Genomic DNA, 55,476 nt, shown 5'->3' with positions numbered 1-55,476 from the left:
CGGTCAGGCGCTCCTGCGCGGCGACGATGTCGCCCGGATAGTTGTCCCCGTTGCTGGCGACCGGGTCGTAGCCGACGGCTTCGAGGTCGAACAGTTCCTGGCGTACCTGCGCACGCGTGAGCGTCGAGTGCGACGACTGCGCGTACGACACGGCCGGCGCGGCGAGCAGGGCAGTCGCGGCAGCGGTGGCGACGACGACGGTGGCGATGATCGATTTCATGATTTCCTCAGACGGTTGCGTGGCGGTTCAGCGAACCGACGAAGCAAGTTTAGGAATCCATGCCGGCCGGATAAATGCCGAATCCGGGTGAACTGTGTTTCCGGAATGCGCCACAGTGGGCGACGGGCGTGCCGTGCCGCCGTGCCGCCGTGCCGCGGTGCCGCCACGTCGTCAATCGCCGAACAACTGCCCCTGCCCGGAGATCACGCGTTCGAAATCGTCGCGCAGGAACGGCAGGATCGCGTCGGCCACGGGCTGCAACTGGCGGCTCAGGTAGAACGCGTAGTCGATCGGCGAGCGCATCGTCTCGAGCGGCTCGGGGCCGGCCGTCGTCATCACGTAGCTGATCCAGCCGCCGCGCTGATATTGCAACGGCCGGCCCTGCGCGTGGTTGAACTCGTCGGCGATCCGCGCCGCGCGCACGTGCGGCGGCACGTTGCGCTCGTATTCGCGCAGCGGCCGGCGCACGCGCTTGCGGTAGACGAGCTGGTCGTCGAATTCGCCGGCCAGCGTGCGCTGCACGTAGTCGCGAATGAAATCCTGGTAGGGCTCGCGGCTGAACACGCGTCGATACAGCTCGCGCTGGAACTGCTGCGCGAGCGGCGTCCAGTCGGTGCGCACCGTTTCGAGCCCCTTGAACACGAGATCCTCGCCGCCGTCGGCCGCCGCCGCGAGGCCCGCGTAACGCTTCTTGCTGCCTTCTTCCGCACCGCGCACGGTCGGCATCAGGAAGCGGCGGTAGTGCCGCTCGTACTGCAGCTCCAGCGCGCTCTCGAGCCCGAACTGGTCGCGCAGGTGCGCGTGCCACCAGCGGTTCACGTGTTCGACGAGCGCGCGGCCCTTGGCGCCGGCTTCGTCGTCGTCGTGGGCGCGGCCGAGCCACACGAACGTCGAATCGGTATCGCCATAGATCACTTCGTAGCCCTGCGCTTCGATCAGCTCGCGTGTGCGGTGCATGATCTCGTGCCCGCGCATCGTGATCGACGACGCGAGGCGCGGGTCGAAGAAGCGGCAGCCCGTCGAGCCGAGCACGCCGTAGAACGAATTCATGATGATCTTCAGCGCCTGCGACAGCGGCGCGTTGCGCTGCCGCTTCGCATCGTCGCGGCCTTCCCACACGCGGCGCACGATATCGGGCAGGCAGTGTGCGGTACGCGAGAAGCGCGCGCCGAGAAAGCCGGGCACCGATGCGTCGTCGCCGGGATTCGCGAGCCCTTCGATCAGCCCGACCGGATCGATCAGGAACGTGCGGATGATCGACGGGTAGAGGCTCTTGTAGTCGAACACGAGCACCGAGTCGTACAGCCCGGGGCGCGAATCCATCACGAAGCCGCCGGGGCTGTTTTGCCCCGTCACGTCGCCGAGGTTCGGCGCGACGTAGCCGAGCCGGTGCATGCGGGGCAGGTACAGGTGCGTGAAGGCCGCGACCGACCCGCCGGTGCGATCGGCCGCGAGGCCCGTCACGCTCGCGCGTTCGAGCGCGAAGGACAGCAGGTCCGCCTTGTCGAAGATGCGCGTGACGAGCTCGCAGTCCTTCAGGTTGTAGCGCGCGAGCGCCGGCTTGTCGTGATCGAAGCGGCGCTGGATCTCGTCCATTCGCTGGTACGGATTGTCGATCGACTTGCCTTCGCCGAGCAGTGCCTGCGACACGTATTCGAGGCTGAACGACGGGAACGTCCACGTCGCGGATTTCAGCATGTCGATGCCGTCGAGGATCAGCCGGCCGGCCGCGCCCGCGAAGAAGTGGTCCGGCTGCTGGCCGTGCGCGCGCCAGTCGAGCACGCTGCCGCCGCGCCCGAGCTTCAGCGGGATGCCGTATTGCTCCGAATGCGCATGCAGGATGCGCAGGTCGAACTGCACGAGGTTCCAGCCGATCACGGCATCGGGATCGTGTGTTTCGAACCAGTCGTTGAGCCGCGTGAGTATCGCGGCGCGACTGTCGCAATAGTCGAGGTCGAAGTCCCGCGTGCCCGCGTCGCTGCCTGCTTCGCTGCTTGCATCGCCGTTCGGCGGGCCGAGCATGTAGACCTGCCGCTGCCCGCAGCCTTCGAGCGCGATCGAATACAGCTCGCCGTGGACGCTGGTTTCGATGTCGAGCGACACGCAGCGCAGGGCCGGGCGGTAGCCGGTCGCGGATTTCAGCTCGGTGCCGGTCAGCGCGCCGTCGCGGCCGGGCCGGCCGCGAAACTGCACGCATGCCGTGATGAAGCGTTCCATCGCGTAGCGGTCGGGCGGTTGCACGTCGGCTTCGTAGACGTCGACGCCGGCTGCGGCGAGGCGCTTTTGCAGCCCGGACAGATGGCGATAGCGCTTGCAATAGAGGCCGACGACAGGGCGCTGCCGGAAATCGCGCAGCGCGAGCGGGCGCAACTCGGCGTCGTGCTCGCCCGCCAGCGCGCGTTCGGCGAGCGCCTGCTGTTCGGCGGGGATGAACGCGACGGCTTCCTGCGGGCGCAGGCGCACGCGGCGCGGACCGTGTTCGGTTGCCAGCCAGAACTCGATCTCGATGCCGGATGCGGTGTCCCGCCAGTGGCGGGTGAGGATGAAACCCTGCTCGAACGCCGTCAAAACGCTTGCTCGTCGTGAATGCCCAGGCGGCGGATTTTAGCGCTTGAATGGCGGCCGTGCCGACGGGGGCACGCGTGGCAACAGGTGGCAGGAAGCCGGCGCGCGATGCGCGATCTTCCGCGTGCCGGCCGGCGTTCGGGTTTTTCGACGCGATTGACGTCCGGCGCGCGACGGAAAGAAGGCGACTACTCGCGGCGCAGCGTTTCGAGCACGGCGGATGGCGGCCGCCGGCACGCGCCGTAACCGTTGGACTGCAGCCTGGGCATCATGCCGACGACGAAGTCGATGAACGTTCTCACCTTGGCCGGAACGTGGTTCCGGCTGGGATAGTAGACATAAAGCGGGAACGTCTCGTCGCACCAGTCGGTCAGCACCGGCTCCAGTGTGCCGGCACGCAGGTGCGTGTCGATTCCGAGGTCGATCACCTGGGCGATCCCGAAGCCTGCAACGCAGGCGCCGATCTTGGTGCCCGCATCCGTGACGGTCAGGCTGCCGGTTACGGCCACTTTCACTTTTTCGCCGTCACGCCAGAACTCCCAGTCGAAGGGGCGGCCGGTAGCCGGGTCGATGGCCAGGATGCATTCGTGGCCGTCGTCGACCAGATCCTGCGGCGACCTCGGCCGGCCGTGTCGCTCCAGGTAGGACGGCGCGGCCACCGTCAGCACCCGCGGGCTGTACAGCCTTCGACAGACCAAGGTGGAAACGGATGGGGGGCCAAAGCGGATGGCGAGATCGAAGCCGTCGCTGACGAGGTCCGAGAGGTCGTTCCGGGTCTCCAGCTTCAGGTGCAGAGCGGGGTGTTCCTTCATGAACCGGGCCAGCTCCGGCGCGAGCACAAGGCGGGCGAATGCGGCATCGCACGCCACACGGAGCGTGCCGCTGGCGACCGAGGCCTGGCCGGACGTGCCGGCGGTCGCCTCCTCGATCCCCTGCAGTAACGGCAGCACCTTCGACAACAGTTCGTGGCCCGCGTCCGTCACTTCGACGTGCCGGCTGGTGCGATGGACGAGCTTCGCGCGCAGGCGATCCTCCAGCCGCTGGATCGCGCGACTGACCGCGGGCTGAGTCTTGCCCAGGCGGGAGGCCGCCCGACCGAAGCTCCCGGATTCGGCCAGGGCCGCAAGGACAAGCAAGCCGCTTACCAGTCCTCCGTCGAGGTCTTCCATGATCCATGTGTTCCTGTAATGGCAGCGATAACCGGGTCGCCGTAGCCGAGGGCGGGGGCGATCGCTCACTATACGAGCGGTTCACTATCGAGGAAAGCCAGCCATGACCCAGACCCAGGCCGTAGTCGCGTTGATCGACGACTACTTCAATTTGGCTTATGAGCCGAAGAGCCGCGACTTCGACAAGGTTTTTCACCCGAGCTGCATGATTCAGTGGCTCGACGAAGGCCGGTTTCGCACGCTGGCATCGCACGAGTATGCGGCGCTCATCAACGGGAGGCCGAGTCCGCGATCGACCGGCGCGCCCAGGGACGAGGCGATCCTCTCGATGGCGCATGTGTCGGACGGCCTTTCAACGGCGACGGTGCGGGTGCGGATCGGCAACCGGTTGTTCAACGATCACTTCGTCATGCACAAGGTGGATGGCAGCTGGTTGATCGCGACCAAGGCGTCCGCCGTGGTGCGTACGTTCGACTGAAGCGCAGCGCGGCAGATGCGCATCGGGTTCCCGGGGTTTTTTGCGCCGACGAAATGCGGTGTCTCGGCATCGATGGGGTGAATCCGTATGGGACCCTGCTCGAACGCTGTCGAGATGCCCGCTTGTCGTGGATGCCCGGGCGGCCGATTTCAGCGCTTGGGCGGGGCAGTGCCAGGACGGGGTGCGCGATACCGTTCCGGCATCCGGGCCGATGATCGTAAGATTCGGGCTCGATTGAACCCGTCAAGGATCATTGAATGAAACTCACGATTGATCGCGTCGCACGTGTTGCCGGCTGCGTCGTCGTTGCGGCCTGCCTGTGTGGAAGCGGGCGTGCGATATGCGCTTCCCCGAAAGTGAAGGCATTGCCGGCGACCACGGAAGCCAACTGGATACAGGCGGTCAGGCAGCATCGGACAAAAGATGGCGCAACGGTTGCCGAAGTGCTGACCTATGCGGAAAAAATGCGGCCGCGCATCTTCAAGGCCGGACGATTCGAAGTGGGTTACAACGGCGCGACCGGCGTTGCCGGCTCGGTTTCGATCGGCTACTGGATCGGAACGAAGCGCGCGCCGGACGATGCGTTCGTCGATCTCGGATATTCGATGTCGCCTGACGGCCGCGTGATGCCTGTCTCGCCGGACGCGCACACGGCCACGGCATTGGAGAACGGACGGAAGGCGTTTCTGCGCGCCGTCGACGACGCCTATCGGGACACATGCCTGTCCGATCCCGATCATCCGCCGGCATGCTGACGAATCCCGCCCGATTGACGTCACGGAATCATCATTCGTAGAATCGCCGGTCAAGAACAACATCATTCTGAGAGAGGCGCCATGAATGCGCACCGCATGATGGAAGCAATTGCGGAACGGCCGGCTCGGCAAGCATCGCTTGTCGCGTTCCATTCCCGGCTTGGCAATCGTGCTCCGATTCCCCACCGCAGGGCCGGGCAGCCCTGCATCGATCGTGATGACGTGCCGACGCATCGCGCAAGCTGCGTGGGAGCGCATGACGCATGCCGACCTGACTTCGCCTGCCTCGTTTCCAGTCGCCGCTGGTGAAAGCCTCCATGCCGCAGTCGACCGGCCTGTCGCTCGACCTGAGCGAAGGCAATCGACCGCAAAACCGCACGCATCCACTGATCCCGATTGAATTCGGCTCGCTGTCGCTCGTCCTCGGGCTGCCGGGGCGGGCCCTTCTGCGCGAAACGCTCGAGGGTCTTGGCCGGACAGCCGGTGCGCCGGAAACGGTCGCAACCGGTGTGTCGCCCCGGTCGGGGCCGTGGGGCGTTGCCCGGAAGTACCACGCGAAACGCATACGCGCATTCTTCCGGCGGATGCCCGGCCATCCTGTTGCTGCAGGGATGGCGCGGCTGTTCGGTTTGCCTGGAGGTGCGGCGCCGCACGCATTGCCGATGAACCCAATTACCCCGGACTCCCCATGAACGCTTCCTCCCGGCAAATTTCTTTACCCGGTATCGCCGCGCTCATCGCGGCGGTCATTACCACGGCGCAATTTCTGATCGGCCTCTACGTGTGGTCGACGAAGTCTTCGCCGTCCGTGAATATGCTGGCCGTGCAACTGTCCACTTTCATCGGGAGCCTGGTGTTTCGAAGCGGCCTGGTGTTCCTGATCGTCCGCTGGCACGGAGAGTATCGGGACCAGCTTGCATTCCGTCGCCCCGCGTTGCCGCTGACGGCCTTTGCGTTGTGCCTGCTGGTCTGGCAGGTCGCGCAGGTACTGGTATTCCAGGCGCTCGTGGGCATGTTGCGCGGCGGTTCCCTGAGCCTGACGCACATCGTGACGCTCATCGCGCCGGTGAATGCCGTCCTCTATGCGCTGGTCGCCTGGCTTGCGTGGTGGTTCGTCACCCACCTGTTTCGCAACGACGCGTTGCAAGGGGCGCCGCGCGGCAATGCGCGGCGGCGCATTGCGGGTCTCGCGGCCTGGTTGTTTGCCAGCGTATTGCTGCTCTTCATGACGCAGGCCGTGATGATCCTGCTCGACTATTTCGACGACGATCTCAAGCTCGTGATGCTGAACTACGTCGGGGGGATCGTCGTTCCCGCCGCGATCGTCTTCGCAGGCGCGATGCTCGGCCTGCCTCGCGATCTCGGTCGACTGCACGTCCGGCGTCTGCTGGGGGCGTCGCTTGCGTCGATGGCATCGGTCCTGCTGCTGGCTTATGCGGTGCTGCGCCTCGTGGGCGACGTGCTCGGAATAGCCAGCCTGATGTCCGGCATCATGCCGGTCGTCGTTCTCGCCGCAACCGGCGCGGCCTACTGGGTGTGGTTCCGCGTGTTCTATGCCGCTGCGCGTCGCGAGACTGCTGGACCGTCGCAAGGCATGCCGTCGGCGTGAAACCCGCAAGCGGATATGGCGTGATCCGCGTGCACGACAAGACGACCCGCGGCGATTCGGCAGCGTGCGCATCGGCGCACGCACCGGCGCCCTACACCCATGCGACATCCTGCTTCAAGTGCTCTGCCCGTTGCGGCCGCTGATACAGATACCCCTGCGCATACTGAATCCCGACCGTTTGCAGCGCGCGATGCTGCGCTTCCGTTTCCACGCCCTCCGCGATGATCTTCAGGTCGTAGTGATGCGCGACGGACGCGATTCCCTCGATCAATCCCGCGCTGCCGCCGTTCAGTTGCGAGACGAACTGGCGATCGATCTTCACGTAGTCGAACGGAAAACGCGACAGCATGTCGAGATTGCTGTGATGCGTGCCGAAATCGTCGATCGCGAATTTCGCGCCTTTCGCTCTCAGCGCATGGAAGATCGCGGTGGTCCGCGCGTTCTTCTCGAGCAGGATGCGCTCGGTGACTTCGAGCACCAGCGTAAAGCCGGGCGGCAGTGCGCGAATCGCATTCTCGACGATGGACACGAACCGCGTGCGCTCGAGATCCTTCGGCGCGATGTTGACGGCGATGCGCAGCGGCATTGACGGCGTCAGCGCGGAGAGTTCCGACACGGCGGTCCGCAGCACGAATTCGGTCACTTTCGGCAGCACCGCGCTCGATTCGACCTGCGGGATGAACACCGCCGGGCTGATGGCCCCCCACTTCGGATGCTGCCAGCGCAGCAGCGCCTCGACGCCGACGGTCCTGCGCGTCCCGACCTCGACGATCGGCTGGTACACGACATGGAGTTCGTCGCGCCTGAGCGCGTTGCGCACGGCCTTCAGCAGCAGCCGGCGCGGCGCCATCGCCAGCAGGTAGGCCGCCATCACGAGGCCATCCGCCAGCAGCACGATCGTGATGCCGATCAGCCGATAGTGATGCCGAACCTGCGACGCGTAACGCGTGGATGTCGCAACCGACACCGTGAACGGCCAGCGGGGCGACACGATCGTGCTGCCGCCTGCGGGTTCCGCGGCCGATTCCGGCGCAAACTTCCCGTGCTGATCGAGATGGCCCGAACCCGCGATCGACAGCGTCGCGGTTTCCGTCCCGTTGCGGGCACCGTGCGCGAGCGCGTCGGCCACGTAGTCGCCTTCGACCAGGTAGAGCACGCCCGCGCCGGGCGCGGTGGCGTAAAACACGGGCAGCACCGGGATGCCCTGCTGGAACGGCGTCTGGCGCAGCAGCGTGACGAGCGTCGAACCCGGTTCCGGCTCGTGCGTGTACGCGCCCAGCGGCAAGTCGATTGCTCCCAGCGCCGACGAGCACATGACACGGCCGTCGTACACCAGCGCGACGGCGCGCAGGTAGCGCAGGCGCGTGCCTATCTCGGCGAGCGTCCGGAATACCGTCGCGCATGGCCGCCCGACGAGTGCGGTGAGTTCGTCCACATGCCGCAGGCGCGCGCCGTCCAGGATGCGGTCGACCGATGCCACGATGTCGTTCGCCACGACGCGTTCATGTTCGATGATGGTATCGCGCGCATAGCGGTCGGCAAGCGCGATCGCGAATGCCGGCATGAGTACGCAAACGATAACGGCGACGAACAAGACGACCCGCGGCCAGGCGCCGCTGCGCTGGAAAACTGGTTTCGAGCCTGGCGTGAACGCCGACATTCCCGCGGTCGCCTTTGGTGTTGTGTGTTGGGAGAGGCAAGTCGAACCGGTCGATACATCGACGGCACGCCTGCGTCATGTGCGCGCCGCCATCTCGATGCGATCGATTCTACGGTCGCGACGGACATCCGTGACAGCCTCGTCGCAATTGGCCGTTCATTCCGAGGCTTGCCTCCATGAACATGCGCATCCGGCGCATATGAATTGGTGGAACGCACCGAAAAAATCCCCGGCCGCATGGTCTTGCGGCCGGGACGAAAAAACACCGTCTCTTGGCACGAGGATGGTGCGCGGCAAGTATAAGATGTGACGAGAGATTACGAAATATTGTTATTCAACAATTGGTGTAATTTTGTCATTGTGTCTCGACAGGAAACATTCTTTCGGGATGCTGTCTTTGCCGACCTGCCCGTGGCCCACGTTCGGTCGCCGCGCGATACGGTCGCACGTCTCGCCGGAGCTTCGGGATGGAAGAAAATACCGTGCCCACGGTCATCGTGATCGATGGTGCAGCCGCAGCCGACGGCGGTTCGCTGTGGATCCGGATCGACGTAAACGGGCAGGCCCGCAATTACGTGCTCGATCGCGCGCTCGCTTCGCGCGGCACGCCGCGCTACAACACCATCAGCGGCGCACAGGGTCCGCTTTCGAAAGGCGAACGAAAGGAAGCGCTTGCGCTGCTGCGCAGCATTGCCGACCCCGCGATGTGGGCCGGCATGGTCGGCACGTTCACGCAGGTGCTGCAGGCGTCCGAAGATGAGTGAACGATGCGGTGCCCGCGCGTCGCGCGGGCCGCGTTCAGAAATCGTCGCGCATCTTGCGTAGCAGGTCACCGCCCGACTGATGCGTGTCCACGGCGGTGAGGACGTCGGTCAGGAACCACGGCAGGTTCAGTTGCGTATTGGAATCGCCGACGCATACGCGGATCGGCGGCGCCTTCGACGGCGAGCGCGCGTCGGGCGTGGCGCTGCGGGACGGCACGCAGTTGTTCGCGTGCGCTTGAACGGGCGCCGGCCCGGCGCTGCCGGATGTTGCACCGGCGGCTGCCGGCAAGCTGACGGCGGCAAGCAGGGTCAGGACAGCGACAGCGGCAACGCGTTTCATGGGATTCTCCGGCGATGCTCGTTCGACCGCGCGGGCGGACGCGAGTTCGTCGGCGGCGCGGTTGCGCGCCGCGCTCAGCCGCGCGCGACGCTCGCCGCCCGCGCAGGTTGCCGGCTGCGCCACTGCTGCGGCGATTCGCCGGTCCAGCGCCGAAAGGCGCGCGTAAATGCGCTGTGTTCCGAATACCCGAGCAGCCAAGCGACTTCCGCGAGGGTCAGCCGCGGATCGTTCAGGTGGTCGATCGCGAGCCGCCGCCGCGTGTCCTCGCGCAGTGTCCGGAAGTTGAGCCCGAGTTCGGCAAGCCGCCGATGCAGCGTGCGCGACGACACATGCAGGTCCGACGCGATCTGTTCGATGCTCGCTTCGCCTTGCGTCAGCAGGCGCGCGACGGCTTCGCGCACCGACTGTTCGAGATCGTCCGTCTGTCGCAGCTCGGCCAGCAGCGCGCTTGCCTGGCGTTCCATCATCCGCAGCAGTGCGTCGTCCGGTTGGCGCAGCGGCTGTGTGAGCAGGTGCAGCGGGAACGCGAGGCGGTTCACCGGCTGGCCGAACCGCACCGGGCAGCCGAAATAATCGACGTAGGGCCGATCGTCGCCGGGCGACGGGTGCACGAAGCAGACTTCGACGGGCCCGTCACGCGTGCCGGTGATGTTGCGTGCGAACTGGACGATGGCCGTGAGCGCGACTTCGTCGACGAGCGGGCCGAGCGGCTCGGGCGCATCGTGCCATTCGATCGCGACCGACGCCGCCTCGACGCGCACTTCCATGCGCGCGACGTTCGCGATCAGGTGCTCGTATTGCTGCCAGCGCGCGAGTGCGGCGCCGGCATCGCGGCACGCATGCAGCGCGTAGCCGAGCGCGCCGAGATGGGCGGGCGTGATCCGCTGGCCGACGTGCAGGCCGAGCAGCGGATCGTCGAGCACGCGCACCGCGCATTCGAGCAGGCGCCGCCAGTGCGCGCTCGCGTACAGCGTGAGCCCGCGGTCGTCCTCGGGCGGCCGCGCCTCGCCCAGCACGCGCGCGGCATCCTTGCCCTGCTCGGACAGATAGTCGAACAGCAGCCGCACGTAGGTGCTCGAGTAGTAGACGCGCTGCGTCGAAAGCGGGGAGGCGGCGGGCATGGCGGAAAGTGTCAAGTAATCGTCGGCAAGTGTCAACGCGGAGCGGCCCGCGCGCGACCATACTGCCGGCCAGTTCCTGATCGAGGCTGCGAACATGCCGACCGAGTTGATGACGTGGCTCCATGCGTTCCTGGGTAACGACGTGGACTGGAAGCAGGTGTTGCTGATCGGCATGACGCCGGTCTTCCTGATCGCGTTCGCGATCGAATACGCGGTGATGACCGGGCGCGGGCGCCGTGAGCCGTTTCGCTGGAAGGAGATCGTCGCGAACCTGTCGCTCGGCGCCGGCTATCAGGTGGCCGAGACCGTGATGGGGCTCCTGTTCACCGGTGCGATCTTCGCGTGGGTCTACCGGCACCGGCTGTTCGACGTGCCGGTGAACGGCCTCACGATCGTGCCGATCTTCGTCGTCGTGGAATTCTGCTACTACTGGTTTCATCGCACGTCGCACCGCGTGCGCTGGTTCTGGGCCGCGCACGTGCCGCATCACAGCGGTGAAGTGATGAACTTCACGACGGCGATGCGGCAGTCGCTGCTGAACGCGTTCGTCGGCGTGTTCCTGTTCTACCTGCCGCCAGTCTGGTTCGGCATCCCGCCCGCGGTCGTGCTGTTCCTGCTCGCGGTCGATCTCGTGTACCAGTACTTCGTGCATACCGAAGCGATCGGGCGGCTGCCGCGCTGGTTCGAGTACGTATTCGACACGCCGTCGAACCATCGCGCGCATCACGGCCGCAATCCGCGCTATATCGACAGGAACTACGGCGGCGTGCTGATCGTCTTCGATCGCCTGTTCGGCACCTATGTCGAGGAAACGGAACCGGTCGACTACGGGATCACGCAGCAGATTCGTTCGTACAACTTCCTGGTGCTGAACCTGCACGAATTCGTCGACATGTGGCGTGACGTATTCGCGCCGGGGCCGATCCTGCAGCGGCTGAAGCATCTGTGGATGCCGCCCGAATGGGAGCGGCCGGGGCATCGGCCGATCCATACGTGGAGCGTTGAACGCAAGGGTGAGGGGGAGGCCGGGCCGGGGCCGCTCGTCACGCCAGGCGACGACGCACCGGCATCCGGCCGCAAGATCGTACAAGCCACCCCGACGCGATCCGGCTAACCTGCGTGCTTTCCTCGGCGAAAGGCGCGGCGGCGATGACGAAGAAAGTATTCTGGGACGATCCCTACCGGACCACGCTGGATACCGTCGTCACGCACGTCGACGGCGATCGCGTGCAGGTGGATGCGACCATCTTCTTCGCGTTTTCGGGCGGGCAGGAAAGCGACGCGGGTTCGCTCGGCGGCTATCAGGTCATCCACGCTGAAAAGCAGGGTCTCGACATCGTCTACACGCTGCCGCACGATCATTCGCTGAACGTCGGGGATCGCGTGACCTGGCGCATCGACTGGGTGCGGCGGTACCGGCTGATGCGCCTGCACTTCGCGGCGGAAATGGTGCTGCAACTGGTCTACCGGCTCCGGCCCGGTATCGAGCGCATCGGCGCGCATATCGGGCCGGACAAGGCACGCGTCGACTTCGCGAGCGACACGAGCCTGTCGCCGTTGTTTCCGGAGATCGAATCGGCTGCGGCCGATCTGTCGATGCGCGACCTGCGCATCGTGACCGACTTCAGCGATGTCGACGCGCAACGCCGCTTCTGGACGGTCGACGGCTTCGCGACGATGGCGTGCGGCGGCACGCATCCGGCGTCGACCGGCGAGATCGGGATGCTGACGCTCAAGCGCAAGAACACCGGGAAGGGCAAGGAGCGGATCGAGGTGATGCTGGTCGAGCCCGGGATGGCGGACGACGGGCAGGGGGGCGGGCGGGTTGCGTGAGCGTCGGAAGTGCATGCCCGACAGGTTGAGCGCCGCCGCCGATCCGCGATTCGCCTGAGTACGCGTTCTTCGCATGTATATTGGCGATCCATGCATCGAATGGCCGGCGATTTCGCGCGGCCTCGTTTGCAGGTCACCCTGCGCACGCATCGCCGACTGTCCGGATTGCGGCGCTCGCGGTGAACAATCCAGCGCAAGTATAAAAACAGCGAACATTCCGAGCCCGCACATGAGCGATACCGATATCGTGTTTCAACCGACGGTGGACGATCTGGTCCACGCTTACCGCCTGAATCTTTGGCGCAGATATAACTGGAAATATCTGCTCAAGGCATTCGCGATCACGTCGATAGCGTACGTCGTCCTTTTGTTCGGTGGTTTCCGGGTGGCAAGCGGCGCGTTTCCGGATTGGCGCAATGTCTGGTGGATGGCGGGAATCGCGGCGGTGGTCACGATCGGCGTGCCGCTGCTCAACCATCTGCTGTTGCGTCGTGCCGCTCGCAAGATCTACAGCCAGCAAAAGACCCTCCAGCAGCCGCACACGGTCATCTGGCGCAGCGACCATTTCGTGGTCGAATCCCCGACCTCGCACGAGGAATTTCGTTTTGCGGATCTCGTTCACTGGAGCGAGGATCGTTACGTGATCCTGCTTTGTCAGTCGGCGGTGATGTTCCGCCTCATCCCGAAGCGGGTGCTCGCGGCGTCGCAGGTGGACCTCCTGCACCGGACGCTGCTTCAGAACGGCGTCCGCAAGATCTAGCAGGCAGGCGCGCGCATGCTGAAACCCGGACGAGGTGCATCGTCCGGGTGTCGAAACGGGCTTGTCGCGCGCGGCGTTGCCCGCATCACGTCACTGATACTCGTAACACCGCTTCAACCCCACGTAGTCATAGAAGTGACTGCCCGGCGTGAGCTTCGCGCCATCGCACGCAGCCTGGAAATCCGTTTCGCGCTCGTTGTACAGCATCTTCACGATGAGCCGCGATCCATTGCGATAGACATCCCACTGCATGTTCGCGGCCATCGGCGACACCTGATCGCCGCGCCACGGGTTGTTCGCGTACGTGTACGTCTGCGCTTGCGGCGTCGGCACGAACACGTTCTTCAGGTTCATGATCGACGCGAACGGAATCATGATCTCCGCATGCGTGAAGCGCAGCTTCGCGGCGCGGGTCAGGTCGCCGCGCGCGATCGCATCGACTTCGCCGAAGAAATCGTCCTGCAGCACCTTCGCCATCCGGTACGTGACGGGGTTCGCTTCCTGGATGCCGGGCCCCTTCTGGTAGTAGTCCTCGGCATCCTGCAGATACGCGAGATACTGCGCCTGCTCCGCGCCGATGTACTTCTCCATCGTGACGCCGCCCGTTTCCGCCGTCATCGCGGGCGCGACCTGCAACAGGTTGTACAGCACGTTCACCGCATCGACAGCCGTCGAGATCTTCGTCTTGCCGTCGCCCTTCAGCGTGTTGGTGAACTTGCCGTCCGCCGACGTGAACGCATAGGTGCCCGTGTTCGCGAACGTGTAGCCGTTGGTGCCGAGCTTCGCGATGAATGCCTGCGACACGAGCGCGGACAGTACCGTTTGCGCGACGTCGGCCGCCTGCGGCGCGGCCTTGATCGCGTTGAGCTTCGCGGCCACCGTCGAGTCGTTCGCATAAGCCTGGTAGGCATGGCTCGCCTGGTAGGTCGCGTAGTACGGATTGCCCGTATCGGTCGCGAGGTCGGTGGCCGGCTTCAGCGAGTGGAAGTACAGCAGGAAACGGTTGGTGCCGGCCGGCTGCACGACCGGCGCGCTCGCGGGATAACCGGACGGCGCGGCCGGCAGCGTGATCGCCGGGGCCAGTGCCGGTTGCGCGGCCACGAGCGACGCGGAGAAAAAGGTCGAACTGTCGACCGCGCGGTCCTGGCCCGAGTTGACGACGACGATCTGCCGGTTCCCGGCCGAGAACAGCGCGGGCAGCCGCTGCGCGAGGCGCGCGGCGAGTTGCTGGTGTTCACGGATGCCGGTTTGCGTGAGGTTGCCGTACCCGGGCGTGGAGATGCCCGCCACGCCATAGCCGAGCAGCGCATTGGCTTTCATCATCGCGTACGTATCGGCCTTGAGCTGTGCGCCGAGCGCGGTCAGGGCGCCGTCGGCTTCGGCCTTGACCAGCATCGCGTAGATCGCGCCGTCGTACTTGAAACCCGACAGCCCGCGCGAGCCGTGGCGCGCGACGAGTTCGGTGTAGACGGGCGCGTAGCCGGCGGGCGGTGCTTCGTACGTCGCGGCGTCCTGCTGCGGACGGTATGGCGTCTTCGTCTGGTAATAGGTCGCGGGTGCCGGCGTGGGCTGGGGTTGCGGTTGCGGTGCGGGCGTCGAGCCGCTGTTGTCGGCCGAGGCTGCGGGCGGTGTCGAATCGTCCCCGCCGCAAGCGGCGAGCAGCAGGCAGGTAACGGCGAGGGCGGCGGCGGTGCGGGTCGGGCGTGTCATCGTGGTGTGCAACGGGCGGGACGATGCGGTTTCGCGTCGTCCCGTTTCCGGGAGGGATGGGTCAAGCCCGGAAGTGTTGCAAGCGACTTTGACAGCAGAATGTCAGGATTCGGTCGGGCAATCGTCGGATGGCCGCCGGATCGAGGGTGGCCGGCCGCCGCCAGCCGGTGTGCGGGCGGTCAGTGCAGGCCGGCCGATGCGATCGAGCGCACGGTGTCGGTGATGTTCACGCAGCGCGACAGGCCGAAATGCTCGGCTTCCCGGCGCTCCGGTTCGCTGCTCGCGATCCCCACCGCGCGTTCGGGCGGTACGCCGAGTGCCTGCAGTGCGACGTCGAAAGGATGCTGTTTTGATCCGGAGTCCTGCTGATTGGCATCCGTGACGACGACCGAGAAGCGGTCGAGGTTCGCGCGGCCGAACTGGCCTTCGAACATGTCGCTGAGCCGGGCAGCCGGCAGCGTCGTGACGAGACCGAGTCGATATCCTTCTTCCGATGCCCGGTCGAGCCACTGGATGATCGCGTCGCGTTGATGGCGCGATTCATGCGAATCCGGTGTTGCTTCGATTTGCGCGAATGCAGCGTCGAGACGGGTGACGATGGCTTCGATAACCACGGTGATTCCTCTTCAGAAACGTGATGATCCGTTCGCCGACGGGAATGCCACACACCTTAGCGTCGATTCTGAAAACGCGACCAATTAATATTTTTATCCAACCTATACGATTCGACTAATGAATCGGGGTGTGAGCCAGAACCGGCGCGGGATGCGTGTCGCGCGACATTTTTCGAGCGACATGCATCGCATCGACGGTTTTCGATGTGATGCACCAAACTCGCGCACGTTGTGGATGCAACCGTTATATGCATATAAAAAAACGGCATATCGAGCGATGGCCGCCCGATATGCCGTTGTGCGATGCTGCGTGCGAGTCGTCGCTCAGTGCAGCTTGATCGACGGCTGGTTGCGGCTTTGCAGCCAGTGGCTCAGCGACTGGAACAGCGCACGCTTCACGCCGACCACGCTGAACAGGTGCTTGCGATACAGGAACTTGTACAGGCCGATCGCGGCGAGCCCGTCGACGATCAGCGAGCGTGAACGCACGCCGAGGTCGGCCTGGTACACGGCGCCCGCATGCCCGAGCGACACGACGGTGCCTGCATCACGGAACGTGAAGCCGGTCACCGGCTTGCCGGCGACGCGGCGCGCGAACGCGTTGACCAGATACACGGCCTGCTGGTACGCAACCTGCGCGCGCGGCGGCAGGAAGCCGCTCGCACCAGCCGTCGGGCATGCGGCGCAGTCGCCGAATGCATACACGTGCGGATCGTCGGGCGTCTGCAGCGTGTCGGTCACGATCACCTGGTTCGCACGATTGAGCGCGATGTCGCCGATTTCGCGCAGCATCGCGGGGCCCGCCACGCCGGCCGCCCAGATCGTGATGTCGCTCGCGAGCCGTTCGCCCGTCGCGGTCGTCACCGCATCCGCGCCGACTTCCGCCACGCGGGTATCGGTCAGCACGTCCACGTTCAGCGCGCGAAGCTGCGCGTGCATCTTGCCGGACAGCCGCGCGTCGAGTGCCGGCAGGATGCGCGGGCCGCCTTCGATCAACCGGATGTGCACGTCGCGTGCGGATACCAGCGCCTTGAAGCGGTACGTCGTCAGCTGCTGGATCGCATGCCGCAATGCCGCGGCCAGCTCGACGCCCGTCGCACCCGCGCCGATCACGTTGATGCAGATCGGCGCCGCGCGCCGCGCGGGTTGCTGCTCGGCCAGGTGATTCGCCTTCGTGCAGGCCGCGAGGAACTTCCGGCGGAAATCCTCGGCCTGGTCGAGGTTTTCGAGCGGCAGCGCATGGCGCGCGGCGCCCGGCACGTTGAAGAAGTTCGTCACGCTGCCGACGGCGAGCACGAGGTCGTCATAGTCGAGTTCGCGCTGCGGCAGGATTTCCGTGCCGTCAGCGTCCTGCACGGCCGCGATCGTTGCGGTGCGTGCCGCGCGGTCGACCCGCTGCAGCGCGCCCTGCACGAAACGGAAACCGTGGCGCTTTGCTTGCGCCGCGTACTCAATCGTGTGCGATGCCGGGTCGCGATGGCCCGAAGCGGCTTCGTGCAGCAGCGGCTTCCAGAAGTGCGTCGGGTAGCGGTCGACGAGCACGACTTCGGCTTGGCCGCGGCGTCCGACCGTATCGCCGAGACGCGTGGCGAGGTGCAGGCCGCCGGCGCCGCCGCCGACGATCACGATGCGCGGCAGGCGCGGTGCGCGGTCTGTTGCAAGGTTGGGCGTGGTGTTGTCCATGTGGGGCTCCCGCTGAATGACGATTCGGATGACATTGCTCAAGAACCGACGATATAGTTTCGAACCCACTCGAACAATTTAATGTTTATAAGCGACTCATATGTATTCACTTATAGGAAAGACCGCGACGTTCCGGCAGCTGAAGGCGCTGGACATGATTGCGCGGCTCGGCAGCGTGTCGCGGGCGGCCGAGGAGCTGAACCTGACGCAGCCGGCCGTGTCGCTGCAGGTTCGCCTGCTCGAGGAGGCGGTGGGCGCCGCCTTGCTGCAGCGGGTGGGGCGCGGGGTACAGCTGACCGCGGCCGGCGAGATCGTGTCGCGCTATGCGCGCGAGATCCTGCATCTGTGGAGCGAGGCCGGCGACGAAGTGGCCGCGCTGACCGGCGATCTCGGCGGCACGCTGCGGATCGGCGCGATCACGACGGCCGAGTACCTGATTCCGCCGCTGCTCGTGAAATTCACCGCGACGCGTCCGCATGTGAAGACATATTTCAAGGTTGGAAATCGCGACGACATCATCCGCATGCTCGCCACGCATGAAATCGATCTCGCGGTGATGGGCAGCGCGCCGAAGGAATTGCGTACGCATGCGGTGGAGTTCGCGAAGCATCCGATGGTGTTCGTCGCGGCGCCTGGCCATCCGCTGATGCAGCGCAAGCGCATCTCGCTGAAGGATCTCGAATCCGCGCACCTGCTCGTGCGCGAACGCGGCGCGGGCACGCGCTCGACCGTCGAGAACCTCTTCAAGACGGCCGGCCACCGCTTCCATGTGGGCTCCGAACTGTCGAGCAACGAGGCGATCAAGCAGATGGCCGAAGCCGGGCTCGGTGTCGCGTTCCTGTCGTTGCACGCGTGTGCACTCGAATTGCGCACCGGGCTGCTCGGGCAACTGCCGTTTCCCGGCAACCCGATCGAACGCGAATGGTATGTGGTCACGCTCGCCGACCGGCGCATTTCGCAGGTCACGGGGCTGTTCCGCGATTTCCTGATCAAGCAGGGCGCGCCGGTGATCGACGGCGCGACGGTGGCATCGCACGAGCGGCGGCGCAAATAAGCGGCGCAAATGAGCGTCCGACACCGGCCGTGCGGCCGGTCAGACGAGCCCGAAATCGTCGTTGCTGTCGGGGATCGACGCGAGCAGCCGTTCGAGCCGGTACCAGCCCACGATGCGCAGGCACCGGACGGCGATCGTGGTGCGGTCGTTGCGGGAGCGGGGGCCGGACGAGGGGCGGGTGGCGGCGGGCGACGGCGCGGTGAGCGCGGCGCGTTGCGCAAGGCAGTGAGGCATGACGGTCTCCGTAGGTGTCGGATGGGGCCATCGTAAGCGGCACGGCGCCCGCCGGCGCACACGCAAGGATGGCCCCGAGCAGAAACGGATGATCTTTTTCTGCTCAGCCGGGGTGAGCCGCCGACAGGCCCGGCAGGCGGGCCGAAAACGCGTCACAATGCGCGTTCGACATCCCCATCAACCGGAGGAAGGCCATGAGCGATGCGATTCTCGCGGCGCCGACGGACAACGGCGTCCCGGTCAGCCTGCGCTCCAGCCGCGGGCTCGGCTGGCAGGGCTTTGGCGCGTCGCTGCTGGAAATCCGCGCGGGCACCTACCGGATTCCGGCGGCCGAGCATCATCGGATCGGCGTGCATATCGGCGGGCCTGTTCGCGCGGATTGCGTGTGCGACGGCGAACGCGTATCGCGCATTCAGGCGCATGGCGACGTCGACGTGATTCCGGCGGGCTTGCCCGGCCAGTGGACCGACAGCGCCGACTGCCGGATCCTGCACATCATGCTCAGCGACACGTTCGTGCGGCGCACCGTCGAGCAGCTCGAACTGAAGCCGTCGCAGGGGCAGATCCGCCGCCGGCTGCAGGTGCGTGACCCGCGCCTTCAGCACATCGCGTGGGCGATGGCGGCCGAACTCGAAGCGGACGACGCGTCGGATCCGCTCTATGCGGAAAGCCTGTGCACGGCGCTCGTCGCGCGGCTGGTCGACGGCCAGCCGGCGTTTCGCGAGCGCCGCCGCACGCTCGCGCCGAAGGCGGCCGCGCGCGTGATCGACTATGTCGAAGCGAATCTCGAGCGGCGCATGACGCTTGCCGAACTCGCGGCGCTCGTGTCGATCAGCGTCCCGCATTTCAAGGTGCTGTTCCGCGAAACGCTCGGGATGCCCGTGCATCAGTACGTCGTGCGGCGCCGGGTCGAGCGGGCGAAGGCGTTGCTGCTCGAAGGCCGGCTGAGTATCAGCCAGATCGCGCTCGAAGCCGGGTTTGCGCACCAGAGTCACATGGCGAACTGGATGAATCGCGTGGTGGGTGCGACGCCGACGGAGATTGCGCGATCGGGGGAGCGGGGTGGGTTGAGGCTGGCGTATGAGGGCGAGGACGGGGGGAAGGGCTGACGCATATCCTCGATGCGCGACAGTTGCCACGCCGCATTGAAGCGATATCGCTGCCCATTTGAACTGCTCGACCTCGATAAGATTAGCGGGACAGAAAATCTGCACCTGCATCCTTGATGTCTTCGTCAGAACTATCCAGAGCACGTTTCGCAAATTTAATCATCAACCCTCGATCCAGCTCACAACACAACTCTAGCAAACAGCGATACTCTTCATAACCCCCATTAACCAGCACCCCATCGACTTCTGCCTCGATATTTTTCATCACCCAATCACGTGGCAATTCTAATATCAAATTTCTGCACTCTTCCGTGAAGCCATTTACATAGCTTGACATTGAGATCAACTGTTTAAAAAAATCAACCCTCTCTGACTCAGGGTAACTCAACACCAAATCGATAGCCATAGCCCTTTCCTCAGGCACGGAAAAGGCTCTCTGAATAAAAGAAACGGCAGATGTTTTTTTTACAAACCCATCCCTCAATTTCACGTAGATCCGATAAGCCTCTTTAAGATTTTTCCACGAGTCATTTTCTTCATCTTTCATGATTAATTCTTCCGGGCCTTAATTCAAGGCATATTTTTGAATTTCTCGACAAATGTCTGTCCCGACATTCGCTTAGACGGACAAACTGTATGATGAGTTGCGGCATGCGACCCGCCAACGTCCTTGCCATCCGCAACGACCTCTATCCCGTCTGGGAGTTCCGATCCAGCTGGAAGCTTGTGATAGGTGCCTTATTGATATCACCGAATGTCGACGCTCCTCCTTCAGTAGTCGGCCCCACCATTCCAACTGCGTCGGCAATCAAGTCTGCGTTTTGTCCCGATTTTGTGTTAACGCCTTGAATTCTAGGTTCGCGCGGACCACTGGCATTACCAAATGCATATAAGTCGCATGTTGTCTTAGCCAAGCCCAGCGGATCAATCCACCCGGCCGGGTTCGGCGCGTACTGGAACGCGTTCAACCCTTCCGCCAGCCCGATCGGGTCCTTGCTGATGAGTCTCCCCGTGCCTGGACATAGTACCGATGCCGGCTGTAGACGAACCAGGGGCCGCTGACACGGCCATCTCATTCATTTAAAGGAAATCCGAAACCAACTTAACCAAATCAGGGAAGAACGCGTCAAGCGCCATGCACAAATACTCTGGATCCCCATCGAATTTAAAGATATCTCCAGAAATCACTTTTCCCTCTTGATCCGTCAGATCGGCAGTTACCCTGTATTTATCACCCACACCTGTCAGATCAAGTGTTAGATCGATCTCCTTTGGGTAGAAGCTTACGTATGCCGTACCGCCGAGAGAGTTTGGGTAAAATCCTGAATTCGATGACTCAATATTAACCCTCTTTTCAATGGCACATTTTACCTTTGCTACATATTCTGACAAATAGGATTGGATATCGGTCGCCATCACTTTTTCCCCCGACCAGTGACTGCTCCCAATATACCTTCTGTCAGAGAATGCGTCGAGCTGCCTCCCCTGGACTTCGCCCAGTCTGTTAATTTGGAATCGGTCGGATCGTTTATCGGTCGAATGGTCACGTGACCATTCGGCTTATCATGCGTCGCTTGAAGCCCGCACGAACAAAGCTTGCCGATGTCCAGCTCAACATATTTCCCGCTGTCCAATCCCGCTTCCGAAGTGGCTGCCGACAAGCCCGGCTCTTTCCCATCGATTCGGGTCGTGTCTTTTCCTAAGCGCGGAGTCAAGCTATCGGGGGTCCCCGATGCATTTCTAAAGACAGTTCCGCTAGTTAGAACCTTAGGTTCAAAACCGGATAACCCAAGCGGATCAACCCACCCCGTTGGATTGGGTGCGTATTGATAGACGTTGATCCCACCGGCGAGCCCGATCGGGTCCTTACTGACGAACCGACCGGAGTATGGGTCATAGTACCGATTCCGGTTATAGTGCAGCCCCGTCTCGTGATCATGGTACTGCCCCTGGAACCGGATCGGATTGCGCACTTCCACGCGTCCATCGGAGGCCTTGCGAATCGCCTCCTGCGCGACACCCCAGGCGCGATACTCCGCCGCCCACGCGATCTCGCTCTGCTCGTCCGTCAGTTCCTGCGGCGTGCCCAAGTGATCGCACTGATACCAGGCTAAGCCGTCTATCGGTGGCGCGGGCGGTGGTGGCATCCACAGCGGGTCTTCGTCCTGCCGGTAGTAGTCGCCGTAGTCCGGCTGGTCGAGCAGTTCAATGGCGTCGTCGCGTACCGCCTGCGCCACCGGCACGAAGCTGCCCGGCTCGTACACGTAATGCGTGGTGCGCGCGCCAAAGCCATCCTCGTCGGCAATCTTGCTTTCCCACGCCAGCGTATCGCCGTCCCAGCCGTACAGCGTAAAGCCGCATTGCAGTTCGCGGTTACGCTTCACCCGCTCGGCGCGGTTCCAGTGCGGGCCGGCCTCGCGACGTTCCTCGTAGTGGGCCTTGCTGTACTTCGACAGGCGCCGGCCGAGAGCGTCGTAGGTGTAATCGACCGCAAGGCGCTCATCCTCGTAGTGTGTGAGCCGGTCGAACAGGTCCCAGGTGTAGCGGCTCTCCTTGCCCTGGTGCCAGCGCTTGCTGAGGTTGCCCCACGCGTCGTACTGGTAGTGGGTGCCGGCGTATTGCTTGAGCAGGTTGTCCAGCGCCTTGATGCGCGGCATGCACTGGCGCTCGGCCTCGCGCTGTTCGGCCGGATCGATCAGGTTGCTGGCAGGGTCGAACGCGAAGGTTTCGTGGCCCAGGCGGCTTTGTGCCTCCAGCAGCCGGCCCACCGGATCGTAGCGGTAGGCCAGTTGGCCGCGCCGCGTGTCGTTGATGTCGGTGAGCTGGCCGCTGGCGTCGTAGCGGTAGCGGCGCACCAGCAGGCGACTGCCGCCACCGGTCTGCGTGGCCGGGCCCTTGGCCTCGCGGACCAGCACCTGTTCGCTGAGACGGCCAAGCGCATCCCACTGCTGGGTTTGCAGCAGGCAGTTGCCCTGGGTGCGGAGGACTTCTCGGTGCAGGTCGTCGCGCTCGTAGCTGACCAGTTCGCGCTCGTCCAGTTGCAGGGCCAGCAGGTGGCCGCTGCCGTAGGTGAGCCAGCTCACCCTGTGCCCGTCCGGGCGCACGGTGGCGATGCGCTGGTTGAGCGCGTCGTATTCGTGCTGCCATACGCCGACCAGCGGCTTGCCGAGGCGGGTGTAGTGCTGGTGCTCACGCACCAGGTTGCCGGCCGCGTCGTGGAACCATTGCAGTCGGCTGTCGGCGTTGGTCGCCAGCGCCAGGTTGCCGTTGAGGTCATACGCGAAGCGTTCCACCTGCCAGTCCTGCTCACGCGGCGGCGTCTCGCCGGTTTGCAGCGCCGCGCGGCGTTCTGCAAGACGGCCCATGGCGTCGAAGGTATAGGCGGTGATGCGCTGCCCGTTCACCGCGCGCGCCAGCTTGCCGGTTTCTTCCTCGTACTCGTAGCGGGTGGTCGCGCCGTCGAAGCCGGTTTCGGCGAGCAGGCGACCCACCGGATCGTAGTGGAACTCGGCGTCGCGGCCGTTCTCGTTGCGCAGCGCGGTGAGCTGACCGAGCTTGTCCCACTGGTAGCGCAGGGTCTGGCCGGCCGCGTCCACCCGGCTGGCGAGCAGCCCGGCCTCGGTGTAGTCCCATTCGGTACGCCGCCCCAGGGCATCGACGTGGGTCAGCAAACGCCCTTCGGCATCGCGCTCGAAGTGTTCTTCGCTGTTGTCGGGGTGGCGGATGACGGCGAGCTGGCCGGCCTCGTGGCGATAGCGGGTGACGTTGCCCACCGCGTCGGTGAACTGCACGAGCTGGCCGCGCTCGTCGTAGGCCCATTGGCTGGCCTTGGCGGAGCAGTCGACGTAGCGCGTGAGCTGCCCATTGACGTTGTACTCGAGCTGCTTGATCTTGCCGCTGGCGTCGGTGATGCCGATCGGCAGGCCCATCGGGTTGTAGGCGTACTCGGTCTTGTTGCCGAGCGGGTCAACGCTCTCGGTCAGGCGGCCACGCGTGTCGTAGTCGCGCAGCCAGAGCCCACCCTCGGCATCGCTGATCTTGATGAGCTGGTTCTTCGTATCCCACGCGTAGTGCACCACCGTGCCATCGGCCCGGATGTGTTCGAGCAGGTTGCCGTTCTCGTCGTAGGCGTAACGGTCTTCGCTACCATCGGTGTGGACATGGCGGATGACGTTCTTGGCATCGTCGCGGAAGAACCATTCGGAGCGTTTGTCCGGGTGGATGATGCGGTAGGTGTAGCCGAGGATGTCGCAGTAGTACCAGGTTTCCTGCCCGTGCGCGTCGGTGACGTAGGTGAGGCGAATGTTCGAGTCCCACTCCAGACGTACCTCGAAGCTGCCGTCGTCAGCCCATTCATGCACGGCGCGCGCATCGGGGCCTTCGCCCTGCCATGCGAGGTTCATGCCCCGGCCGGTGCGGTCGGTGTAGCGGGTGACGAGGTGGTGCTGGTAGGCGTAGGTCCAGACCTCGGCGTTCTCGTCCTGGGCCAGCGTGAGGTCGCCGGCCTCGTCGTAGCGATACAGGCTCAGGCGGCGCTGGGGCGTTTCCTTGCCCATCAGCCACAGGCCGATGATGCGGCCGGCCTCGTCCACGTCGGTGCCGAGGTGGGTGTGCGGCTGGCTGGGGTCGTCCTGGTAGGTGACGATGTCGGAGAGCACCACGCGCTCGCCTATGCGATGGTCGTAGCCCAGCAGCATGCCGGCGCCGCCGCGCAACTCGATCTGCGTGAGCAGGTAGCGGTCGCCATAACGCTGGTAGGTCTCGCGGCGCTCGAACCCTCGGCACAATGCCAGCCTGCTTTCGCCGACCCGGATCAGCGTGAGGTCTTCGATGCGGTCGTCGTGCGCTTCGCCCACCTTGGGCAGCGGGTAGTCGTGGCTGCGGCCATCGGCGCCGTGGTAACGCACCCCGTCGCCAACCACATCGAAGCGCGTGGTGTACGGGGTGATCCAGCGCGCACCAAGATCTCCCGCATCATAGGCCCCCAGGCTGGAGCGGTAGGTGCGCGTCCAGTCGATGGGGAACGGCCCGGGGAGCGTGAAATCTGTGTGGCTGAGCGTCTCGCTGCCCATGGCGAAGCTGATGCTGCCGTTGGTCTTGGCGCAGGCACAGCCGTCCTTCAGCGGATTGGGGTCCTTCGTGGTGGAATGCTGCTTTGTTTGGGCCTCTACCATGCCCTCCGAGCCCGTTTTCTCTCCCTTGCTCGTGGTCTTGGGCTTGACGTTGGCGCTCTGGCCGGCAGCGCCCCGCGCGCGCCAGCGCGCCAAGGCGGTGACCAGGGAAGCGAGCAGATAGCCGATGCTGTTGGCCACTTTCTCGTCGCCCAGGCTGGTGACCTGGCGCTTGAGTTCCGGCGCGAAGTTGCGCAGCGCCTCGGTATTGCGGAGCACCAGTTCGCGTTGGCGCTCGTCGAGCAGGGCCTTGGCGGCAACGTTGGCGGCGGCCTTGCCGGTGGCTTTATAGGCCCCCCACAAGGCGCCGAGAAAGTTGCTGATGCTGGCCTTGGGATCATGCAGCAACTGGTCGCCAGCGGCACGCATTTGCTCGGCCGCTGCCTTGGCGTCGCCGGAGGCGTTGAGTTTGCCCTTGGCAAGCGCTTCGAGACCGCCTGCGATGTCGACGATCGCCTTCTCGCCCCATTCGCCCGCGTCCTTGAGGATGCCATTGAGCTTGCCCTGGGCTTCCTGGGCGAACTTGTCGATCTCGCCCACGATGCTGGCGTTGAGGTGGGCCACCAGCACGTTGACGAGGGCATCACCGAGCAGCGATTTGCCATTCAGCTTCAGCTCCTGGCGCACCAGGAACAGGGTCGGGCGCAGGCTCATGCGCGCTGCCGCCATGGTCGGCGGCGCCGGCAGCACGCCGATGAGGTTGATGCCCAGGCTGACCCAGTCGAGCAGTTGGCGCTCCTTGGCCTGCGACAGGGTGACGATATCGCCCAGGCTGTCGACCAGGGCGATGATGTTGCCGACCACGGGCAGCGAACCCGCCACGGTGCGGATGCGGTCGAGGGTGACCACGCCATCGCTGACTTTGCGCAGCCACTGGTCGAACTCTTGGGCGCCTCGGTTGACGTCGCGCGCATCGACGGTGTTCAGCGGCGCGACCGCCACCTGGGGTTCACGTTGTTGTTCCTGCGGCTTCGGGCTTGCCATGCGTGACTTGTGGTGTAGGTTGGCTTGCACGGCATGACCACGGCCGTGCTCGGTGATGAATGGGGGGTATTGGGTGGAGCGCTACGCAGCGGGGGCGGCAGGACCATTCGCGCGCCCGTGCCGACGCAGGGTGATGACCTTCAACACCTCGGATACCAGCAGCAGCCCGAGGTTGAGCGACAGGCTTGATCCCTCGCCCAAGTGCAATAGCCATGGAATGAATGACAGAGAGGGCACCGCCAAGAGCAGGCGCAGCGGCACCTGGGCATAGGCCAGCGGCCGCGCGTAGCGGCTGCCCCGCAGAAACAGGCAGGCCGACACGGCGATGGACACGGTGAGCAGCAGCGACAGGCCGAGCCAGACGGCCGCATGGTCGCCCTGTTCGTGCAATTGCCCGAATGCCTGGATGTCGTGGTACAGCGGAATGCGTCCGTCGGCGAAGTTGAGCCAGAGGAAGCGAATCAGATAGAGCAGATCCAGCCCGCCCCAGAACAGGTAGAGCGGACGCGTCACCACGGCACCTCCCGGTTTGAATCCGGATTGGCCGCTGTCCGCTGAACCGGCTTGGGGGGCCACGTCGGCGTGCCGATATAGCTGCTCTTGTCCCAAGGGGCGGCCGGGTCGTCGCCAGACTGTACGCGTGCGGGACCGTGAGCCAGGTCAACGACAAGGGCGCGGCCGGCTTCGTCCAGCGTGCCGCTGAAGACTGGCCCCTGGGCATCTTCAACCTCGTAGCTGCCGTTGCTGACCGGCGTGCCGTTGGCGTGGGTGTTTTCGAGCAGCAGGCGTGTTTCTTTCATGGTTTGACCCCCTTGATTTCGTGAACTTCGTCGGCAACACCGGGTTGCCAATGCCAGGACTTGCCGCCGATGGCCCAGGCATCGGCGCCTTCGAGATAGCGTTGCTTGATCTTCCGGGTCTCGCCGTAGGTGTGAACGGCCGAGTTTTCCTTGAGCCACGGATCGGCATCCGCGGGCAATGGCTTCCACTGCTGGATCTTGTCGCGCGTGGTGTTCATGTAGTCCTTGCCGTCGGAGCCGAACAGGCGCCCTTCGTCGCCCATGGAAGTCAGGCGATTGATGAACATGACCCCGGTGTTCTTGATGCCGTGGTAATCGTTGTCCGTGGTGACCCAGCGGCCGGGGCCCGATGCCGGCACTGACGGAGCGCCAACGCTCAGGGACTTCGCCATGGCTGGCACGGGCGCGGAGGCCTTGGGCTGCGACGGCATGGCGCCGGCGACAAGAGCCTGGACCTGGCCGATACCGCCACTGGGCGGATTCGCAGGCCACTTGGGCACGCCGACATAGCTGGCCTCCGACCAGGGGTCGGCGGGGTCCAGCCCAAAACGAATCTTTGCCGGCCCCGGCGCCACGCCGGAGACCACGTTGCGGCCCGCTGAATCGAGCGTGCCCTTGAAGACTTTGCCGAGCGCGTCCTCGACTTCGAAACCGCCGTTCGCCAGGCCGCGCAGATTGGCGTAACGGTTGAACAGTTCGAGGTTGCCCTGGCCAGGCTTGGGCGGCTCGGGGAAGCTGGCCGCCCGGCTCTTGGGCCCGGTGTAGCTGAACTTGGCCGCATGGCCCGTGTAGCGCCCGCTGGTCTGGTGGGTGATGCCGCCGGCGTTGTACACCGTGGCGCTGCCGCCGCCGTTGATGACCAGCTCGGTCTTGGCGTTCAGCGTGATGCGCTCGGCGGTGTGGGTGATGTTGAGCTTGGCCAGCAGGTTGATGCTGTCCTTCAGCGCGCGGATGTCGATGTCTCCCGCCGCGGCTACGAGGCGATAGCCCATGCTCTGCACGAACAGGCGGATGCCACGGCTGGCGCTGGCGAGCAGGCGTTTGCCGCTGGTCAGGCTGATGTGCTCCGTACTGCTGAGCGCAATGTGCTCGCCGCTGGCGATATGGGTCGAACCTGGCGTGCTGGTGGTGATACCCACCGGGCTGGCGACGACGACGTACGGCTGCGCGAATTCGGGAAAGTTGTTGCTCGCCGGATCGCCGGGGCCGTTGCCGACGATGCCCTGGTGCTGCTTTTGCAGCGCCTTGGCGACCGCATCCTGGTCACCCGCCTCCTGCGCCTGTACTTCGCGGGCCTGGGTGCCGAAGCCCTCCTGCTGCTCGCCGGCCACGTGCAGACGGGCGGCGGTTTCCTTGAGGTCCTTGTGGTGCTCGCTGGCGTGCGGACGCGGCTCGGTGGTCAGCAGCAGGCCGGAGCCGGCACGCACCGCGCCGTGCTCGTCGGTGCGCAGCTCGAAGCCCTTGCCGCGCGCCTTGCCGCCGCCCGGGCGCGGGTGGACCAGGTAGCCCAGGTTGAGCGCACTGGCACCCTGGTCGCTGCGCAGCGTGGTGCTGATCTCGCCGTTGGTGTCGTCGAACAGCAGTTCGTTGTTGCGTCCGGCCTTGTGCTCCTTGCTCTTGATGGTGCTGAGGATGTTGTGCTTGGGCAGCTCGTACGGCGGCCGCTGCAGCGCCATGTACGTTCTGCCGATGACCAGAGGCTGGTCGCAATCGCCGTCGATATTGCCCACCAGGACTTCCTGGCCGATACGCGGGATGGCCATGTGGCCCCAGGTGGCGCCGGCCCAGTTCTGCGAAACACGGATCCAGCAGGAGCTGTGCTCGTCGGACTTGCCCTGCCGGTCCCAGGTGAACTGGACCTTGACCCTGCCCCACTCGTCGCAGTGGATTTCCTCGCCCGGCGGGCCGACGACGATGGCGACCTGCGGGCCGTCGATGCGCGGCTTGGCCATCGGCTGCGGGCGCCATTCCACATCGTCGGGAATCAGCTCGGCGGTGTAGCTGTAGTGGGTGCCCAGTTCCGCGTCTGCGCTTTCCTCGGCCTGGCTGGTGTGCTGTACGCCGCGATGCCTGATGCGCAGGGGCCGCCAGCCACGGTTGAGGTCGGCGCGCGGATGGCCGATGAGGTCGAAGGCCAGGCCGGGCACCAGGCGCGCATCGTCGCCTTCCACTTCGGCGGTACGCGCGTCGCCGCGCAGCCCGAGCAGGCGGGTCCGGGTGAAGGGCCGCCCCGCCGCGTCTTCCTTGTAGCGGCCGGGGAACTGGTAGACCTCGTAGTCCTGGCTCTGGTGATCGAGCTGCGCGCCGTCGTGTTGATGCTCCTGGTTATAGGTCGGGTGCTTGAAGGTGTAGTCGCGCTGGGTCTGCCGCGCGGTACGCACGCGCTCGCTGTAGCGCAAGCGGCGCAGCGCCGGCGTGGGCTGGTCGCCGCCCGGCGTGGCGTTGTATTCGACCGGGCCGCCCTCGATGGCGCCGAAGATGTAGAGATTGTCGCCATGGACCAGGCGGTGGCTGGCATCAGCGAAGGCGAACGCGTAATAGAAGCCCTCTTCCGCGGCCAGCCGGGCGAGGAAATGCAAGTCGCTGTCGCCCGCCTGCACGCAGTACTCGCGCGGCAGGTGCGTCTCGGTCACCAACTGTTCGTAGTCGGTGATCTCGTGTTCCTTGAGCACCGCCGACAGGATGTCCGGCACGCTCTGCCGCTGGAAGATGCGCCAGTCGGCGCACAACCCTGCACGTGCGAGCCTGGGTTCGACCACCGCGCGATAGCGGGTGCGGCGAAAGCCGGTTTCCCCTTGTTCGAAATCGCTGACCAGGCCGTGGACGTAGCGCACGGGCTGGCCGGCGCGCCAGATGGTGAGCTGCGCGGGCTGGTCGAGAACGGCCGCAAAATCGATCGACGGATCGGTGCTGGCCAGGTCGACCGACAGCGTGAACGGCTGGCTCAGTCCTTCTTCCAGCTCGAACGAAACCACGTCGAATTCGAGGCCCCCCGCCTTGAAGGTGAAGCGCATATCGGATTGTCTTGCCATCGATGCTCCAAGTGGCTGAGCACCTACGGCTGCTGCCGCTAGGGCAGGGTGGGCAGCAGGCTCTCAGCAGAGATGGACGTACATGGACTTCTCTGGACGCCAGCATGGGCATTGATTGATGGTGGGGATATGAGACGATTCTGAAAATTCACGCGGAAATCCGGCAACTTGTACGAAATTCAATTTGGTATGCAAACCGCTGGATATGGCTTCGTGGCGACCGTCGCGGCACGGGATTACTGTCTGCCCCAGCAAGGTAGTCGGTTCCACATATGGAGCAAGGCGCGCCCCTCGTCCAACAATAGGCACCCAGCCAATTCCTATTCCTGCTCGCCCATCCGCACCGCCTCGGTTCAAGCTGTTCATGCAGCGTCCCCAGCTTGACGAGGCACAGATGCACGACGTGACCTGGATCGGCTCACGCATGTTCACGAACACGGCCGGCTACCACGACAGCTATCGCTCCAGCACGCCGCGCGTCGCATGGTCCTACGGCAGCACCCGCGATGCGGGGCTGGCGCAGGTGCCCGGCGGTGGCTATCCACGAAATCGACTCATCCCATTCAGCATCGGCCGCTTGGCCAGGTCGGCAAGCCGTCAGGGTGATGAGCTTCAGGCTCAGGCATGTTTCCGGATAGCCGCAGATAGCTCTGCAGCTTTTTGATAGAAGGCCTGGAATTTGCACACGAGTCGTGACGGCCTGCTTTGGCTGACGGGCGCGCGCAGCAACCCACGCAATCCAGGAATCGGATTGCCTTCAGCCAAGCCACGAATCACGGCGAACTCGAAGAGGGCCGACAAGTTGCCTTGCACATGAATGCCTGCCCAGGCCCCGTGTGCCTTGCATCCCTCCAGAATGGGACGAATCAGATTGGGGCCAATCTCGTCCATGCACAGGCCGTCCAGCCTGGGAGCGAGGTACTTTCGGATGCGGGACTCTTTGGTGCGGTATGAACTGCCAGCAAACACCGGCTTGATATCGGTCAGGTAGGCCTCGGTCGCCTTCGAGCTCCACTGAAATCCAGCCGGGAACCGTCAAACATTGAATCGTTCGTCCATTTCTGTCCGATTCATCCGTTTGTGTCCGACACCCTGGCTCTCCAACCCGACAATCACCCCACCTTCATCCCCCCAGGAGCGAACCGTGTTCGTGATCTTCGGAGCATCAGGCAACGTCGGCCAGTCGACCGTGACGACCTTGCGCAACGCCGGCCATCCCGTGCGCGCGGTGTTGCGCGACGCACGCCATCGTGAACGCTTCGCGCAGCTTGGCTGCGATGTCGTGATCGCCGAACTGACGGACGAGAACGCGGTCGCATCTGCGATCGACGGCGCACAGGCCGTACAGATACTGTGCCCGGTACCCGTCGCCGACCCCGATCCGGCCGCGACGATGATGCGGACGATCGACGTCGCCACCGCCGCACTCGCCGCAAACCCGCCGCCTGCGCTACTCGCCCTGTCGGATTACGGCGCGGAGCGCGAAGGCAACACGGGCATCACGCGTCTGTTCCATTACCTCGAGGAACGGCTGAGAACGATCCCGACGCAATTGACGCTGCTACGTTCGGCCGAGCATCTGCAGAACTGGGCGCGCGTGCTGCCGGTCGCGCTCGGCACCGGCGTGCTGCCGAGCTTCCACCATCCGGTCGGCAAGGTGTTCCCGACGGTCTGGGCGCCCGATGTGGGCGTCGTCGCGGCGCGGTTGCTGCTCGATGCGCCCGAGGGCGGCAACGGGCCGCGCATCGTCAGCGTCGAAGGGCCGCAGCGGGTGAGCGTGACGACCATTGCGGATACGCTCGGCGTGGCGGCCGGCCGTGCCATCGTCGCGCATGAACTGCCGCGCGACACCTGGGCCGCGACGCTGCTGCGCGCGGGCCTCAGCGAACGCCATGCACAGTTGATCGTCGATCTCTACGACGTGCACAACGCCGGACAGATCGACGTCGAGGAGGGCGTATCGGAGCGGCTTTACGGGACGACGGCGCCGGCCGATGCACTTGCGCAGCTGTTGCGCCAGCACGCGCGCTGATCGACGCGGCGGCGAGCGTTGCGCGTGTTGCGCATCACGCCTGTCGCCGCACCTTGTTCAGTACCGCATACGAAAGCGATCCGATCACGATCCCCCAGAACGCGGAACCGAGCCCGAGCCACGTCATGCCCGACGCGGTCGCGAGGAACGTGATCACCGACGCCTCGCGGTGATTCTCGTCCTCGAAGATCCCGTGCACGTTCGCGCCGATCGCGCCGATCAGCGCAAGCCCCGCGAGGATCGCGACGAACGCCTTCGGCAGCGCGAAGAACACCGTGACGATCGTGCCCGCGAAGAGCCCGCCGACCAGGTAGAACGCACCGTTCGCGAGCCCGGCGACGTAGCGCCGGCCCGCATCCTCGTGCGCGTCCTTGCCGGTGCACAGCGCCGCGGTGATCGCGGCGACGACGATCGTGATCCCGCCGAAGCACGCGACCACGAGCGACATCACGCTGGTCGCCGTGATGATCGGGCGCGCGGGCGTGTGATAGCCGGACACGCGCAGGATCGTCATGCCCGGCAGGAACTGGCCGGTGAGGCTGACGACGACGAGCGGCAGCGCGAGGCTCAGCGTCGTGCCGAGCGTCCATTCGGGCGCGATGAAGATCGGGTGCGCGATGCTCGGCGATACGTTGCCGAGATGCGTCATCCCGAGCGCCGTCGCGAGCGCGGCGCCCGTCAGCAGCACGAGCACGATGCTGTAGCGCGGCAGCAGGCGCTTGAAGATCACGTAGGCCGCGATCATCCCGAACGCGAGCGCGGGCTGCTCCGATGCGGCGGCGAACGCGTGCGTGCCGAACGGCAGCAGGATGCCGGCCATCATCCCGCACGCGATGCCGCGCGGAATGTGACGCACGAGCCGGTCGAAATAGCCGGTCACGCCGATCAGCAGGATGATCAGCGCGGCCGTGATGTAGGCGCCGACGGCCTGGTTGAGCGTCAGTTGCGGAAACAGGCCGACGAGCAGCGCGGTGCCGGGTGCCGACCACGCGGTGACGACCGGCACCTTCAGCTTCCAGCTCGCGAACAGGCCCGAGATGCCCGCGCCGATCGAGATCGCCCAGACCCACGACGACACCATTTCATTGGACACGTGCGCTGCCTGCGACGCCTGGAAGAAAATCGCGAGCGGGCCCGCGTAGGAAATCAGGACCGCGAGAAAGCCCGCAGTGATCGCGGAAACGGACCAGTCGTTGCCGATCGCGCGGATTGCGCCGGGCGGGGTGTTCGATTGCATCGTCGTGGGGGCGTGCGGCGCGTGGCCGGGGGCAGAGCCGGGGCGAATGATTGTTGGAAGCCCCGGACGAGCCGCCATTCTGGACATTGGCGGCGCAATTGGCAATGCGCGGGCACGAGCGGTGTCGTCGGCATTTCGTAAGAAAAATGCGGCGCGGCGGACGAATCGCCGGCCGTACGGCCTGACGCCCGCGCCGCTGAATTGGGCTGCTTCACGAAGCAGTGCGGCTCCGCCGCACGTCACGTACTGACCTGCAGCACCTCGTCGACCACCGCCACCTTCACCCCGCTCCCCGTCGACAGCGACGCCGTGCCCTGGTCGAACGGATGCACGGGCGTATCGGTCGGCGTCCACGCATGGCGCGCGAGCAACGCGCGATACCCGCCGCGGATCACGAAGCCGCCGCATTTCTTCGCATATGCGTCGCGCCGCATCCGGTACGCGCGCGGCAGGTCGTACCACGGCAGTTTCGGCAGGTCGTGATGAACGAGGTGGTAGTTGTTGTTCAGGTACAGCAGCCGCATCGCGAAGCCGGCCTCGTTGATCGTGATGCGCGCCTTCGGGTGCCGCGCGGCGCGGTGCTCGTACAGCGAGCGGATCATCGCGAGCGACAGCGCGGGCCACGTGACGGCCAGCAGGTAGTACCACCACGGCACGCCGATCTCGCGTTGCAGCCATGCGAGCAGCACGACCACGCAGGCGGCGTGCATGATCCACATCGGCAGATGGCGGAAGTCGCCGCGCCGGAACCTGGCGACCGCATCGGCGACCGTCGCGGCGACGGCGAGCGGCGGCCCCACGACGATTCGTCCGATGAAAGTCTTGCGCGCGACCGTCAGCGCGCGACGCCAGCGCGGCAGCCGCGCCCAGCGTTCGCGCGTTACGTAGTTCGTTTCGGGATCGACGCCCGGCACGGTCAGGTCTTCGTCGCGGTGATGGTCGAGGTGCGTGTCGCGATACAGCGTGTACGGATACCAGACCGTCAGCGGCGGATAGCCGAGCAGCTTGTTCACGGACGCGGAACGCGTCGGATGGCCGTGCAGCAGTTCGTGCTGCAGCGACAGGTGCCATGCGCCGAGCAGGATCAGCGGCGGCGTAGCGGCCGCGAGCGACAGGTGCCCGTCGCGCACGAGCAGCAGCACGGCCAGCCAGCCGCCGTAGATGACGGCGACCAGCAGCCAGGTCGGCCACTCGGTGCGGGCGGTGAAGCGGGCGCCGAGCGCGGCAATCGCGCGCGCGTGATCGACGTCGAAGTATTCGGCCATGGCGTTGAGGCGGATGGATCGGGCAGTGCGGGGAACGAGCGATGGAACCGGTGCGCTCGGCCCGGTGCGCAGGTGTCTCGCGGATCACGGTCGGCCTGTCCGGCATTGCGCAAGATGGCAGCGCCGGCAGGCCTTCGAACGGTACCGGGGCAGCGCTGCCGCGCCAACCAATCGATTCGCATTTGCTTATCGCGACGAGACCGATAAGCATCGGGGCCGCCGCCGGTGCGTAGAATGCCCGCATGAACCCATGGATCGCAGTACTGCCGATGTACAACGTGACGCCGCGCCACGCCGCCCTGTGGCGCGCGTTGTTGCGCGATGCGCTCGACGCGTTCGCGAAGGCGGGCGGCCCTGCCGGCGTAGCGCTGCCCGATGCGCCGCTCGACGACCTGCATGCGCTGTGGCGGCGCGACGATCTGCTGCTGTCGCAGACCTGCGGCTACCCGTACCGGATGCTCGGGTTGCGCGACGTCGTGCGTTTGATCGCGACGCCCGCTTTCGACGCGGACGGCTGCGACGGGGCGCGCTACAGCAGCGTGCTGGTCGTGTCGGCGCGCGTGCACGCGGGCGGCACGACGACGCTCGCCGCCTGTCGCGGGCTGCGCGCCGCACTCAACGGCGACGATTCACACAGCGGGATGAACGCATTCAGGCACGCGGTCGCGCCGCATGCGCATGACGGGCATTTCTTCGGGTCGGTCACGCCGTTTGGCTCTCACGTGAACGTGCTGCGTGCGCTGGCGTCGGGCGATGCCGATTGCGGGGCGATTGACTGCGTGACGTTTGCTTATATCCGCGACGCGTTGCCCGATTTGCTGAAGGACATCCGGGTCATCGGTACGACGGCTTCCGCGCCGGGATTGCCGTTCATCGCGTCGCGCGCGCTGCCGGAAACACAGGTCGGCGCGTTGCAGGACGCACTCGATCGCGCGGCGGCCGCCGACGCGCAACGGGCGCGCGTGCTGCGGCTGAAGGGCTTCGAACGGCTGCTGCCGGCCGACTACGACGCGATTGCACGGTTCGCGCAGGACGCGGCCGCGCACGGTTATCCCGAACTGGCCTGAGCGCCGCCAGCATGCCGTGAAGCGCTAGAACGGCAGCGTGCCGGGCGGCGCGTTGCGCACCACCGCGAGCGTCGTGCCGATATGGTCCTCGAGCGCGAGCGCCGCGCGCGCATCGGCGCGCCGCATCGCGGCGTCGAACAGGCACGCATGTTCCGCATGCACGTCGCGCTTCGAATCGCCGAGCCCAATGCACACGCGCCGGTACCGTTCGCTTTGCTGCGAGAGCATCCGCAGGATCAGGTAGGTCCACGGCGTCGCGGCGGCCGAGATCAGCGCTTCGTGAAAGCGCCGGTTGCAGGCTTCCCACGCGGTCCGGTGCGCGATCGACACCGGTTGTTCCCACGCCGACAGCATCTCGAAGCTCTGGCGTACGCGCTGTTCCCATGCGTCGTCGCCGCGTCGCACGGATTCGCGCAATGCATCGACCTCGATGTGGATGCGCAGCCGTGTGATCGCTTCGAGATCGTCGACCGACATCGGCGTCACGCGAAAGCCGCGCTGCCCTTCGGCGACGACCAGCGCATCGCTGACGAGCCGCGTGAGCGCTTCGCGCAGCGTGCCGGCGCCGACGCCGTACACGTTCTTCAGATGCTCGACGCGCAGCTTCGCGCCCGGCGGGTAGTGGCCTTCGACGATGTGCTGGCGCAGCTGATGGTATGCATGCTCGCTGAGCGTGCGGGCATGCGGCTCGACGGTATCGTCGGTCGCCGACGCGTCGTCGGGCAGCGTGTCGGTGAACGGGGGCGCGGGCAGGATGGTGTTCATGTCAGGCGTCCTCCTGATCGTGTTTGCGATTGAGGCGGTAGCTGAGCTGCGCGCGTGTCACGCCGAGCAGGCGTGCGGCGGCCGACAGGTTGCCGTTCGCGCGGTCGACGGCTTCATGCAGCAGCGCGCGCTCGAGGCCGTCGAGTCCGCCGCCGCCCTGCAACTGGTCGAGCAGCGTCGCGCAGTCGATCGACAGCGCGGCCGCCGGGCGAATCTGCCCCGCACGGTCGACCGTCGCGCCGCCGGGCAGCCCGACGCCGGGGAACAGGTCCTTCGCGTCGACCGGCCGGTTCGGGCGCGACAGGATCACCGCGCGCTCGATCAGGTTCTCGAGCTCGCGCACGTTGCCGGGCCACCGGTAGCCGCGCAGCGTGTCGTACGCATAGTCGGTCAGCGTGGGCGCCGGCTTGCCGTGCAGCGACGCGAAGCGTTCGAGCATCGCGTCGGCGAGCAGCGCGATATCGTCCTGCCGGTCGCGCAGCGGCGGGATCAGCACCGGGTAGACGTTGATCCGGTAATAGAGGTCCGCGCGAAAGGTGCCGTCGCGCACGGCCTGTTCGAGGTCGCGGTTGGTCGCCGCGACGACGCGCACGTCGACCTTCCTGCCTTCCGTCGCGCCGAGCCGCTCGACTTCGCCCTCCTGAAGCACGCGCAGCAGCTTGGCCTGCACGTCGAGCGGCAGTTCGCCGATCTCGTCGAGGAACAGCGTGCCGCCGTTCGCGCGCTCGAAGCGCCCGGCGCGCGTGGCCTGCGAGCCCGTGAACGCACCCTTCTCCGCGCCGAACAGTTCCGATTCGATCAGTGCGTGCGGAATCGCCGCGCAGTTGATCGCGACGAACGGCTTCGCGGCGCGCGGGCTGAGGCTGTGCAGCGCGCGGGCGAACCGTTCCTTGCCGACGCCCGTCTCGCCGGTGAGCAGCACGGCGACCTTGGTCGGCGCGGCCGTTTCGAGCAGCGCGTATGCGGCGCGAAACGCATCGGAGCGCCCGACGAGCTTCGTCCGGCTGTCGTCGGGCGCGATTTCGAGGCGCAGCGATTCGACCTCGGTCTGCAGGTCGCGGATCGTATTGATCAGCGAATCGGCCTTGAACCACGACGAGATTTCCTCTGCATCGGGCCATTCGTCGGCGGGCTTGCCGACGATCGTGCAGTGCGGATCGTGCATGCCGACACAGGACGTTTCCTTGAACAGGATGGTCCGGCCGATGAACGCGCTCGTATAGCCGGTCGCATAGCCGATCAGCATCCAGCACACGGGCTCGGGCTGCGGGCCGAACGTGCGGCGGTGCACGTCGGCTTCCCAGGAATGCTCCCACCGGTACTCGCAATAGAACGCACCGGTCGCAGGGTCCGCTTCGAAACGCAGCGGCGTGACCTGCACCGCGCCTTCGAGCATGTGCAACTGCGGGCCGACATGAAACATGTCGAACAGCGATGCGCCGCTGCGGATCTCGCGCGCGAGCGCGGCGTCCCGTTCGCCAGCGGCAAAGCCGACGCGCGTGAAGAATCGCCGCGTCTGCGCCGGGCCGACGCTTTCCATCAGTTCCTGGCGCAGCGTCGCCAGCGCGCCGGCATGGAGCAGCACCATCCGCTGTCCGGCGAGCCAGATGCGGCCGTCGCTCGCCGAAAAATGGATCAGCTTGCGCAGGTCGGTGTCTGGCGGCAAGGGGGGCAGGCTGGGCCGCGTCATGTCTCCTCCGTCGAGATTTCTCGTGATTTTCGAAATTTCCGCAAGCCGCGCCCCGGGACACGTGACGGGTTGATCATTTGATCAAATGCGCGAAACCGGATTGATCAAATGATGAAGGAGTCCGTCTGATCAGGGGTTCGGCGCGATAGTCCGGGCGCGGATCGCGTTCTGGTTAACCGCCATTGTGGATCTCGAATTCAAACTTTACGTCAGGGCTTTCCCTGAATTATCGAGATTTTTTGCCAAGCCGGCCGAGTGTGGCACGGATGCTGCATTGAAGGACGGCATGGAGGCGACACCGAACATGAATCCACCCGACACCGATCTTTCTCCGCTCGACCCGGGCCGCAAGTGCGTCCGCGTGACCGGCACGAACTCACGCGGCTTCGTCGAATTCGAGCTGTCGATCGGCGGCGCGCCGGAGCTGTGCGTCGAGCTGACGTTGCCTCCTGCCGCCTTCGACGCGTTCTGCCGCGAACAGCAGGTCACGCGGCTGGACGTCGAAGCGAACCCATGACCTTGAGGAGCAAGAAGTGACCATCGAGCTGAAGACAGTCGACATCAAGCCGCTCCGGCACACCTTTGCGCACGTCGCGCAGCACATCGGCGGCGACAGGACGGCGACGCGCTACCAGGAAGGCATGATGGGCGCGCAGCCCCAGGCGAACTTCCATTACCGGCCGACGTGGGACCCCGATCACGAGATCTTCGACGCGTCGCGCTCGGCGATCCGGATGGCGGACTGGTATGCGCTGAAGGACCCGCGCCAGTTCTACTACGCGTCGTGGGCAACCGCGCGGGCGCGCCAGCAGGACACGATGGAAGCGAACTTCGAGTTCGTCGAATCGCGCCGGATGATCGGCCTGATGCGCGACGACGTCGCTGCGCACGCGCTCGACGTGCTGGTGCCGCTGCGCCACGCGGCGTGGGGCGCGAACATGAACAACGCGCAGGTCTGCGCGCTCGGCTACGGCACGGCATTCACCGCCCCCGCGATGTTCCATGCGATGGACAACCTCGGCGTCGCGCAGTACCTCACGCGTCTCGCGCTTGCGATGGCCGAGCCCGACACGCTCGATACGGCCAAGGCGGCATGGCTGACCGGCGCCGCGTGGCAGCCGCTGCGCCGCTACGTCGAGGACACGCTGGTCGTCGCCGATCCGGTCGAGCTGTTCGTCGCGCAGAACCTCGCGCTCGACGGGCTGCTTTATCCGCTCATATACGACCGCTTCGTCGATGAACGGATCGCGCTCGCGGGCGGCTCGGCCGTCGCGATGCTGACCGCGTTCATGCCCGAATGGCACACGGAATCGAACCGCTGGATCGACGCGGTCGTGAAAACGATGGCGGCCGAATCGGACGACAACCGCGCACTGCTTGCCCGCTGGACGCGCGACTGGTCCGCCCGGGCCGATGCGGCGCTCGCGCCGGTGGCGGCGCTGGCGTTGCGGGACGACGGTCGCGCGGCGCTCGACGAAGTGCGCGAGCTGTTCCATGCGCGCATCGCGAAGCTCGGCATCGCGTTCTGACGACGGGCGTCAATCACTCAAACAGGGAAACCAGCATGTCCAACGTATTCATCGCCTTCCAGGCAAATGAGGAGTCCAGACCGATCGTCGAGGCGATCGTCGCGGACAACCCGCTCGCGACGGTGGTCGAGTCGCCCGGCATGGTCAAGATCGATTCGCCGGACCGCCTGACGATCCGCCGCGAAACGATCGAGGAACTGACCGGCACGCGCTTCGACCTGCAGCAGCTGCAGGTGAACCTGATCACGCTGTCGGGCCACATCGACGAGGACGACGACCAGTTCACGCTGAGCTGGTCGCACTGAACGCCGCGCACCGCGCACCGACAACACCGGAGACACGAATGGATACGCCTACGCTCAAGAAAAAGCTCGGCCTGAAGGACCGCTACGCGGCGATGACGCGCGGCCTCGGCTGGGAAACGACCTACCAGCCGATGGACAAGGTATTCCCGTACGACCGCTACGAGGGCATCAAGATCCACGACTGGGACAAGTGGGTCGACCCGTTCCGCCTGACGATGGACGCGTACTGGAAATACCAGGGCGAGAAGGAAAAGAAACTGTACGCGGTGATCGACGCGTTCACGCAGAACAACGCGTTCCTCGGCGTGACGGACGCGCGCTACATCAATGCGCTGAAGCTGTTCATCCAGGGCGTGACGCCGCTCGAATACCTCGCGCACCGCGGCTTCGCGCACGTCGGCCGGCATTTCACCGGCGAGGGCGCGCGCATCGCGTGCCAGATGCAGTCGATCGACGAGCTGCGGCACTACCAGACCGAAACGCACGCGATGTCGACGTACAACAGGTTCTTCAACGGGTTCCATCACTCGAACCACTGGTTCGATCGCGTCTGGTACCTGTCGGTGCCGAAGTCGTTCTTCGAGGATGCGTATTCGTCGGGGCCGTTCGAATTCCTGACCGCCGTGAGCTTCTCGTTCGAATACGTGCTGACGAACCTGCTGTTCGTGCCGTTCATGTCGGGCGCCGCGTACAACGGCGACATGTCGACCGTCACGTTCGGCTTCTCCGCGCAATCGGACGAATCGCGTCACATGACGCTCGGCATCGAGTGCATCAAGTTCCTGCTCGAACAGGATCCCGACAACGTGCCGATCGTGCAGCGCTGGATCGACAAGTGGTTCTGGCGCGGCTACCGGCTGCTGACGCTCGTCGCGATGATGATGGACTACATGCAGCCGAAGCGCGTGATGAGCTGGCGCGAATCGTGGGAGATGTACGCGGAGCAGAACGGCGGCGCGCTGTTCAAGGATCTCGCGCGCTACGGCATTCGCGAGCCGAAGGGCTGGCAGGACGCATGCGAAGGCAAGGACCACATTAGCCACCAGGCATGGTCGACGTTCTACGGCTTCAACGCGGCGTCCGCATTCCATACGTGGGTGCCGGGCGAGGACGAGATGGCGTGGCTGTCCGCGAAGTATCCGGATTCGTTCGACCGCTACTACCGCCCGCGCTTCGATTACTGGGGCGAGCAGGCGAAGGCCGGCAACCGCTTCTACATGAAGACGCTGCCGATGCTGTGCCAGACCTGCCAGATCCCGATGCTGTTCACCGAGCCCGGCAACGCACGCAAGATCGGCGCGCGCGAATCGGATTACCTCGGCAACAAGTTCCATTTCTGCAGCGATCACTGCAAGGAAATCTTCGATCACGAGCCGCAGAAGTACGTGCAGGCCTGGCTGCCGGTGCACCAGATCCATCAGGGCAACTGCTTCCCGCCCGATGCGGACCCGACGGCGGAAGGCTTCGATCCGCTCGCCGCGGTGCTCGACTACTACGCGGTGCAGATGGGCCGCGACAACCTCGATTTCGACGGCTCGGAAGACCAGAAGAACTTCGCGGCCTGGCGCGGCCAGGTCACGAGCAACTGATCAATACGCAACCTTGAACGAGACCGGCGCACGCGCGAAGGCGCGAACGCCGGCCGACTGGAGACAAACATGGCCGTCATCGCGCTCAAACCCTACGACTTCCCGGTGAAGGACGCGGTCGGGAAGTTCCCGGCGCCGCTGCTCTACGTGTGCTGGGAAGACCACCTGATGTTCCCGGCGCCGTTCTGCCTGCCGTTGCCGCCCGACCTGCCGTTCGGCGCGCTCACGCGCGACGTGCTGCCGCCCGTCTACGGCTACCACCCGGATTTCGCGAAGATCGACTGGGATCGCGTCGAGTGGTTCCGCTCCGGTGAGCCGTGGACGCCGGATCCCGCGCAGAGCCTCGCCGGCAACGGCCTCGGGCACAAGGACCTGATCAGCTTCCGCACGCCGGGCCTCGACGGCCTCGGCGGCGCGAGCTTCTGACCGCCACGCGGACGAGCGAACCATCATGAGCCACCAACTTACCATCGAGCCGCTGGGCGTCACGATCGAGGTCGAGGAAGGACAGACGATGCTCGATGCCGCGCTGCGCCAGGGCATCTACATTCCGCACGCGTGCTGTCACGGCCTGTGCGGCACCTGCAAGGTCGCCGTGCTCGACGGCGAGACCGATCTTGGCGACGCGAACCCGTTCGCGCTGATGGATTTCGAGCGCGAGGAAGGCAAGGCGCTCGCATGCTGCGCGACGCTGCAGGCCGACACCGTGATCGAGGCCGACGTCGACGAGGAGCCCGACGCGGAGATCATCCCGGTCAAGGACTTCGCGGCCGACGTCACGCGCATCGAGCAGCTCACGCCGACCATCAAGTCGATCCGCCTGAAGCTGTCGCAGCCGATCCATTTCCAGGCCGGCCAGTACGTGCAGCTCGAAATCCCCGGGCTCGGGCAGAGCCGCGCGTTCTCGATCGCGAACGCACCGGCGGATGTGGCCGCCACCGACGAGATCGAGCTGAACGTGCGTCAGGTGCCGGGCGGCCTGGGCACCGGTTACCTGCACGAGCAGCTGGCGACCGGCGACCGCGTGCGGCTGTCGGGCCCGTACGGCCGTTTCTTCGTGCGCCGCTCGGCCGCGCTGCCGATGATCTTCATGGCCGGCGGCTCCGGGCTGTCGAGCCCGCGCTCGATGATCGCCGACCTGCTCGCGAGCGGCGTTACCGCGCCGATCACGCTGATCTATGGCCAGCGCAACGCGAAGGAGCTTTATTACCACGACGAATTCCGCGCGCTGGCCGAACGCTACCCGAATTTCACGTACGTGCCGGCGCTGTCGGAAGGCGCACCGGACGCGGGTGACGGCGTCGCGAACGGCTTCGTGCACGACGTCGCGAAGGCGCATTTCGACGGCGACTTCTCCGGCCATCAAGCCTACCTGTGCGGACCGCCCGCGATGATCGACGCGTGCATCACCGCGCTGATGCAGGGGCGCCTGTTCGAGCGCGACATCTATCACGAGAAGTTCATTTCGGCGGCCGACGCGCAGCAGACGCGCAGCCCGCTGTTCCGGCGGGTGTGACGTGGACGCGGGCCGCGTGTGCGCGACGGTGACGATCGCGCAGACCGACGAGCGCTACGCATGCGGCGCCGGCGAATCGCTGCTGGCCGGCATGGCGAAGCTCGGCCGGCGCGGCATCCCGGTCGGCTGCCTGAACGGCGGGTGCGGCGTGTGCAAGGTGCGCGTGCTGCGCGGCGCGGTGCGCAAGCTCGGACCGGTCAGCCGCGCGCACGTGAGCGCCGAGGAGGAGGACGACGGTTATGCGCTCGCGTGCCGCGTGACGGCCGACGGCGACGTCGAACTGGAAGTGGCCGGCCGGCTGAAGAAGCCGTTTTTCTGCGGATCGGCCTGTGCCGGGACGCCGGAACTCAACAAGTAACCAAGGAGGAGACTCACCATGAGTGTGATGCGTATTGGTCATGTCAATCTGAAGGTGATGGACATGGAAGCAGCGCTGCGTCATTACATACGCGTGCTCGGCATGCAGGAGACGATGCGCGACGCGGCCGGCAATGTCTACCTGAAATGCTGGGACGAATGGGACCGCTATTCGCTGATCCTGTCGCCGTCCGACCAGGCTGGGCTCAAGCATGCGGCCTACAAGGTCGAGCGCGATGCCGACCTCGACACGCTGCGGCAGCGGATCGACGCGTACGGGATCAAGACCGAGATGCTGCCGGAAGGCGCGTTGCCGGCCATGGGCCGCCAGCTGCGGTTCCTGCTGCCGAGCGGGCATGAATTGCGCCTGTTCGCGCAGAAGGAGCAGGTCGGCACGGCCGTCGGTTCGCTGAATCCCGATCCTTGGCCCGACGACATTCCGGGCTCGGCCGTGCACTGGCTCGACCATTGCCTGCTGATGTGCGAGCTGAATCCCGAGACCGGCGTGAACCGTGTCGAGGAGAACACGCGCTTCATGGCCGAGTGCCTCGACTTCCATCTGGCCGAGCAGGTGATGGTCGGCCCGGGCAACACGATTCGCGCCGCGACGTGGATGTTCCGCAGCTCGACGCCGCACGACATCGCGTTCGTCGGCGGCCCGCGCAACGGCCTGCATCACATCGCGTTCTTCCTCGACGACTGGGCCGACGTGCTGAAGTCGGCCGACGTAATGGCGAAGAACAAGGTGAAGATCGACGTCGCGCCCACGCGGCACGGCATCACGCGCGGCACGACCATCTACTTCTTCGATCCGAGCGGCAACCGCAACGAAACCTTCGCGGGGCTCGGCTATCTCGCGCAACCCGATCGCCCGGTCACGACATGGACCGAGGACGAACTCGGGCGCGGGATCTTCTTCCACTCCGGCGAGCTGAACGAAGCGTTCACGACCGTCTACACCTGACCCGCGAAGGAGCACAGCGTCATGGCACGGAATGATTCGACCCGCAGCGTCGCGTTGCGCACGATCGACTGGCCGGCCGCCGCGCGCGCCGCGCACGCGGCGGCAGAAGCGGCCGAACGGCTCGGCGTGCGCGTGAACGTCGCGGTGGTCGATGCGGCGGGGCTGCTCGCGGCCTTCGTGCGGATGCCCGGTGCGCCGCTGCATTCGATCGACATCGCGATCGACAAGGCGTACACGGCCGCGAGTTTCGGCGTGCCGACCGGCGGCTGGCACGACGCGCTGGCCACGCATTCGGACGCGGTGCGGCAGGGGCTCGTCTTGCGTGCACGCTTCGTCGCGTTCGGCGGCGGCTTGCCGATCGACGACGACGGCGCGCGGATCGGCGGCATCGGCGTGTCGGGCGGCAGCGAGGCGCAGGACGAACAGTGCGCGCACGCGGGCCTCGCTGCCGCCGGCTTCCGCGCGCGATGACGCACGGCACGCGAACGCGCGGAACGAACCCACCGGATCACGGATTCAAGACACTCGACAGACACATCATGTACGACACCGAACCCATCGCCGCGACGCGCGGCCCCGCCGGCGGGCAGCCGGACGTGCGGCTCGTCCGCAATTTCATCGACGGCAGCTATCGCGCCGGAGAACGCTGGTTCGACAAGCGCTCGCCGCTCGACAACGCGGTGATCGCGCGCGTGGCCGAAGCGAGCCGCGCCGACGTCGACGCGGCCGTCCACGCGGCGCGCGCGGCGCTGTCGGGGCCGTGGGGCGGCATCACGGTCGCACAGCGCGTCGAGATCCTGTACGCGGTAGCCGATGGCATCACGCGCCGCTTCGACGATTTTCTCGAGGCCGAAGTGGCCGACACCGGCAAGCCGGTGAGCCTCGCGAGCCATATCGACATCCCGCGCGGCGCCGCGAACTTCAAGGTGTTCGCCGACATCGTGAAGAACGTGCCGGGCGAAACCTTCGAAATGGCGACGCCGGACGGCGCGGGCGCGCTCAACTACGCGATTCGCCGCCCGGTCGGCGTGGTCGGCGTGATCTGCCCGTGGAACCTGCCGTTGCTGCTGATGACGTGGAAGGTCGGGCCGGCACTCGCGTGCGGCAACACCGTGGTCGTGAAGCCGTCGGAGGAAACGCCGCAGACGGCCGCGCTGCTCGGCGAAGTGATGAACTCGGCGGGCGTGCCGCGCGGTGTCTACAACGTCGTGCACGGTTTCGGGCCCGATTCAGCCGGCGAATTCCTGACGACCCATCCCGGCGTGAACGCGATCACGTTCACCGGCGAGACGCGCACCGGTGCGGCGATCATGAAGGCGGCCGCCGACGGCGCGCGGCCCGTCAGCCTCGAGATGGGCGGCAAGAACGCGGCGATCGTGTTCGCCGATTGCGACTTCGACGCGGCCGTCGAGGGCACGTTGCGCTCGTGCTTCGCGAATGCCGGGCAGGTGTGTCTCGGCACGGAGCGCGTGTACGTCGAGCGCCCGCTGTTCGAGCGTTTCGTCGCCGCGCTGAAGGCAGGCGCCGAGGCGCTGCGGCCGGGCCGCCCGGAAGCGGACACGACCGGCATCGGCCCGTTGATCAGCCAGGAACACCGCGACAAGGTGCTGTCGTACTACCGCAAGGCGACCGAACTCGGCGCGACGGTCGTGACGGGCGGCGGCGTGCCCGACCTGCCGGACGACCTGCGCGGCGGCGCATGGGTACAGCCGACGATCTGGACCGGCCTCGGTGACGATTCGCCGATCGCGCGCGAGGAAATCTTCGGCCCGTGCACGCTCGTGATGCCGTTCGACTCTGAAGCCGAGGTGATCGGCCGCGCGAATGCGAACGTGTACGGGCTGTCGACCGCGATCTGGACGACCAGCCTGGCCCGCGCGCATCGCGTCGCCGCGTCGATCGACGTCGGCATCGCGTGGGTCAACTCGTGGTTCCTGCGCGACCTTCGCACCGCATTCGGCGGTGCGAAGCAATCGGGCATCGGCCGCGAAGGCGGCGTGCATTCGCTCGAGTTCTACACGGAACTCCGCAACGTCTGCATCAAGCTTTGATCCCCCCGTTACCGACCGGAAAACGCTTATGGACTCCACATTGATTACCACGCTGGGCGACCGGCTGTACGACGCGATGACGTCGCGCATGCCCGTCGCGCCGCTGACGTCGCAGCACGAGGATCTGTCGATCGACGACGCGTACCGGATCCAGCAGCGCTTCGTGCAGCGCCGCCTGGACGCCGGCGAGACCGTCGTCGGCAAGAAGATCGGCGTCACGTCGAAAGCCGTGATGGACATGCTCGGCGTGTACCAGCCCGATTTCGGCTACCTGCTGTCGGGCATGGTGGTCGGCGAGGGCGAATGCATCGCACTCGACACGCTGATTCAGCCGAAGGCCGAAGGCGAGATCGCGTTCGTGCTGAAGCGCGACCTGCTCGGCCCCGGCGTGACGAACGCGATGGTGCTGGCCGCGACCGAATGCGTGATGCCGTGCTTCGAGATCGTCGATTCGCGCATTCGCGACTGGAAGATCCGCATCGGCGACACGGTGGCCGACAACGCGTCGTGCGGCGTGTTCGTGCTCGGCGACCAGGCGGTGAGCACGCGCCGCGTCGATCTCTCGACCTGCGGGATGGTGCTCGAGAAGAACGGCGACGTGATCGGCACCGGCGCCGGCGCGGCCGCGCTCGGTTCGCCGGTGAACGCCGTCGCGTGGCTCGCCAATACGCTCGGCCGCCTCGGCATTCCGCTGAAGGCCGGCGAGGTGATCCTGTCCGGCGCACTCGCCGCGATGGCGCCGGCCGGGCCCGGCGACAACTTCCGCGTGTCGATCGGCGGGATCGGCGCGTGTTCGGTGCGGTTCGCGTGAGCGGCGCCGTTTCCATTCAATCGCAAACGAGGACATCCCCATGACCCGAAAGATCCGTTGCGCGCTGATCGGCCCCGGCAACATCGGCACCGACCTGCTCGCCAAACTCATGCGCAGCCCCGTGCTCGAACCCGTCTGGATGGTCGGCATCGATCCCGATTCAGACGGCCTGAAGCGGGCGCGCGAACTCGGGCTGAAGACGACCGCGGAAGGCGTCGACGGCCTGCTGCCGCACGTGCAGGCCGACGGCGTGCAGATCGCGTTCGACGCGACGAGCGCGTACGTCCACGCGGAGAACAGCCGCAAGCTCAACGCGCTCGGCGTGCTGATGATCGACCTGACGCCGGCCGCGATCGGCCCGTACTGCGTGCCGCCCGTGAACCTGAAGGATCACATCGGCTCCGGCGAGATGAACGTCAACATGGTCACCTGCGGCGGCCAGGCGACGATCCCGATGGTGCGCGCGGTGTCCCGCGTGCAGCCGGTCGCGTACGGCGAGATCGTCGCGACCGTGTCGTCGCGCTCGGTCGGCCCCGGCACGCGCAAGAACATCGACGAATTCACGCGCACGACGGCGGCGGCGGTCGCGCAGGTCGGCGGCGCGCAGGCCGGCAAGGCGATCATCGTGATCAACCCGGCCGATCCGCCGCTGATCATGCGCGACACCGTGCATTGCCTGACGGAGAGCGCGCCCGACGAAGCGCGCATCGTCGAATCGGTGCACGCGATGATCGCCGACGTGCAGCGCTACGTGCCGGGCTACCGGATCGTCAACGGGCCGGTGTTCGACGGCAACCGCGTGTCGATCTACCTCGAGGTCGAAGGCCTCGGCGACTACCTGCCGAAATACGCGGGCAACCTCGACATCATGACGGCCGCCGCCGCGCGCACCGCCGAGATGTTCGCCGAGGAACTGCTGGCCGGCCGCCTCGCGCTCCAGCCGGTTGCGCAGGCAGCCTGACGCGCGCTTCTCCCATGACCGGACGAACAAGGAAACGGCAATGAATCTCAAAGGCAAGCGAATCACCGTCCACGACATGACGCTGCGTGACGGCATGCACCCGAAGCGTCACCGGATGACGCTCGACCAGATGCGCGCGGTCGCGACCGGGCTCGATGCGGCCGGCGTGCCGCTGATCGAAGTCACGCACGGCGACGGGCTCGGCGGCTCGTCGGTCAATTACGGCTTCCCCGCGCACACCGATGCCGAATACCTCGGCGCGGTGATCCCGCTGCTGAAGCGCGCGAAGGTGTCGGCGCTGCTGCTGCCGGGCATCGGCACCGTCGATCACCTGAAGGAGGCGCATGCGCTCGGCGTGCAGACGATCCGCGTCGCGACGCACTGCACCGAGGCCGATGTGTCCGAGCAGCACATCGCGATGGCGCGCAAGCTCGGCATGGATACCGTCGGCTTCCTGATGATGAGCCACATGAACAGCCCGGAAGGGCTCGTGAAGCAGGCGAAGCTGATGGAGTCGTACGGCGCGAACTGCATCTACATCACCGATTCGGCCGGCTACATGCTGCCCGACGACGTGAAGGCGCGCCTCGCCGCGGTGCGCGACGCGCTGCAGCCGGATACCGAACTCGGCTTTCATGGCCACCACAACCTCGCGATGGGCGTCGCGAACTCGATCGCGGCGATCGAGGCCGGCGCTAACCGGATCGACGGCGCGGCGGCCGGCCTCGGCGCCGGCGCCGGCAACACGCCGCTCGAAGTGTTCGTCGCCGTGTGCGAGCGGATGGGCATCGAGACCGGCGTCGACGTGTGGAAGATCCAGGACGTCGCCGAGGATCTCGTCGTGCCGATGATGGATTTCCCGATCCGCGTCGATCGCGATGCACTGACGCTCGGTTATGCGGGCGTTTACGGGTCGTTCCTGCTGTTCGCGAAGCGTGCGGGCGACAAGTACGGGATCCCGGCGCGCGACATCCTCGTCGAGCTGGGCAGGCGCGGGATGGTCGGCGGCCAGGAAGACATGATCGAAGACACGGCATTGACGCTCGCGAAGGCGCGCGCGGCGCAAGCGAAGCGGGAGGCTGCATGAACCTGACCAACGAGACCGTCGAATCGCTTGCCGCGCATCTCGACGACTGCATGCGCGAAGCACGCGACACGCCGAAGATCACCGACCGGCATCCGGAAATGGACTGGGACGACGCATACGCGGTCCAGGACGCGATCCGACGCCGGCAGCTCGCGCGCGGCGCACGGATCGTCGGCTACAAGGCCGGCCTGACCTCGCACGCGAAGATGCGCCAGATGGGCGTCGATACGCCCGTGTTCGGCTTCCTCACCGATCTCTACGACCTGCCCGACGGCGGCGAGTGCGACACGTCCGCGCTGATTCACCCGAAGGTGGAGCCCGAGATCGCGTTCGTGACGAAGGCCGAGCTGAAAGGCCCCGGTTGCCACATCGGTGCGGTGCTCGCCGCGACGGATTTCGTCATCGCCGGCATCGAGGTGATCGACAGCCGTTACCGCGACTTCAAGTTCGACCTGAAGAGTGTGGTGGCCGACAACACGTCGGCCGCGCGCTTCGTGGCGGGTGGGCGCCCGTTGCCGGTGGACGGCGTCGATCTGCGCACGCTCGGCGTCGTGCTCGAGAAGAACGGGCTGCCGGTCGCGTTCGGTGCGGGCGCGGCCGTGCTCGGGCATCCGGCCGCCGCGATCGCGATGCTCGCGAACCATCTCGGCGCGCGCGGCGAATCGATTCCGGCGGGCAGCCTGATCCTGTCGGGCGGCATCACCGAGGCGGTGGCTGTCGCGGCCGGCGACAGCGTGACGCTGCGCGTGCAGGACATCGGGTCGGTCGGCCTGCGTTTCATCTGACGGGGAGGCCGATCGTGCCGGTTGCTCATCTGTACATCCTGGAAGGCCGCAGCGACGACAAGAAGGAACGCCTGATCGCCGAGGTCACCGAAGCCATCCATCGCTCGCTCGACGCACCGGTCGAATCGGTGCGCGTGATCATCACCGAGATGCCGAAGGCGCATTTCGGGATCGGCGGGCAGAGCGCGAAGCAGCGCGGGCGCTGATGCGCCGCGCCTACATGAATCGACTGGGGGAGCGTCATGTCATCCAATCCTGAAATCGGCCGCCGGATCGTCGCCGGCGGCATCGACACGAATTATCACGACGTCGGCGACGGCCCGCCCGTGCTTCTGATCCACGGCTCGGGGCCCGGTGTCACGGCCTATGCGAACTGGCGGCTCACGATGCCGGCGCTTGCGCGGCAGTTCCGCGTGATCGCGCCGGACATGGCCGGCTTCGGCGAAACCGAACGCCCGGCCGGATACCGTTATTCGATGGCGCACTGGGTCGATCACGCGTTGGGCTTGCTCGATGCGCTCGACGTCGAGCGCGCGCACGTGGTCGGCAATTCGTTCGGCGGCGCGCTCGCGCTGGCACTCGCGATCCGCGCGCCGGAGCGGGTCGGCAAGCTCGTGCTGATGGGCGCCGCCGGCACGCGCTTCACGCTGACCGAAGGGCTTGACGTGGTGTGGGGTTACACGCCGTCGATCGCGAACATGCGCGCGCTGCTGGACATCTTCGCGTTCGATCGCACGCTCGTGAACGACGAGCTCGCGAAGCTGCGCTACGACGCGAGCGTGCGGCCCGGCTACCAGGAAGCGTTCGCGAACATGTTTCCCGCGCCGCGCCAGCGCTGGGTCGATGCGCTCTCGAGCGACGAGACGCAGTTGCGTGCGCTGACGCATGACACGCTGATCGTGCACGGCCGCGAGGACCGCGTGATTCCGCTCGAGAGTTCGCTGAAGCTGATGGAATGGCTGCCGAACGCGCAGCTGCACGTGTTCGGCCGCTGCGGGCACTGGACGCAGATCGAGCATGCCGCGCGCTTCAACCGGCTCGTGATCGACCACTTCAACGAGTAACGCATCGGCAGGGCAGGCAGCGCAGGACGACCACAATAAATCAAATCAGTAGAACGAAGATTGGAGACATCGATGAAACGAAAGGCTGCATTCGGACTGGTCTCGCTCGCGGCTTGCGCGGGCATGGCGCTGAGCACCGGCGCACGCGCGACGGAGGGCGGCGGCGACACGATCGGCGAGGGCGCGGAAGCGTTCTTCGCCGGCGCGCTGCCGCCGGCCGGGCTGTACGCGTTGCTGTACTACACGCACTACCATGCATCGCGCTTCAACGATTCGCACGGCAACGGCTCGGTGCCGGGCTTCAAGCTCGATGCGGACGTGCTGATTCCGCGCGTGGTCTGGATGTCGAACCTGTCGGTGCTCGGCGGGCGCTACGGCGCGTATGCGGTACTGCCGATGCAGCATCTTGCGCTCGACGCGGGCGGCGCGTCGTTCGACCGCACCAACCTCGGAGACCTGATCGTCAGTCCCGCGCTGATCGCATGGGGCTCGGGCGCGTTGCGCACCGTCGCGGCGGTCGAGTTCGTGTTCCCGACCGGGCAGTACGACGCGCAATCCGCGCTGAACACGGGCAGGAACTACTACACCGCGCGGCCGGTATTTGGCGTGTCGTGGCTGCCGAACGACAAGGTCGAGGTATCCGCGAAGATCACGTACAGCTTCAACTCGCCGAACAACGACACGCATTACCACTCGGGGAACCTGTTTCACGTCGACTATTCGGCGAGCTATGCAGTGACACCGAAGGTGCGGGTCGGGCTGTCGGGCTACTTCGTCAAGCAGACCACCGACGACATGCAGAACGGCCAGCCGGTCGCGGGCGACGGGTTTCGCGGGCAGGCGTTCGCGATCGGGCCGGGGGTTCGCTATCAGTTCAGCAAGATCAGCGTGGAAGCGCGCATCGTGAAGGAGTTTTTCGTCCGCAACCGGCCGGCCGGCGAGGCCGTGTGGGCGAAGGCCGTCATTCCGTTCTGATCTGACGGCGTGGGCCGGCCATCGGTTGCACGCGTGATGCCGCCATCGCCGCGCGTCACGCGCCGCTTCATCGCGCGTTACCGCGCGAGCGCGGCGAGACGCGGGAACAGCGGCAGCGCGTTCGCACGGTTGAGCGCGGCATGCCGGTCGGCGCTCAGCGCCGCATACGCATCCTGCGCATGGGTGAACGACGTGCTGACCGACGGCGGCGCGTACGGGAAGTCGCTGCCGTACAGCACGCGATCGGGTTGCGCGAACGCGGTGAGGCTCGGCAGCGCTGACGGCGACGACAGCGCGGTATCGAAGTAGAACGAGCGCAGCAGGTCGAGCAGCCCGTCGCGATCCGGCACGTCGTTGCGCACGCCCGGCGCGAGTTCGGCGAAGCGGTACGCGGTGTACGGCAGGAAGCCGCCGGCATGCGACAGGATGATGCGCACGTTCGGGTGGCGCGTGATCACGCCGTTGAGGACGAGCTGCAGCGCGGTGCGCGTCGTGTCGAACGGGTAGTCGAGCAGCGGGCCGGGCATGCCGGGCAGCACGTCGATCGCGGGCTTGGCCGGGTGGATGAACACCACCGCGTGGCGACGGTCGAGCGCGGCCCACACGGGTTCGAATGCCGCATCGCCGAGATAGGTGCCGCCGTAGTTGCTGAGCAGCACGACGCCGTCGGCCTTCAGCGCGTCGAAAGCGTGGTCGATTTCGGCGAGCGTGCCGTCGACGTCGGGCAGCGGCAGCGTCGCGAAGTTTCCGAAGCGGGTCGGCCATTTCGCGACGAGGCCGGCGACGTACTCGTTCACCTGGCGTGCCATGTCGCACTTCGCCTGGCCGTTCCAGCCCTGTACGCCCGGCGCGGTCAACGACAGCACGCCGGTCTGGATCTCCAGCGAATCCATGAATGCGATGGCGCTTTCCGGGCTCCACGTCGGGCTGCCCCAGCCGGACGGGTCGCCGCCGTGGGCGGGCAGGGCGGCGGCCCAGAACGGCGGGACGACATGCTGGTGTACATCGATGCGGTTGCGGTCGGACATGATGCGGCTCCTGTGAAGGTGCGCTGCGGTGCAGCGTCTGGCCGTCAGGATGCGCGCGCTTGATTTTTCAATCCAATAGATTAAATTTCGATATTGATCGTTTTGAGTGATTAATCGGCCCCATGGATCTTCGTCATTTGCGCTACTTTCTCGCGGTTGCCGAGGAAGGGCACTTCGGTCGCGCGGCGGAGCGGCTGCATATCGTGCAGCCCGCGTTGAGCCAGCAGATCCGCGCGCTCGAGGAGGAACTGGGCACGCCGCTGTTCGAGCGCAGCACGCGCAAGGTCGCGCTGACGGATGCCGGCCGGCTGCTGGTGATCGAGGCGCAGCGCACGCTCGAGCAGGCCGAGCGCGCGAAGACGCTGGTCCAGCGCGCGGCGCGCGGCGAGACGGGCATCGTGCGGATCGGTTTCGTCGGGAATGCGGTCGCGACGGGGCGGCTGTCCCACGATCTGACCGAGTTTCACGCGACCTGGCCGGGCGTGGTGCTCGACCTGCACGAAATGGCGCCGGCCGCGCAGCAGGATGCGATTCTCGCGGGCCGGCTCGACATCGGCTATTGCCCGGCGTTCGGCGTGGCCTTCGACGCGAAACTGGCCGTGCGGACGGTCGGCAGCTGGTCGTGGGAAGTCGTGATGAGCGATCGGCATCCGTTCGCGAAGCGGCGCTCGGTGAGCGTTGCCGCGCTCGCGGACGAACCGTTCATCCTGTATGCGGCCGACGGCGACGATGAAGGGCAACTGGCGATCCTGTGCCAGGTGCTCGGGCGCGAGCCGCGCATCGCGCACCAGGTGAGCAGCACGCTGTCGGTGCTGGCGCTGACGGGGGCCGGCCTGGGCGTGTCGATCGTGCCGGCGCCGCTCAGCCGGATCGCGGCGCCGAACGTCGTGTACCGGAAGCTTGCCGGCGATACACCGCGGTCGGAGCTCGTCGCGCTCAGCCGGCTCGGCGCGGAATGGGGGGCGGTACAGCAGTACCTGACGATGCTGGGCGAGCGCGCCGCGCAGGGGTAGCGGCGCGCGCGGGGCTTACTCCTCGTCCATCAACCGGACCTTGACCCGCTTGCCCTTGATCTTCCCCGCATTGAGCTTGCGCAGCGCGTCGCGCGCGACGCCGCGCTCGATCGCGACATAGGTCGAGAACTCGGTCACGTTGATCTTGCCGATCTGCTTGCCGTCGAACCCGGCGTCGCCGGTCAGCGCGCCGAGCACGTCGCCCGGGCGGATCTTGTCCTTGCGTCCGCCGAGGATCTGCAGCGTTTCCATCGGCGGCGTCAGCACGCCGTCGTCGGCCGGCTTCAGTTCCGCGAGCGGATGCCATTCGACGTCACGCTTCTGCGCCTGCTCGATCGCACCGACGCGGCCCATCTCGTCCATGCTCGCGAGGCTCAGCGCCCAACCGTCCTGATCCGCGCGGCCCGTCCGGCCGATGCGGTGCACGTGCACTTCGGGATCGGGCGTCACGTCGACGTTGATCACGGCTTCGAGCTGCGCGATGTCGAGCCCGCGCGCGGCGACGTCGGTCGCCACCAGCACCGAGCAACTGCGGTTCGCGAACTGGATCAGCACCTGGTCGCGCTCGCGCTGGTCGAGCTCGCCGTGCAGCGCGAGCGCGTGGAAGCCCTGCGCGTGCAGCACGTCGAGCAGGTCGCGGCACTGCTGCTTCGTGTTGCAGAACGCGATCGTGCTCACCGGCCGGTAATGGTTCAGCAACTGGCCGACCGCATGCAGACGCTCGTTCTCCGTTACTTCATAGAAACGCTGGCGGATCTTGCTGTTGTCGTGACGCTCCTCGAGCTTCACTTCCTTCGGATTGCGCAGGAACTGTTGGCTCAGCTTGACGATGCCGTCCGGATAGGTCGCGGAGAACAGCAGCGTCTGGCGCGTGGTCGGGCACATCCGCGCGACCTTCGCGATGTCGTCGAAGAAGCCCATGTCGAGCATCCGGTCGGCTTCGTCGAGCACCAGCGTGTTCAGCGCGTCGAGCTTCAGGTTGCCGCGATCGAGGTGATCCATGATGCGGCCCGGCGTGCCGACGACGATGTGCGCGCCGTGCTCGAGGCTCTGCGCCTGCGGGCGCATCGGCGTGCCGCCGCAGAGCGTCAGCACCTTCACGTTCTCCTCGGCGCGCGCGAGGCGGCGCACTTCCTGCGCGACCTGGTCGGCGAGTTCGCGCGTCGGGCACAGGATCATCGCCTGCACGTCGAAGCGGCGCGCGTCGAGGCGGGCCAGCAGCGCGAGCGAGAACGCGGCGGTCTTGCCGCTGCCCGTCTTCGCCTGCGCGATCAGGTCCTGGCCGGCCAGCGCGACCGGCAGGCTCGCGGCCTGGATCGGCGTCATGTCGACATAACCGAGCTGGGCGAGGTTGGCGAGCGTGGCCGGCGTCAGCGGCAGCGCGCTGAAGGGCGTGGCGGTCGGCTGGGTCATTCGAGGTCTCCGAGGTAAGGCTTGCCTTCCATCTGTTCGTAGGCGACGTTGCCTTCATCGTCCTCGAAGCGCTCGAGGTAGTTGCGGGCGCCGCACAGCGGGCAGCGGAACAGCAGCCCCTGGCCTTCGTCCTTGATGACGACGTCGGACTGTTCCCACTGCGTGCCGCAGCTCTGGTTTCGGCAGGTAAACACGGATTTTTCTCCAGCTGAATTCGGTTGATGGCGCGCCCGGCGGGCGCGGCAACGAGGTGCGGCGCTCGCGCGGCTCGGGCGCGGGCCGCACCGGCGGTCGCGTGGACCGCGTC

55 protein-coding genes and 1 pseudogene (1 of these 56 only partly in view) are annotated in these 55,476 nt (G+C 66.0%); 32 read left to right on the top strand and 24 right to left on the bottom strand.

Annotation, left to right across the window (positions count from 1 at the left end; genetic code table 11):
- The 3 genes from DPV74_RS08885 to DPV74_RS08875 all read right to left on the bottom strand — a co-directional run.
- On the bottom strand, positions 1-220 hold the 5' portion of the coding sequence (locus DPV74_RS08885) for a DUF4148 domain-containing protein (protein WP_027790041.1). 104 nt of this gene lie to the left of the window's left edge; 220 of the gene's 324 nt are visible here — the first part of the coding sequence; its start codon is at positions 218-220; its stop codon lies beyond the left edge, outside the window.
- 171 nt (positions 221-391) lie between these two features.
- The gene (locus DPV74_RS08880; RefSeq protein WP_119337014.1) at positions 392-2,788 is read right to left on the bottom strand and encodes a DNA polymerase II; all 2,397 of its coding nucleotides are present in this window, start codon (positions 2,786-2,788) and stop codon (positions 392-394) included.
- Positions 2,789-2,973: 185 nt separating this feature from the next.
- A complete protein-coding gene (locus DPV74_RS08875) occupies positions 2,974-3,954 on the bottom strand; it encodes a LysR family transcriptional regulator (RefSeq protein WP_119337013.1) in 981 nt (326 codons plus the stop codon).
- 103 nt (positions 3,955-4,057) lie between these two features.
- Between DPV74_RS08875 and DPV74_RS08870 the strand changes: the two genes are divergently transcribed.
- From DPV74_RS08870 to DPV74_RS08855, 4 genes are all read left to right on the top strand, one after another.
- Positions 4,058-4,432, top strand: a complete 375-nt coding sequence (locus DPV74_RS08870) for a nuclear transport factor 2 family protein (RefSeq protein WP_027790038.1) — start codon at positions 4,058-4,060, stop codon at positions 4,430-4,432.
- 257 nt (positions 4,433-4,689) lie between these two features.
- A complete protein-coding gene (locus DPV74_RS08865) occupies positions 4,690-5,187 on the top strand; it encodes a hypothetical protein (RefSeq protein WP_162922993.1) in 498 nt (165 codons plus the stop codon).
- Positions 5,188-5,504: 317 nt separating this feature from the next.
- The gene (locus tag DPV74_RS08860) at positions 5,505-5,879 is read left to right on the top strand and encodes a hypothetical protein (protein WP_162922992.1); all 375 of its coding nucleotides are present in this window, start codon (positions 5,505-5,507) and stop codon (positions 5,877-5,879) included.
- The gene (locus DPV74_RS08855) at positions 5,876-6,796 is read left to right on the top strand and encodes a hypothetical protein (RefSeq protein WP_119337011.1); all 921 of its coding nucleotides are present in this window, start codon (positions 5,876-5,878) and stop codon (positions 6,794-6,796) included. The genes DPV74_RS08860 and DPV74_RS08855 overlap by 4 nt, the downstream gene beginning before the upstream one ends.
- A gap of 91 nt (positions 6,797-6,887) precedes the next feature.
- Here the strand turns inward: DPV74_RS08855 and DPV74_RS08850 are convergent, their stop codons facing one another.
- Positions 6,888-8,456 carry an EAL domain-containing protein gene (locus tag DPV74_RS08850; protein WP_119337010.1) on the bottom strand — a complete coding sequence of 523 codons (1,569 nt, stop codon included), beginning with the start codon at positions 8,454-8,456 and terminating at the stop codon, positions 6,888-6,890.
- Here DPV74_RS08850 and DPV74_RS08845 point away from each other — a divergent pair.
- Positions 8,359-8,766 carry a hypothetical protein gene (locus tag DPV74_RS08845; protein WP_162922988.1) on the top strand — a complete coding sequence of 136 codons (408 nt, stop codon included), beginning with the start codon at positions 8,359-8,361 and terminating at the stop codon, positions 8,764-8,766. The genes DPV74_RS08850 and DPV74_RS08845 overlap by 98 nt on opposite strands.
- Positions 8,767-8,923: 157 nt before the next feature.
- On the top strand, positions 8,924-9,220 hold the full coding sequence (locus DPV74_RS08840) for a hypothetical protein (protein WP_060172378.1): 297 nt from the start codon (positions 8,924-8,926) through the stop codon (positions 9,218-9,220).
- A 34-nt stretch (positions 9,221-9,254) separates the two neighbouring features.
- On the opposite strand, the gene DPV74_RS08835 is transcribed toward DPV74_RS08840, so the two are convergent.
- The gene (locus tag DPV74_RS08835) at positions 9,255-9,560 is read right to left on the bottom strand and encodes a hypothetical protein (RefSeq protein WP_060318451.1); all 306 of its coding nucleotides are present in this window, start codon (positions 9,558-9,560) and stop codon (positions 9,255-9,257) included.
- A gap of 74 nt (positions 9,561-9,634) precedes the next feature.
- Positions 9,635-10,681, bottom strand: coding sequence for an AraC family transcriptional regulator (locus tag DPV74_RS08830; RefSeq protein ID WP_119337009.1), 1,047 nt, complete (start codon positions 10,679-10,681; stop codon positions 9,635-9,637).
- A 94-nt stretch (positions 10,682-10,775) separates the two neighbouring features.
- Between DPV74_RS08830 and DPV74_RS08825 the strand changes: the two genes are divergently transcribed.
- The 3 genes from DPV74_RS08825 to DPV74_RS08815 all read left to right on the top strand — a co-directional run bounded on the left by DPV74_RS08825 (position 10,776) and on the right by DPV74_RS08815 (position 13,274).
- Positions 10,776-11,795: a sterol desaturase family protein gene (locus DPV74_RS08825; protein WP_060068251.1), complete on the top strand. Its 1,020-nt coding sequence runs from the start codon at positions 10,776-10,778 to the stop codon at positions 11,793-11,795.
- 35 nt (positions 11,796-11,830) lie between these two features.
- Complete coding sequence (locus tag DPV74_RS08820; protein WP_119337008.1) at positions 11,831-12,514, top strand: alanyl-tRNA editing protein; 684 nt, start codon at positions 11,831-11,833, stop codon at positions 12,512-12,514.
- A gap of 229 nt (positions 12,515-12,743) precedes the next feature.
- A complete protein-coding gene (locus DPV74_RS08815; protein ID WP_027790029.1) occupies positions 12,744-13,274 on the top strand; it encodes a YcxB family protein in 531 nt (176 codons plus the stop codon).
- A gap of 90 nt (positions 13,275-13,364) precedes the next feature.
- Here DPV74_RS08815 and DPV74_RS08810 read toward each other — a convergent pair whose 3' ends face one another.
- The 3 genes from DPV74_RS08810 to DPV74_RS08800 form a co-directional block, all read right to left on the bottom strand.
- Positions 13,365-14,984 (bottom strand): histidine-type phosphatase, encoded by a 1,620-nt coding sequence (locus DPV74_RS08810; protein ID WP_119337007.1) that lies wholly within the window; start codon positions 14,982-14,984, stop codon positions 13,365-13,367.
- A gap of 179 nt (positions 14,985-15,163) precedes the next feature.
- Positions 15,164-15,598 (bottom strand): phosphatase, encoded by a 435-nt coding sequence (locus DPV74_RS08805; RefSeq protein WP_119337006.1) that lies wholly within the window; start codon positions 15,596-15,598, stop codon positions 15,164-15,166.
- Positions 15,599-15,922: 324 nt separating this feature from the next.
- A complete protein-coding gene (locus DPV74_RS08800; RefSeq protein WP_119337005.1) occupies positions 15,923-17,281 on the bottom strand; it encodes an NAD(P)/FAD-dependent oxidoreductase in 1,359 nt (452 codons plus the stop codon).
- Between the two features lie 100 nt (positions 17,282-17,381).
- On the opposite strand from DPV74_RS08800, the gene DPV74_RS08795 reads away from it, so the two are divergent.
- On the top strand, positions 17,382-18,335 hold the full coding sequence (locus tag DPV74_RS08795) for a LysR family transcriptional regulator (RefSeq protein WP_027790026.1): 954 nt from the start codon (positions 17,382-17,384) through the stop codon (positions 18,333-18,335).
- 39 nt (positions 18,336-18,374) lie between these two features.
- Here DPV74_RS08795 and DPV74_RS08790 read toward each other — a convergent pair whose 3' ends face one another.
- Entirely contained in the window at positions 18,375-18,569 is a 195-nt protein-coding gene (locus tag DPV74_RS08790) for a hypothetical protein (RefSeq protein WP_027790025.1), read from the bottom strand.
- A gap of 194 nt (positions 18,570-18,763) precedes the next feature.
- Between DPV74_RS08790 and DPV74_RS08785 the strand changes: the two genes are divergently transcribed.
- The gene (locus DPV74_RS08785; RefSeq protein WP_119337004.1) at positions 18,764-19,678 is read left to right on the top strand and encodes an AraC family transcriptional regulator; all 915 of its coding nucleotides are present in this window, start codon (positions 18,764-18,766) and stop codon (positions 19,676-19,678) included.
- 82 nt (positions 19,679-19,760) lie between these two features.
- Here DPV74_RS08785 and DPV74_RS08780 read toward each other — a convergent pair whose 3' ends face one another.
- The 7 genes from DPV74_RS08780 to DPV74_RS08755 all read right to left on the bottom strand — a co-directional run bounded on the left by DPV74_RS08780 (position 19,761) and on the right by DPV74_RS08755 (position 29,665).
- Positions 19,761-20,225: a hypothetical protein gene (locus DPV74_RS08780; RefSeq protein ID WP_162922991.1), complete on the bottom strand. Its 465-nt coding sequence runs from the start codon at positions 20,223-20,225 to the stop codon at positions 19,761-19,763.
- Positions 20,226-20,367: 142 nt separating this feature from the next.
- The gene (locus DPV74_RS42105; protein ID WP_119337003.1) at positions 20,368-20,754 is read right to left on the bottom strand and encodes an RHS repeat-associated core domain-containing protein; all 387 of its coding nucleotides are present in this window, start codon (positions 20,752-20,754) and stop codon (positions 20,368-20,370) included.
- Between the two features lie 4 nt (positions 20,755-20,758).
- Complete coding sequence (locus DPV74_RS08775; protein ID WP_162922990.1) at positions 20,759-21,094, bottom strand: hypothetical protein; 336 nt, start codon at positions 21,092-21,094, stop codon at positions 20,759-20,761.
- Positions 21,094-25,833 carry an RHS repeat-associated core domain-containing protein gene (locus DPV74_RS08770; RefSeq protein WP_119337002.1) on the bottom strand — a complete coding sequence of 1,580 codons (4,740 nt, stop codon included), beginning with the start codon at positions 25,831-25,833 and terminating at the stop codon, positions 21,094-21,096. Before DPV74_RS08770 ends, DPV74_RS08775 begins: the two co-directional genes overlap by 1 nt.
- Before the next feature lie 81 nt (positions 25,834-25,914).
- Complete coding sequence (locus DPV74_RS08765) at positions 25,915-26,346, bottom strand: arginine:ornithine antiporter (RefSeq protein ID WP_124536517.1); 432 nt, start codon at positions 26,344-26,346, stop codon at positions 25,915-25,917.
- On the bottom strand, positions 26,343-26,633 hold the full coding sequence (locus tag DPV74_RS08760) for a hypothetical protein (RefSeq protein WP_119337001.1): 291 nt from the start codon (positions 26,631-26,633) through the stop codon (positions 26,343-26,345). Before DPV74_RS08760 ends, DPV74_RS08765 begins: the two co-directional genes overlap by 4 nt.
- Entirely contained in the window at positions 26,630-29,665 is a 3,036-nt protein-coding gene (locus tag DPV74_RS08755) for a type VI secretion system Vgr family protein (RefSeq protein WP_162922989.1), read from the bottom strand. Before DPV74_RS08755 ends, DPV74_RS08760 begins: the two co-directional genes overlap by 4 nt.
- Positions 29,666-30,008: 343 nt before the next feature.
- On the opposite strand from DPV74_RS08755, the pseudogene DPV74_RS08750 reads away from it, so the two are divergent.
- Positions 30,009-30,218: pseudogene (locus DPV74_RS08750) on the top strand (conjugal transfer protein TraG); the annotation flags it as partial.
- A 591-nt stretch (positions 30,219-30,809) separates the two neighbouring features.
- On the top strand, positions 30,810-31,697 hold the full coding sequence (locus tag DPV74_RS08745) for an NAD(P)H-binding protein (protein ID WP_119337000.1): 888 nt from the start codon (positions 30,810-30,812) through the stop codon (positions 31,695-31,697).
- A 34-nt stretch (positions 31,698-31,731) separates the two neighbouring features.
- Here the strand turns inward: DPV74_RS08745 and DPV74_RS08740 are convergent, their stop codons facing one another.
- Entirely contained in the window at positions 31,732-32,934 is a 1,203-nt protein-coding gene (locus DPV74_RS08740; protein ID WP_060083049.1) for a benzoate/H(+) symporter BenE family transporter, read from the bottom strand.
- A 239-nt stretch (positions 32,935-33,173) separates the two neighbouring features.
- Positions 33,174-34,199 carry a fatty acid desaturase gene (locus tag DPV74_RS08735; protein ID WP_119336999.1) on the bottom strand — a complete coding sequence of 342 codons (1,026 nt, stop codon included), beginning with the start codon at positions 34,197-34,199 and terminating at the stop codon, positions 33,174-33,176.
- Positions 34,200-34,441: 242 nt separating this feature from the next.
- On the opposite strand from DPV74_RS08735, the gene DPV74_RS08730 reads away from it, so the two are divergent.
- Positions 34,442-35,266 carry a phosphate/phosphite/phosphonate ABC transporter substrate-binding protein gene (locus tag DPV74_RS08730; RefSeq protein ID WP_119336998.1) on the top strand — a complete coding sequence of 275 codons (825 nt, stop codon included), beginning with the start codon at positions 34,442-34,444 and terminating at the stop codon, positions 35,264-35,266.
- Between the two features lie 24 nt (positions 35,267-35,290).
- On the opposite strand, the gene DPV74_RS08725 is transcribed toward DPV74_RS08730, so the two are convergent.
- Both DPV74_RS08725 and DPV74_RS08720 read right to left on the bottom strand, forming a co-directional pair.
- Complete coding sequence (locus DPV74_RS08725) at positions 35,291-36,031, bottom strand: GntR family transcriptional regulator (RefSeq protein ID WP_059695181.1); 741 nt, start codon at positions 36,029-36,031, stop codon at positions 35,291-35,293.
- Between the two features lies 1 nt (position 36,032).
- Positions 36,033-37,721 (bottom strand): sigma-54-dependent Fis family transcriptional regulator, encoded by a 1,689-nt coding sequence (locus DPV74_RS08720; protein ID WP_059695183.1) that lies wholly within the window; start codon positions 37,719-37,721, stop codon positions 36,033-36,035.
- Between the two features lie 184 nt (positions 37,722-37,905).
- On the opposite strand from DPV74_RS08720, the gene DPV74_RS08715 reads away from it, so the two are divergent.
- The 17 genes from DPV74_RS08715 to DPV74_RS08635 all read left to right on the top strand — a co-directional run bounded on the left by DPV74_RS08715 (position 37,906) and on the right by DPV74_RS08635 (position 51,715).
- Positions 37,906-38,238 (top strand): phenol hydroxylase subunit, encoded by a 333-nt coding sequence (locus tag DPV74_RS08715; RefSeq protein ID WP_226113246.1) that lies wholly within the window; start codon positions 37,906-37,908, stop codon positions 38,236-38,238.
- Positions 38,239-38,254: 16 nt separating this feature from the next.
- Positions 38,255-39,250, top strand: a complete 996-nt coding sequence (locus DPV74_RS08710; protein WP_060318425.1) for a phenol hydroxylase — start codon at positions 38,255-38,257, stop codon at positions 39,248-39,250.
- 35 nt (positions 39,251-39,285) lie between these two features.
- On the top strand, positions 39,286-39,555 hold the full coding sequence (locus DPV74_RS08705; protein WP_059684923.1) for an MmoB/DmpM family protein: 270 nt from the start codon (positions 39,286-39,288) through the stop codon (positions 39,553-39,555).
- A 38-nt stretch (positions 39,556-39,593) separates the two neighbouring features.
- A complete protein-coding gene (locus DPV74_RS08700) occupies positions 39,594-41,144 on the top strand; it encodes an aromatic/alkene/methane monooxygenase hydroxylase/oxygenase subunit alpha (RefSeq protein WP_119336997.1) in 1,551 nt (516 codons plus the stop codon).
- A gap of 69 nt (positions 41,145-41,213) precedes the next feature.
- On the top strand, positions 41,214-41,570 hold the full coding sequence (locus tag DPV74_RS08695; RefSeq protein ID WP_060083052.1) for a phenol hydroxylase subunit P4: 357 nt from the start codon (positions 41,214-41,216) through the stop codon (positions 41,568-41,570).
- A gap of 25 nt (positions 41,571-41,595) precedes the next feature.
- Complete coding sequence (locus DPV74_RS08690; RefSeq protein WP_060083053.1) at positions 41,596-42,660, top strand: NADH:ubiquinone reductase (Na(+)-transporting) subunit F; 1,065 nt, start codon at positions 41,596-41,598, stop codon at positions 42,658-42,660.
- A gap of 1 nt (position 42,661) precedes the next feature.
- Positions 42,662-43,018, top strand: coding sequence for a 2Fe-2S iron-sulfur cluster-binding protein (locus DPV74_RS08685; RefSeq protein ID WP_060083054.1), 357 nt, complete (start codon positions 42,662-42,664; stop codon positions 43,016-43,018).
- Between the two features lie 18 nt (positions 43,019-43,036).
- A complete protein-coding gene (locus DPV74_RS08680; protein WP_059684930.1) occupies positions 43,037-43,981 on the top strand; it encodes a catechol 2,3-dioxygenase in 945 nt (314 codons plus the stop codon).
- Between the two features lie 21 nt (positions 43,982-44,002).
- The gene (locus DPV74_RS08675) at positions 44,003-44,452 is read left to right on the top strand and encodes a heme-binding protein (RefSeq protein ID WP_059684932.1); all 450 of its coding nucleotides are present in this window, start codon (positions 44,003-44,005) and stop codon (positions 44,450-44,452) included.
- 68 nt (positions 44,453-44,520) lie between these two features.
- Entirely contained in the window at positions 44,521-46,032 is a 1,512-nt protein-coding gene (locus DPV74_RS08670) for a 2-hydroxymuconic semialdehyde dehydrogenase (protein WP_205571900.1), read from the top strand.
- A gap of 28 nt (positions 46,033-46,060) precedes the next feature.
- Positions 46,061-46,843, top strand: a complete 783-nt coding sequence (dmpE, locus tag DPV74_RS08665; RefSeq protein WP_059684934.1) for a 2-oxopent-4-enoate hydratase — start codon at positions 46,061-46,063, stop codon at positions 46,841-46,843.
- A gap of 40 nt (positions 46,844-46,883) precedes the next feature.
- Positions 46,884-47,804 (top strand): acetaldehyde dehydrogenase (acetylating), encoded by a 921-nt coding sequence (locus DPV74_RS08660; RefSeq protein WP_059684935.1) that lies wholly within the window; start codon positions 46,884-46,886, stop codon positions 47,802-47,804.
- 40 nt (positions 47,805-47,844) lie between these two features.
- Positions 47,845-48,891: a 4-hydroxy-2-oxovalerate aldolase gene (gene dmpG / locus DPV74_RS08655; RefSeq protein WP_059684937.1), complete on the top strand. Its 1,047-nt coding sequence runs from the start codon at positions 47,845-47,847 to the stop codon at positions 48,889-48,891.
- Positions 48,888-49,676, top strand: a complete 789-nt coding sequence (gene dmpH / locus DPV74_RS08650) for a 2-oxo-3-hexenedioate decarboxylase (protein ID WP_060068268.1) — start codon at positions 48,888-48,890, stop codon at positions 49,674-49,676. The genes dmpG and dmpH overlap by 4 nt, the downstream gene beginning before the upstream one ends.
- Positions 49,677-49,690: 14 nt before the next feature.
- Positions 49,691-49,882: a 2-hydroxymuconate tautomerase gene (locus DPV74_RS08645; protein ID WP_059684940.1), complete on the top strand. Its 192-nt coding sequence runs from the start codon at positions 49,691-49,693 to the stop codon at positions 49,880-49,882.
- A gap of 36 nt (positions 49,883-49,918) precedes the next feature.
- On the top strand, positions 49,919-50,740 hold the full coding sequence (locus tag DPV74_RS08640; RefSeq protein ID WP_119336996.1) for an alpha/beta fold hydrolase: 822 nt from the start codon (positions 49,919-49,921) through the stop codon (positions 50,738-50,740).
- A gap of 72 nt (positions 50,741-50,812) precedes the next feature.
- Positions 50,813-51,715, top strand: a complete 903-nt coding sequence (locus DPV74_RS08635) for a transporter (RefSeq protein ID WP_119336995.1) — start codon at positions 50,813-50,815, stop codon at positions 51,713-51,715.
- Between the two features lie 77 nt (positions 51,716-51,792).
- Here the strand turns inward: DPV74_RS08635 and hndA are convergent, their stop codons facing one another.
- Positions 51,793-52,743 (bottom strand): 2-hydroxy-1-naphthoic acid nonoxidative decarboxylase, encoded by a 951-nt coding sequence (gene hndA / locus DPV74_RS08630; RefSeq protein ID WP_119336994.1) that lies wholly within the window; start codon positions 52,741-52,743, stop codon positions 51,793-51,795.
- Between the two features lie 122 nt (positions 52,744-52,865).
- Between hndA and DPV74_RS08625 the strand changes: the two genes are divergently transcribed.
- On the top strand, positions 52,866-53,756 hold the full coding sequence (locus DPV74_RS08625; RefSeq protein WP_119336993.1) for a LysR substrate-binding domain-containing protein: 891 nt from the start codon (positions 52,866-52,868) through the stop codon (positions 53,754-53,756).
- A 15-nt stretch (positions 53,757-53,771) separates the two neighbouring features.
- Here DPV74_RS08625 and dbpA read toward each other — a convergent pair whose 3' ends face one another.
- On the bottom strand, positions 53,772-55,169 hold the full coding sequence (dbpA, locus tag DPV74_RS08620; protein ID WP_027790019.1) for an ATP-dependent RNA helicase DbpA: 1,398 nt from the start codon (positions 55,167-55,169) through the stop codon (positions 53,772-53,774).
- Positions 55,166-55,363, bottom strand: a complete 198-nt coding sequence (locus DPV74_RS08615; RefSeq protein ID WP_021157994.1) for a hypothetical protein — start codon at positions 55,361-55,363, stop codon at positions 55,166-55,168. The genes dbpA and DPV74_RS08615 overlap by 4 nt, the downstream gene beginning before the upstream one ends.
- Positions 55,364-55,476 lie beyond the last annotated feature (113 nt).

The sequence above is a fragment of the Burkholderia sp. HAN2018 genome (assembly GCF_024704855.1).
Classification (GTDB): domain Bacteria; phylum Pseudomonadota; class Gammaproteobacteria; order Burkholderiales; family Burkholderiaceae; genus Burkholderia; species Burkholderia cepacia.
Note: the sequence above shows the minus strand (reverse complement) of the source record. Positions and strands in the feature narration are given on the sequence as shown.

Excerpts from the sequence above, each read along its gene's own strand:
- DPV74_RS08875 (WP_119337013.1), bottom strand. The coding sequence starts at position 3,954 with ATGGAAGACCTCGACGGAGGACTGGTAAGCGGCTTGCTTGTCCTTGCG.
- DPV74_RS08870 (WP_027790038.1), top strand. The coding sequence starts at position 4,058 with ATGACCCAGACCCAGGCCGTAGTCGCGTTGATCGACGACTACTTCAAT.
- DPV74_RS08865 (WP_162922993.1), top strand. The coding sequence starts at position 4,690 with ATGAAACTCACGATTGATCGCGTCGCACGTGTTGCCGGCTGCGTCGTC.
- DPV74_RS08860 (WP_162922992.1), top strand. The coding sequence starts at position 5,505 with ATGCCGCAGTCGACCGGCCTGTCGCTCGACCTGAGCGAAGGCAATCGA.
- DPV74_RS08855 (WP_119337011.1), top strand. The coding sequence starts at position 5,876 with ATGAACGCTTCCTCCCGGCAAATTTCTTTACCCGGTATCGCCGCGCTC.
- DPV74_RS08845 (WP_162922988.1), top strand. The coding sequence starts at position 8,359 with ATGAGTACGCAAACGATAACGGCGACGAACAAGACGACCCGCGGCCAG.
- DPV74_RS08850 (WP_119337010.1), bottom strand. The coding sequence starts at position 8,456 with ATGTCGGCGTTCACGCCAGGCTCGAAACCAGTTTTCCAGCGCAGCGGC.
- DPV74_RS08840 (WP_060172378.1), top strand. The coding sequence starts at position 8,924 with ATGGAAGAAAATACCGTGCCCACGGTCATCGTGATCGATGGTGCAGCC.
- DPV74_RS08835 (WP_060318451.1), bottom strand. The coding sequence starts at position 9,560 with ATGAAACGCGTTGCCGCTGTCGCTGTCCTGACCCTGCTTGCCGCCGTC.
- DPV74_RS08830 (WP_119337009.1), bottom strand. The coding sequence starts at position 10,681 with ATGCCCGCCGCCTCCCCGCTTTCGACGCAGCGCGTCTACTACTCGAGC.
- DPV74_RS08825 (WP_060068251.1), top strand. The coding sequence starts at position 10,776 with ATGCCGACCGAGTTGATGACGTGGCTCCATGCGTTCCTGGGTAACGAC.
- DPV74_RS08820 (WP_119337008.1), top strand. The coding sequence starts at position 11,831 with ATGACGAAGAAAGTATTCTGGGACGATCCCTACCGGACCACGCTGGAT.
- DPV74_RS08815 (WP_027790029.1), top strand. The coding sequence starts at position 12,744 with ATGAGCGATACCGATATCGTGTTTCAACCGACGGTGGACGATCTGGTC.
- DPV74_RS08810 (WP_119337007.1), bottom strand. The coding sequence starts at position 14,984 with ATGACACGCCCGACCCGCACCGCCGCCGCCCTCGCCGTTACCTGCCTG.
- DPV74_RS08800 (WP_119337005.1), bottom strand. The coding sequence starts at position 17,281 with ATGGACAACACCACGCCCAACCTTGCAACAGACCGCGCACCGCGCCTG.
- DPV74_RS08795 (WP_027790026.1), top strand. The coding sequence starts at position 17,382 with ATGTATTCACTTATAGGAAAGACCGCGACGTTCCGGCAGCTGAAGGCG.
- DPV74_RS08790 (WP_027790025.1), bottom strand. The coding sequence starts at position 18,569 with ATGCCTCACTGCCTTGCGCAACGCGCCGCGCTCACCGCGCCGTCGCCC.
- DPV74_RS08785 (WP_119337004.1), top strand. The coding sequence starts at position 18,764 with ATGAGCGATGCGATTCTCGCGGCGCCGACGGACAACGGCGTCCCGGTC.
- DPV74_RS08780 (WP_162922991.1), bottom strand. The coding sequence starts at position 20,225 with ATGAAAGATGAAGAAAATGACTCGTGGAAAAATCTTAAAGAGGCTTAT.
- DPV74_RS42105 (WP_119337003.1), bottom strand. The coding sequence starts at position 20,754 with ATGAGATGGCCGTGTCAGCGGCCCCTGGTTCGTCTACAGCCGGCATCG.
- DPV74_RS08775 (WP_162922990.1), bottom strand. The coding sequence starts at position 21,094 with ATGGCGACCGATATCCAATCCTATTTGTCAGAATATGTAGCAAAGGTA.
- DPV74_RS08770 (WP_119337002.1), bottom strand. The coding sequence starts at position 25,833 with ATGGCAAGCCCGAAGCCGCAGGAACAACAACGTGAACCCCAGGTGGCG.
- DPV74_RS08760 (WP_119337001.1), bottom strand. The coding sequence starts at position 26,633 with ATGAAAGAAACACGCCTGCTGCTCGAAAACACCCACGCCAACGGCACG.
- DPV74_RS08755 (WP_162922989.1), bottom strand. The coding sequence starts at position 29,665 with ATGGCAAGACAATCCGATATGCGCTTCACCTTCAAGGCGGGGGGCCTC.
- DPV74_RS08740 (WP_060083049.1), bottom strand. The coding sequence starts at position 32,934 with ATGCAATCGAACACCCCGCCCGGCGCAATCCGCGCGATCGGCAACGAC.
- DPV74_RS08735 (WP_119336999.1), bottom strand. The coding sequence starts at position 34,199 with ATGGCCGAATACTTCGACGTCGATCACGCGCGCGCGATTGCCGCGCTC.
- DPV74_RS08730 (WP_119336998.1), top strand. The coding sequence starts at position 34,442 with ATGAACCCATGGATCGCAGTACTGCCGATGTACAACGTGACGCCGCGC.
- DPV74_RS08725 (WP_059695181.1), bottom strand. The coding sequence starts at position 36,031 with ATGAACACCATCCTGCCCGCGCCCCCGTTCACCGACACGCTGCCCGAC.
- DPV74_RS08720 (WP_059695183.1), bottom strand. The coding sequence starts at position 37,721 with ATGACGCGGCCCAGCCTGCCCCCCTTGCCGCCAGACACCGACCTGCGC.
- DPV74_RS08705 (WP_059684923.1), top strand. The coding sequence starts at position 39,286 with ATGTCCAACGTATTCATCGCCTTCCAGGCAAATGAGGAGTCCAGACCG.
- DPV74_RS08700 (WP_119336997.1), top strand. The coding sequence starts at position 39,594 with ATGGATACGCCTACGCTCAAGAAAAAGCTCGGCCTGAAGGACCGCTAC.
- DPV74_RS08695 (WP_060083052.1), top strand. The coding sequence starts at position 41,214 with ATGGCCGTCATCGCGCTCAAACCCTACGACTTCCCGGTGAAGGACGCG.
- DPV74_RS08690 (WP_060083053.1), top strand. The coding sequence starts at position 41,596 with ATGAGCCACCAACTTACCATCGAGCCGCTGGGCGTCACGATCGAGGTC.
- DPV74_RS08680 (WP_059684930.1), top strand. The coding sequence starts at position 43,037 with ATGAGTGTGATGCGTATTGGTCATGTCAATCTGAAGGTGATGGACATG.
- DPV74_RS08675 (WP_059684932.1), top strand. The coding sequence starts at position 44,003 with ATGGCACGGAATGATTCGACCCGCAGCGTCGCGTTGCGCACGATCGAC.
- DPV74_RS08670 (WP_205571900.1), top strand. The coding sequence starts at position 44,521 with ATGTACGACACCGAACCCATCGCCGCGACGCGCGGCCCCGCCGGCGGG.
- dmpE (WP_059684934.1), top strand. The coding sequence starts at position 46,061 with ATGGACTCCACATTGATTACCACGCTGGGCGACCGGCTGTACGACGCG.
- DPV74_RS08660 (WP_059684935.1), top strand. The coding sequence starts at position 46,884 with ATGACCCGAAAGATCCGTTGCGCGCTGATCGGCCCCGGCAACATCGGC.
- dmpG (WP_059684937.1), top strand. The coding sequence starts at position 47,845 with ATGAATCTCAAAGGCAAGCGAATCACCGTCCACGACATGACGCTGCGT.
- dmpH (WP_060068268.1), top strand. The coding sequence starts at position 48,888 with ATGAACCTGACCAACGAGACCGTCGAATCGCTTGCCGCGCATCTCGAC.
- DPV74_RS08640 (WP_119336996.1), top strand. The coding sequence starts at position 49,919 with ATGTCATCCAATCCTGAAATCGGCCGCCGGATCGTCGCCGGCGGCATC.
- DPV74_RS08635 (WP_119336995.1), top strand. The coding sequence starts at position 50,813 with ATGAAACGAAAGGCTGCATTCGGACTGGTCTCGCTCGCGGCTTGCGCG.
- hndA (WP_119336994.1), bottom strand. The coding sequence starts at position 52,743 with ATGTCCGACCGCAACCGCATCGATGTACACCAGCATGTCGTCCCGCCG.
- DPV74_RS08625 (WP_119336993.1), top strand. The coding sequence starts at position 52,866 with ATGGATCTTCGTCATTTGCGCTACTTTCTCGCGGTTGCCGAGGAAGGG.
- dbpA (WP_027790019.1), bottom strand. The coding sequence starts at position 55,169 with ATGACCCAGCCGACCGCCACGCCCTTCAGCGCGCTGCCGCTGACGCCG.